Annotated in this window: 30 protein-coding genes; 7 read left to right on the top strand and 23 right to left on the bottom strand. The window is 45.1% G+C overall.

What is annotated here, in order from left to right:
* Positions 1–164: 164 nt before the first annotated feature.
* The 6 genes from FFM75_RS12305 to FFM75_RS12280 all read right to left on the bottom strand — a co-directional run bounded on the left by FFM75_RS12305 (position 165) and on the right by FFM75_RS12280 (position 7,677).
* Positions 165–1,598, bottom strand: coding sequence for a vinyl phenol reductase (locus FFM75_RS12305; protein ID WP_137629463.1), 1,434 nt, complete (start codon positions 1,596–1,598; stop codon positions 165–167).
* A 13-nt stretch (positions 1,599–1,611) separates the two neighbouring features.
* Complete coding sequence (locus tag FFM75_RS12300) at positions 1,612–2,346, bottom strand: SDR family NAD(P)-dependent oxidoreductase (protein WP_137629462.1); 735 nt, start codon at positions 2,344–2,346, stop codon at positions 1,612–1,614.
* 3 nt (positions 2,347–2,349) lie between these two features.
* Complete coding sequence (locus FFM75_RS12295; RefSeq protein WP_137629461.1) at positions 2,350–3,843, bottom strand: FAD-binding protein; 1,494 nt, start codon at positions 3,841–3,843, stop codon at positions 2,350–2,352.
* A gap of 99 nt (positions 3,844–3,942) precedes the next feature.
* Positions 3,943–4,809, bottom strand: coding sequence for a LysR family transcriptional regulator (locus FFM75_RS12290; protein ID WP_137629460.1), 867 nt, complete (start codon positions 4,807–4,809; stop codon positions 3,943–3,945).
* 135 nt (positions 4,810–4,944) lie between these two features.
* Positions 4,945–6,135, bottom strand: a complete 1,191-nt coding sequence (locus FFM75_RS12285; RefSeq protein WP_137629459.1) for an MFS transporter — start codon at positions 6,133–6,135, stop codon at positions 4,945–4,947.
* Between the two features lie 36 nt (positions 6,136–6,171).
* Positions 6,172–7,677 (bottom strand): FAD-dependent oxidoreductase, encoded by a 1,506-nt coding sequence (locus tag FFM75_RS12280; protein ID WP_137629458.1) that lies wholly within the window; start codon positions 7,675–7,677, stop codon positions 6,172–6,174.
* A 123-nt stretch (positions 7,678–7,800) separates the two neighbouring features.
* Between FFM75_RS12280 and FFM75_RS12275 the strand changes: the two genes are divergently transcribed.
* The 3 genes from FFM75_RS12275 (at position 7,801) to FFM75_RS12265 (ending at position 14,765) form a co-directional block, all read left to right on the top strand.
* Positions 7,801–8,706: a helix-turn-helix domain-containing protein gene (locus FFM75_RS12275; protein WP_137629457.1), complete on the top strand. Its 906-nt coding sequence runs from the start codon at positions 7,801–7,803 to the stop codon at positions 8,704–8,706.
* A gap of 365 nt (positions 8,707–9,071) precedes the next feature.
* Entirely contained in the window at positions 9,072–9,593 is a 522-nt protein-coding gene (locus FFM75_RS12270; RefSeq protein ID WP_223876678.1) for a transglycosylase SLT domain-containing protein, read from the top strand.
* 513 nt (positions 9,594–10,106) lie between these two features.
* On the top strand, positions 10,107–14,765 hold the full coding sequence (locus FFM75_RS12265; RefSeq protein WP_137629455.1) for a BspA family leucine-rich repeat surface protein: 4,659 nt from the start codon (positions 10,107–10,109) through the stop codon (positions 14,763–14,765).
* A gap of 68 nt (positions 14,766–14,833) precedes the next feature.
* Here FFM75_RS12265 and FFM75_RS12260 read toward each other — a convergent pair whose 3' ends face one another.
* Genes FFM75_RS12260 through FFM75_RS12250 form a run of 3 tightly spaced genes read right to left on the bottom strand, consistent with a single transcriptional unit; the run spans position 14,834 to position 16,014 of the window.
* Positions 14,834–15,223 (bottom strand): iron-sulfur cluster biosynthesis family protein, encoded by a 390-nt coding sequence (locus FFM75_RS12260; protein WP_137629454.1) that lies wholly within the window; start codon positions 15,221–15,223, stop codon positions 14,834–14,836.
* Between the two features lie 52 nt (positions 15,224–15,275).
* Positions 15,276–15,560, bottom strand: a complete 285-nt coding sequence (locus tag FFM75_RS12255) for a hypothetical protein (protein ID WP_137629453.1) — start codon at positions 15,558–15,560, stop codon at positions 15,276–15,278.
* 13 nt (positions 15,561–15,573) lie between these two features.
* On the bottom strand, positions 15,574–16,014 hold the full coding sequence (locus FFM75_RS12250) for a MarR family winged helix-turn-helix transcriptional regulator (RefSeq protein WP_137629452.1): 441 nt from the start codon (positions 16,012–16,014) through the stop codon (positions 15,574–15,576).
* 297 nt (positions 16,015–16,311) lie between these two features.
* On the opposite strand from FFM75_RS12250, the gene FFM75_RS12245 reads away from it, so the two are divergent.
* Positions 16,312–17,169 (top strand): UTP--glucose-1-phosphate uridylyltransferase, encoded by an 858-nt coding sequence (locus tag FFM75_RS12245; RefSeq protein ID WP_137629451.1) that lies wholly within the window; start codon positions 16,312–16,314, stop codon positions 17,167–17,169.
* 75 nt (positions 17,170–17,244) lie between these two features.
* Here the strand turns inward: FFM75_RS12245 and FFM75_RS12240 are convergent, their stop codons facing one another.
* The 3 genes from FFM75_RS12240 to FFM75_RS12230 form a co-directional block, all read right to left on the bottom strand.
* On the bottom strand, positions 17,245–17,730 hold the full coding sequence (locus FFM75_RS12240) for a helix-turn-helix domain-containing protein (protein WP_137629450.1): 486 nt from the start codon (positions 17,728–17,730) through the stop codon (positions 17,245–17,247).
* Between the two features lie 44 nt (positions 17,731–17,774).
* Positions 17,775–18,410, bottom strand: coding sequence for an FMN-dependent NADH-azoreductase (locus FFM75_RS12235; protein WP_137629449.1), 636 nt, complete (start codon positions 18,408–18,410; stop codon positions 17,775–17,777).
* A gap of 370 nt (positions 18,411–18,780) precedes the next feature.
* Entirely contained in the window at positions 18,781–19,290 is a 510-nt protein-coding gene (locus tag FFM75_RS12230; RefSeq protein WP_137629448.1) for a transcription repressor NadR, read from the bottom strand.
* Positions 19,291–19,446: 156 nt separating this feature from the next.
* Between FFM75_RS12230 and FFM75_RS12225 the strand changes: the two genes are divergently transcribed.
* Positions 19,447–20,868 carry a nicotinate phosphoribosyltransferase gene (locus tag FFM75_RS12225; RefSeq protein ID WP_137629447.1) on the top strand — a complete coding sequence of 474 codons (1,422 nt, stop codon included), beginning with the start codon at positions 19,447–19,449 and terminating at the stop codon, positions 20,866–20,868.
* Between the two features lie 72 nt (positions 20,869–20,940).
* Here the strand turns inward: FFM75_RS12225 and FFM75_RS12220 are convergent, their stop codons facing one another.
* The 4 genes from FFM75_RS12220 to FFM75_RS12205 form a co-directional block, all read right to left on the bottom strand.
* Positions 20,941–27,069: an MBG domain-containing protein gene (locus FFM75_RS12220; RefSeq protein ID WP_171001504.1), complete on the bottom strand. Its 6,129-nt coding sequence runs from the start codon at positions 27,067–27,069 to the stop codon at positions 20,941–20,943.
* 439 nt (positions 27,070–27,508) lie between these two features.
* Positions 27,509–28,462, bottom strand: a complete 954-nt coding sequence (locus FFM75_RS12215) for an MBG domain-containing protein (RefSeq protein ID WP_137629445.1) — start codon at positions 28,460–28,462, stop codon at positions 27,509–27,511.
* The gene (locus FFM75_RS12210; RefSeq protein ID WP_137629444.1) at positions 28,463–34,720 is read right to left on the bottom strand and encodes an MBG domain-containing protein; all 6,258 of its coding nucleotides are present in this window, start codon (positions 34,718–34,720) and stop codon (positions 28,463–28,465) included.
* Positions 34,721–35,302: 582 nt separating this feature from the next.
* Positions 35,303–35,755 (bottom strand): hypothetical protein, encoded by a 453-nt coding sequence (locus FFM75_RS12205; RefSeq protein ID WP_137629443.1) that lies wholly within the window; start codon positions 35,753–35,755, stop codon positions 35,303–35,305.
* Between the two features lie 303 nt (positions 35,756–36,058).
* Here FFM75_RS12205 and FFM75_RS12200 point away from each other — a divergent pair, with 303 nt between their 5' ends.
* Complete coding sequence (locus FFM75_RS12200) at positions 36,059–36,472, top strand: SRPBCC family protein (protein WP_137629442.1); 414 nt, start codon at positions 36,059–36,061, stop codon at positions 36,470–36,472.
* Between the two features lie 56 nt (positions 36,473–36,528).
* Here FFM75_RS12200 and FFM75_RS12195 read toward each other — a convergent pair whose 3' ends face one another.
* Both FFM75_RS12195 and ppsA read right to left on the bottom strand, forming a co-directional pair.
* Complete coding sequence (locus FFM75_RS12195) at positions 36,529–36,855, bottom strand: hypothetical protein (protein WP_137629441.1); 327 nt, start codon at positions 36,853–36,855, stop codon at positions 36,529–36,531.
* Between the two features lie 123 nt (positions 36,856–36,978).
* Positions 36,979–39,381 carry a phosphoenolpyruvate synthase gene (gene ppsA, locus FFM75_RS12190; protein WP_137629440.1) on the bottom strand — a complete coding sequence of 801 codons (2,403 nt, stop codon included), beginning with the start codon at positions 39,379–39,381 and terminating at the stop codon, positions 36,979–36,981.
* Between the two features lie 508 nt (positions 39,382–39,889).
* On the opposite strand from ppsA, the gene FFM75_RS12185 reads away from it, so the two are divergent.
* A complete protein-coding gene (locus FFM75_RS12185) occupies positions 39,890–40,201 on the top strand; it encodes a hypothetical protein (RefSeq protein WP_137629439.1) in 312 nt (103 codons plus the stop codon).
* A gap of 79 nt (positions 40,202–40,280) precedes the next feature.
* Here FFM75_RS12185 and FFM75_RS12180 read toward each other — a convergent pair whose 3' ends face one another.
* The 5 genes from FFM75_RS12180 to FFM75_RS12160 form a co-directional block, all read right to left on the bottom strand.
* Entirely contained in the window at positions 40,281–40,526 is a 246-nt protein-coding gene (locus FFM75_RS12180; RefSeq protein WP_137629438.1) for a hypothetical protein, read from the bottom strand.
* A 122-nt stretch (positions 40,527–40,648) separates the two neighbouring features.
* Positions 40,649–40,864, bottom strand: a complete 216-nt coding sequence (locus FFM75_RS12175; RefSeq protein WP_137629437.1) for a hypothetical protein — start codon at positions 40,862–40,864, stop codon at positions 40,649–40,651.
* Positions 40,865–41,057: 193 nt separating this feature from the next.
* Entirely contained in the window at positions 41,058–41,750 is a 693-nt protein-coding gene (locus FFM75_RS12170; protein ID WP_137629436.1) for a 2,3-diphosphoglycerate-dependent phosphoglycerate mutase, read from the bottom strand.
* A gap of 75 nt (positions 41,751–41,825) precedes the next feature.
* Positions 41,826–42,899 carry an AI-2E family transporter gene (locus FFM75_RS12165; protein WP_171001503.1) on the bottom strand — a complete coding sequence of 358 codons (1,074 nt, stop codon included), beginning with the start codon at positions 42,897–42,899 and terminating at the stop codon, positions 41,826–41,828.
* A gap of 137 nt (positions 42,900–43,036) precedes the next feature.
* Entirely contained in the window at positions 43,037–44,191 is a 1,155-nt protein-coding gene (locus FFM75_RS12160; protein WP_137629464.1) for an ROK family protein, read from the bottom strand.
* Positions 44,192–44,587: the final 396 nt, after the last annotated feature.

Here is a 44,587-nt window from a genome sequence, read left to right as displayed (position 1 = left end):
GTAAAGAAAAGGAACCCCGTTCGCAAGTGAACGAAGTTCCACATAAACCCTCCATCAACACCCGTTGACAAAGAGCCGTTAAATACCTCAATTTTATGACCATTATCTGGGAAACTTAACATTGTCCGCTATACGTTGAACGCCAACGACAAAAATAGCTGACTTTAAGCCAAGTGTTGCACCGCATTACGAGCAGAAAAAGCGGCATAGCCGGCGGTGCTACCAGGTAAAGTTACCGCATACGTGTCGCCAACTAACATGCCCGCGGCATCGTTGCCGACTGCATATAGCCCTGGTACTGGATAACCATGATCATTCAACACACCATTATCCTCATCAACACGTAAACCACCTAGCGCACACGCCATGCCGACTCCTAATTCTACGGCATAAAATGGTCCTTGACGCACACTAGTTAAATACGCAGCGGCTTTGCCAAAATCAGTATCGGCACCAGCTTGAACTAATTGATTGTAATGCGCAATGGTTGTTGGGAGCTTGCCTAAGTGAAGCTTATTTGCCAAGCCTTCAATTGTTGCTGCTTGGGTTAAATACTTGGCACCACGCGTCGTGTCGTGGTCGATTTCAGCCTGCAACTGATCGAATCGTGCTGGTGAGACTGGCGAATTACCAACAACTTTATACAACCCAACGTTTGTCAAATGGTCAACAGCTGCTTGATCTAAAATCGAGAAGGTCCGTGCTTGGGTCAAAATCGCGCCGCCGGCATGGCACATATTATCGTTAACATCCTCATTAACGAAGCGTTCGCCACGTTCATTGACCCATAAAATCGCTTCTTGGGTAGCCGCCGCTGCTAATTGTGACGCCATGTGGACAAATGGCGGTTGTTGGCGGTCATAGATCGCCCCGCCACCATATTGAATGGCCCCGAGTTGATAATGCGCTGCGCCCGCTTGCCAAGCCAGTTGCATCCCGTCACCAGTCGATTTACCATCACTGACAGACAATAACCGGCTGGCAAATGGTGTCCGTTGTTGCACTAACGCCGGATTATCAACATAGCCTCCAGTCGCTAAAATCACATCAGTTGTGGTCACATCACGTGTTTGACCAGTGGCTTCATTCATGATGGTCACCCCAGTGATGTGCCCATTTTGCAGCAGCAACTGCTTGGCACTGACACTCATGGCAAATTCAGCCCCCATCGCTTGGGCCTTGGCAAACAAGACTTGGACGGCCGCATGACCGCCACCGGCAAAACTATGAATCGTCGGCCAACTCTTGCCTTGACCCCCAACTTGACTGAACTTAACCCCTAAGTCATGCAGCCAATCAATCGTTGCCCCACTATTATCGATCAACTTTTTCAAATGCGGGGCGCTAGCTTCATAGTGCGAATAGTCTAGTTCCGATTGCAGTAACTTAGTCCGGTCGATTTGAACACCTTGCTGCTTTTGTAAATAACTATCGACCCCCATGGCGCCTTCAACGTAATTCCCATCGCCGCCAATCGAGCGTCCTTTTTCAAGCACTAAGGTTGATCGTCCTTGTTCCCGGGCACTGACGGCGGCCACGAGACCGGCTAGGCCACCGCCAACGATAACCAGATCATATTGCGTTTGTTTTGGAAACATCTGCGTGACCCCCTTATTTCAATCCGACCGAAACCCCACCATCACTTAAGACCGTTTGACCAGTCATAAAGGTGGCCTCACTGGCAACAAAGACGAAGACTTTTGCGACTTCAGCAGCAGTTTCATACCGTTTCATTGGCACCGTTGGTAAGATTTTTTCTAGAAAACCACCATCATTTAACAGCGTCTTAGTCAATCCAGGTGCCACACAGTTAACCCGAATATTGTCCGCCGCATAATCCACCGCAGCCGCTTGGGTCATGCCCATAATGCCATTTTTAGCCGCATTATAAGCGCCCATGCCACCCGGGTTATAAATACTTCCAAGCGCACCCGTATTCACGATCGACCCGAAGCCTTGTTTTAAGAATAATTTGATTTCAGCGCGCATACATTGGAACGTGCCCCGTAAATCCAAATTGATCGTCTTATCAAAGTCATCATCGGTTAATTCCACAAATGGTTTGAGCGTACCGCCACCAGCATTATTCATCACATAGTCTAAACGCCCAAAGTCAGCCATCACTTGATCTAGGCCCGCTTGAATACTGTCATTATCCATGACATTCATCACTAAGCCAGTGATTTTACCGTCATAGTTAGCCGCTAACTTTTCAGCGACGGCCGTCACTTCGGGATTATAATCAGCCAACACCACGTTCGCACCTTGCTTCGCAAATTCCTCGCTAATCGCAAACCCAATGCCTTGTGCCGCCCCCGTCACCATCGCAACTTTATCTTTTAACATGAGCTAGACCTCCGCTTTCACTTGACTTAAACTTTTAACCGCTTCGGTGGCCGCAATCCAACCGGAGACAAAGGCAAAGCCATTCGCAATGCCTTCATAACTTGGATAGCCATCAGAATACAAGCCATTAACATTATTACCAACCACATACAAATCCTTGATTGGCGCGCCCGCTTTGGTGACGGGTGCACAATTCCGGTTCACATTAACGCCATCTAATGTACCTAAAATGGCACAATGTTCAACGATTGCATATACTGGACCATCTTCAACCCCAAACAACAATTCATCCGTGGGTTTTAAGAAAGTCGTATCATTTTGTTGCGCAACGGCTTGATTGTAACTTTGAATGCTGCGTTGTAACGCCGCTAATGGCAATTTCAGCTTAGTGGCTAACGCCGCCAGCGAATCGGCTTTAACAACTTCACCGGTTTGACTAGCCGCATCAAAATCAGCTTGAATATTGGAAAGTGGTCCTACCGTGGTTCGTGGTGTTTGCCCAACTTCACAAAACTGGCGTTCAAAAGTATCTTCTAATGACACTGTTTGGGTTCTAAAGTGATCCAACGTCTTTTGATCTAAAACCACGTAATATTTGCCCTGCACATTATGGGCGGCATTGGCCCACATCGCAAAATCATAAACCACATCTTCATTGACGAACCGGTTGGCAGTTTTGTCGAGCCAAAGTAACGGTAAGTTCGTCAGCGTTTCAACACTACTATCCCGGCGCATTGGGTTGATTTGCCGACTAGGCGCACAGCCATGGGCAAATAACACAGGCGCATGGGTCGTATCAGCGCCCAGCTTTTGGGCCAACTTGATGCCCGTCCCGTCAGCTTTACGTTCACCGAGATTTAGAAATTCTGCGGCATCGGCATATTTATCAGCCATTAATTGGGCATCCCCGCAATAACCGCCATCCGCAAAGATTACTTTAGTCGTTTCGATACGGGTCTGTGTACCAGCTTTATCGGCCACAATCACCGCTTTTAAGCCATCGTCATAGTCCAAATCAACCGCAGCCGTTTCTAGTAACACTTGATTACCCGCCGCAATAAATTGTGCCGGTAGTCGGTCCCAGTTCGTCATTTTTTCTTTGAAGTTATTAAACTTATGATAGACAAGTGGATCATTTAAATGGGCTTTTTGTTCACTAGGTTCGACGGTCACTGGCAATCCCATGGCTGCCAGCCGCTCAATGTTGGCACCCGATAGCTTTAAGAACCGGGCTAACAACTCACCGTTGACAAAATAATGATTGTAATCGGTGAACCCCTTAAAGGCCGCTTCATAGCCGTAAGTCACACCTTTAGCTTGTTGCTGTTTCGAGTTAACAGCAAAGACCCCGTGAGCGCCAAACTTACCGGCCCCGCCAACTTTGTCACCCCGTTCAACTAAGATAAATGGGACTTGTCGTTGATATAACTCAAACGCCGCTGAAATACCGGCTGAACCAGAGCCAACGACGACTACTGCTGTTGATAACGTTTTCATTTGCAAATTCACCCTTTCATGTCAATCAATCATTCGATACTTAAATTGTAGATTGGTTCACAATTAAAGGTCAACACATAAAAGTTACTAGCGATAACTTCAACTTATCGCGCGCATGACTAGTTTAACAAGTTCAGGATTAGCCGTGCGATTCATCGCAATTACCACCTTAAATGCCTGGCGGAGATGCGCGGGGGCATATCTGTAAATATTTTCACAATTAGCTGGAATTTCAAAATTTTCTGGCACCATCGTCAACCCACCACGGAAATTCACATTCAAGCATGCCGCCGCAAAACTATTCACACCCGCCACTTGCTGAAAATCCCAATCGGCTTGCCGATAAGCTTTGAGCATTGCCGCTTGAATATCCGAGATGCCCGTTGATTGCCAGTACTGTAAATAAAAGGTCGACTGTCGCGCCAACGTCTGTAAGTCGGCCGACTGAGTCGCTACTGCCGTTGCATTAAACAACAAATCAAAGTTGATTGTTTTTAACGGAACGGTCTTTAATTTCGCATTATTCAAAAAAGCCAATTCAAACCCAATTAGCAAGTCATAGTCGCCCTTGATCAGACGGCTAATACTGTGATTAAAGGCCTCTTCATCAAAATTAATGTGGGTCCGGGCAGGCAATTGATTCGCAAATTCAGCGGCATCCGCCGCTAATCCTTGTAAGAAGTGAATGCGCACAAGTTGCTCTGGATGCGTATCTGGATGTCGCCAGATCTCGTTATACGCATTCAGAATCTCAACTGCTCGTTGATAAAACTGTTCCCCCACCGGGGTTAACGAAAACTGGCCCGCAGCACGATTCAACAGCTTATGACCTAGCGCAGCTTCCAACTTACTGATGGCCGAACTTACGGCAGTTTCAGATACATAGTTGCGTTTTGCCGCTGAGCCAAACCCATGTGTCTGCACCACATCGACGAAATACTTAACTGGCATTAAATTATAATTCATTTCTCCACCCACTTTTATCGCGATTTATTTTGACTGCAACGCCATCAAATCGACTAACACTAGTTTATCAGAACTAAAAAGCACCCGTAACACCAGGCCTAACGCCATGCGTGTTGCGGGTACTATTATGATAACTTAACCGAGTGCATCTTGAACCAGTTTCTTTTGGAAATTCACTAACAGGCAGGCGACACCTAAAATCAAGGCTAAGACCCCACTGACAGAAAAAGCATTTAAGCCCATGCTCTTAACCGCGCTCGTTAATGGATTGATGATGAAGGGACTGACAACCCCACCAACTGAGTAAATGGCCACGTAGACCCCCAGCGCCATCGAAACACTATTTTTACCGACCGTAATCGAGATCAAGTATGGGAATTGCCCCATCGCAATACTCATCGCTGCACCGACAAAGAAACTGCCGACAAAGGCTAACATCAATGAATGACCAAAACCAACTAATAAGTAAGATAACCCATATAAGATAAAGGACATTGAAATTGAGGTATATTTAAACTTCTTACCGATAACCCCAACAATCAACCCACAAAGCATCCCACCGATCAAGGAAATTGTCGATGTTAATGCGGCTTGAGATGTGGCCCCAAGTTTTTCATCAACGACAAACAATGAGATATTATTGTTCAACACATTGTTAAGCAACATCGTAAAGAAGGCCCAAAACGCGCAGTAGAAGACATATTTATTTAATTGAATCTTCTCACCACTATTGCCATCATCTTGGTTCACTTGTTCTGGATGCAATGGCACTAATGCTAGCGTAACGACTAAGACTAACAATGTGAAAATATAGATCCAATAATTGTTGACCCAAGTATTGGTTGCCGCTAACTGGCCACCACCCATGATGAAAATGATGCCACCGATATTCGTGAAAGTAGTCGTTAGGCCCATCGTAGATTGCCGTTCTTTTTCGGGCAACATTTGTGAAATCAAGACTTGCGATAAGTTCGTACAAGCCCCCTGGCCTAAGCCAACTAAACAGGAACAAAATAGCAAGAACGCAAAACTATCATGATAAGCTAGTGGCAAAAAACCACCAATCACGACTAACACGATCGCACTTAATGTTAAGGTTTTAAGATTGATTTTGCTGGCGGTCAGCTTCCCAATGATTAAACCAGCCAACATCATAAATAAATTTGGTAATGATGTTAACATTTGAACGCTGGTATTGCCTAACGCAAATGTTTTGGCAATCGCTGCATAGGAAGGCGTAATGGCTAATGCGGCCATCCCCATTGAACTAACAGCTAATACCCCGATCCGGGTTTTTGAAATATATGACTTACTTGGCGTGTCCATGACGCAGAGCCCCCTTATAAATTATCGCGGTACTATTTATTGCACCGTCGCAGTTGTCGCTTTAATGTAATCCGCCGCACTCGTGCCGGCAATCCGACCGGACGTCCAGGTAAAACCAGATGCTAATCCTTCAAAAGCTGGATAACTGTGACCTTCATAATAGCCGCCGGCATTGGCACCACCGGTATAAAGACCAGGAATTGGTTTAAAGTTATCATCTAAGACCGCTAAATCTTCATCGACCCGTACACCACCAACGGTACCTAAGTAGGCTGCTTGACTGATAAAGGCATAAAACGGCCCTTTTTCAACTGAGTACGCTAATGATTTAGTTGATTTGCTGAATTCTTGATCATCTTTGGCGGCAATTGCTTGATTGTAAGTCGCAACTGTTTTGGCTAGTGCTGCTGGATTCAAGCCAGCTTTTTCAGCTAGTTCCGCCAACGTGGTACCTTTATAGGCGGTTTCACCTTGAATCGCTGCTTCAGCTAACTTAGTAAAGTCGCCACGACCCGTTGCGGCTCCAGGACCAGCTTGTGAGACTTCTTCAGAATTTTTATCCGCGGTAAATGTATCTAATGTCGCTTGGTCAACGATAAATAAGTACTTGCCACCTTGTGACCAAGCAGCATTGGCCCATTCCACCGTGTCGTAGACGACATCTTCATTAGCGAACCGTTCACCTTTCATGTTGACCCAAAGTTGTGGGGTTAATAATAATTGCGTTAAGGCATTCGATGAGAAACCCGCTAAATGTTGGTTAGAAGTCTTTTGGGTGACTTTTGATTTGGCTAATTGCGCAGCATGAATCAACGCATGGCTGTCAATATCCGTCGCACCAGCTTTGACCATTGCGTTCATCCCTTCACCGTTGTTTGGGACACCCAAGGTCCGTAAGTTAGGCGTATGCATGGTCTTAGCGACTTTTTTAGCATCACCACCATAGCCACCAGTCGCTACCACGACGGCTTTAGCATTGATGGTTAAATCGTCACCATCGGTCGTCATCGCAGTCGCACCAGCAACCTTGCCGTCTGCCATGATCAAGTCAGTCAACGTCGTGTTGAATTGGAACTTAACGCCAGCATCTTCCAGGGTTTGTTGAACCCGTTGATAACTTTCATCTTTATGTTGATACATGTGATAGGAGCCACCACGATAAGCATTGTCGCGATGGGCAAATTGCGTGGTGTTTTCAGTTGGGTTGAGTTTAATTTCCATCCCCATGCCTTCCAACCAAGCCAAGGTATCCGCAGAACTATTTACGATGCGGGATAATAACGTCCCGTTAGACAAGTAATGGTTATAACTGGCTAATTCCGCAATTGCTTCTTTGGTCGATAAATGTAAGCCTGCCGCTTGTTGTTCTTTGGAATTAATTGCGAAAAAGCCACTGGAAATTTTCGTATTCCCACCAATTTGTGATTGCTTTTCAATGACTAAAACGTTTAACCCTTTTTCAGCTGCAGCATAAGCGGCCGCCAAGCCAGTGCCACCAGTCCCAGCTACTAAAACATCAGTATTCATCGTTTGATTTGTCATCTTTGTTCACTCCTTAACTTGATTTGCAAAATCAGTATAATGCTAAAAATTGAACAAGTAGATAGTGTATAATATCTTTATAACTACGGAGAAGTATCTTTTCTGCAAATAGGAGGGGTTATTTTGGCTAAAAATTATGTCGTTGCGTCTGAGCTAGCGTTGAAAGAAACCGATTTCAACGAGACGAGTTTCAAAATCGGTTCCGAAAATGAAAACATTAGCACATGTTTTCACATTCGTTTCATTGAAAGTTTATCCGCTTGCGAATTGTCCTTAAATGGGAAGTACGTTTCACTCTCACCATTTGACGTCATCATGCTATCATCGCCACAACCCATGACGTTAAGTAATTTGGCCGCGCCGGCGCAATTGCGAGTCTTTTCGGAATGTTTGCATGCGCCAACTCCGCTTAATATGGTGGTTGTCGGTGATAACCCGATGGTCCACGACCTAATGAACGCTGGCGAACATGACCCGCATTACATCGTGTACCGCCACCTCAATGACCAAATCAAACATCGCTATTTTGATTTACTGGCCGAAATCGAACGGCAAGACTTAACCGATGTCTTCTTAAGTTACCAACGTGAAATGACGGCTGGCCTATTACTAACCGAGCTACTCCGTAACCACGAACAGACGATTTCGATTTCAGACTCAGATTTTCCAGGCACCGATATTCACCATGCTAGCGCGGATACGCAATCTGGGTTGATCTTTAACTACCTCGTTCGCCATAGTCAAGACGCCACATTACGCGGTACCGCAGCTCACTTTGGTTATGATAAGAACTACTTTTCACGCCTTTGTCGCAAGCTCTTTGATAAAAGCTTTACTGGTCAACTCGCGTTTATTCGAATCGAACTGGCTAAACGAATGCTTGCTCTATCGAATAAAACGATTGAAGAAATTGCCTTTGAATTAGGCTATAAAAATATGAGTAGCTTTTTTGCGGTCTTTAAACGGGCCCTCAATATGACGCCCAATGAATATCGGGCCAGTCACGGTTATCGCCGAACAACCAGTTAGCCTCATGCGCCTTCAATCAGTGCGCTAACTGGATTTTGGTTAGGATGTTTACCTTATCGTAAGGCTCTTTACTTAATCTTAATCAGCTTTAACAAGCCCCCATTTTCCCATTTCTGTAACAAGCCGGCTAACCAACCTTTTGATTGTCAAGCTTACGGCGCCTAGCTTTTATCAAATCACTCCCGGGTCGTCACAAATTACGGCGCCCCTTAACTAGTAAAAAGACTGCCATCTTTGCCACGGCTTCTTAACGCGCTTGATATTGGTTTGTAACATAGCCGCGCTAAACTCGTGCCAATCGATTAAGCAAACTCGAGTTAAGCTTAGCACCTGAAAAAGCATTTACAGAAATGGAGTTTATCAATTTGAAAAAATTCATGCGTACCATCTTAACAACCTCTGCCATTGCCACTGGATTAGTCTTTGTCGGTAGTGTTTCAGCCAACGCGGATACCACCACGGCACCCCACGGTGGGACCACTTATGCCGCTCGTCCCAGTCAACACTACGGCTACCACCGGTTAGCGACAACGACTGGCACAAGTACTGCTGCAACAAACACTGGGACCTCAACTAGTTCAAGTAGTACAACGGCTACCACCAGTTCAACGTCAACGTCTAGCTCATCAAGTTCTTCGACTTATACTGGGAGCAATTTGAAGAGTTACGTCTTGAGTCAAATGGCCTCACGGACTGGGGTTTCTGAATCAACTTGGAACACGATCATTACCCGCGAATCCAACTGGGAACCTTATGTTGTCAACAGTTCTAGTGGTGCTTATGGGTTATTCCAAAATATGCACATTAGTAGTGGTTCCGTCGAAGCCCAAGTCGACGCCGCTGTTAGTCTCTATGAAGCCCAAGGATTAAGTGCTTGGGGTTACTAGACTAATAGCTACCCCCGCCTAAAATAGCAAAACGCCGCGACCACGCTTAAGTTGGTCGCGGCGTTTTTTCGTTGACTTAAACAGACCGCTTTAGTTTGCGACAAAAAGAATTAATATTTTAATTGCCACATATTGATTTATCCCCTTAACTATTGTGCTGATTTTAAGCTTCACCCATACCCAATTCAGGATATAAGTATCACTAATGAAAAATTTATTGTTCAATTAGAAAACCGCCAGTTTTCACGTCTCAACACACACAATTGTCATAATAAATAGTTATAGTGTGATTCATAATTTTTTTAAAAACATAACCAGCCAACCCAACCTTTTCCAGATATAAGACATTGTCATAAAGCTAATATTGTTGTTATGTAGGCGTTTTGAGTGTGTTTAGCCTATTGAATTGTACATGTTAAGGGGCTACACTATCAGTGTAGAGAAATATTAAGAATGTATTACTTGTATATTTAATAAACGAGGCACGTTACATAAATAAAGGGGAATCGGGCTATGCGTACGAATCAGCACACCAACGTTATCACCGCACAAAAGGAACATTATAAAATGTATAAAAAAGGGCGCATTTGGCTTTTTGCTGGTGTCTTAGCCATTACCGCTTGGCAAGGTCGGATCGTGGCTCAAGCAGATACAACCACCGACACGGCAACCGCGGCCACGACCACTGCGACCACTAATACCACAACTGCCAAAACGGTCACTTTAAAAAGCACTAGCGATACAACCACAACACCAACTACTGCAGGAACAACAGCTGATCATGACAGTACTACCACGACAACTAATGATAATACCCCAGCGACGACTACCGATAAGATGACAACGACACAAGCTGCCACCACAGATAGCACTAATGAAAGCGATTCAAAAGAAACGACGACAACCACTGCCACTGACCAAACCGACACTAATGCCGATGTCACAACTAGCGATAGTCCCACAACTGACAGTAACACTAAAAACGTAACCACCGCCGCAACCGACCAGGCAACACAAAGTACCACGTCAACGACGGCTAATACAACGACAACTGACCAAGCCACTAAAGAAGTGACAGCCCCCACAACAGCAGGTACAACAACTGATTCAGCTACTAAAGAAACAGCAACTGACACCACCACGCCTACGACAACCGAAACAACAACGACCGTAACACCAGTGACGACGACAGCTGATAATGCGCCGGTCACTGACGCCGTATCATCTGATGTCAAAACGCAACAATCAACGCCAACGCTTAATCGAGCATTGCTCATGAAAGCTGCCGCCATTACCGCTAGCACTGACCTGGCCAGCGGGACCTGGGGCACCAGTGCTTGGCGGATCGATGCGGATGGGGTTTTACACTTTGGGGCTGGGACTTTTGCCGAAGGCACCCCAACTTGGCTCAACTATAAGACCCAAGTCAAGACCATTACTTTTGATGACAAGGTCACAGCAGCCGCCAATTCAACTGGCTTATTTGCTTCATTAAGTAATCTAACGACCATTACCAATCCTAATATGTTAGATACCAGCAACGTGACGGACATGACACAATTATTTAAAGATGATGCCAGCTTAACCGCTTTAGATTTAAGCAGTTGGCAGACAAGTAACGTCACCAGCCTCGCCTCAACTTTTTACAATGACGTTAACTTGACTAGCCTAAACGTTAGCGCTTGGGATACTAGTAACGTCACCACTTTACGGCTGACATTCGGTGAAGATGTTAGTTTAACCAGCCTGGACCTGGACAACTGGGACACGAGTAATGTCACCAATATGTATGGGACTTTTTCAACCGAGAATGGCCCAGTTAATCACCTTAGCGATTTAAAAATCGACAAGTGGCAAACTGGTAAGGTCACCACGATGTTTAATATGTTCGGTAACGCCGCTAGTCTCGTTAGTTTAGACTTGGATGGCTGGGATACGAGTAACGTTACCAATATGTATATGATGTTTTACAACAACTCAAGCTTGAAATCACTAAAAGCTGATAAATGGGACACTGGCAAGGTAACCGATATGTATTTAATGTTTTACGGTGACAGTAGTTTGACCGACCTTGATCCTAGCAATTGGGATACCCACAGTGTTACCCGACTCCAAGGCACTTTTTATGGTACCAGCATCGCCAAACTCGACTTGCACAAGTGGGATACCAGCAATGTCACCAACCTGGTGATGACTTTCTCCAATAATAAAGCGTTAACTGATATTAATGTTAAAGGCTGGAATGTTGAAAAGGTTACCAGTAGTTTATCCACTTTTAGCAGTGATCCTAAATTAACCAGTTTAGACTTAACCGGCTGGAACTTGCTTAATGCTGTTAATACCGAGAACATGTTTGCCTATAATGACAACTTAACTACTGTCATCATGCCCAATATGACTTTGCCAAAAGTCACAGATGCCAGCTACATGTTCGCCAATGATTCCAAACTAGCTTATGCCGATACGGCTAAATTTGATTTTAGTCACTTGACCAACGCCACCTCAATGTTTGATGGCGACAGTGCTTTGAATGGCATCGACACGACGAACTGGGATTTGAGTCAAGTCACCGATGCGCCTTATATGTTTTACGATAATGGTCGTTTGACTAGCTTAGATACTAGCAATTGGCACCTTAATAGCTTAACTAATGCGAATAGCCTGTTTTATCATGATGGTAACTTAACTAGTTTAGGTGATACGACCAACTGGAACCTCAGCAAGTTGACTGATGGGACCTCAATGTTTGATACCACTAGTAGTTTGACCGAGTTAAATACCGTTAACTGGGGACTCGGTGCCATGACGCAGGCCAGTTATATGTTCTATGGCAACACCAGCCTGACAACTTTGGGCGATACGAATTGGGACCTCAATAACTTAGTCAATGCCTACGATATGTTCTTTGACGATCACAGTCTCACCGCGCTTAATACCACCAACTGGGGGCTAAGCAACCTCGTTACCGCAACACAGATGTTTTACAACAATGCGGCGTTAACCGAATTAGCCACGACGAACTGGGACGTCCGCAAGCTCCAAGACGCAACCAACTTATTCATGAATGATTCGGGTTTAACTGAATTGGACGTTTCTAAGTGGCAAACCGACAGTTTAACTAACGCCAACAGCCTATTTTATAACGATAGTGCCCTGACAACCTTGGATGTCTCGGGTTGGAATATGCGTCACGTGGTTAATACTGGTGGGATGTTCAATAAGATGAGTAGTCTGCTTAGTCTCGATCTATCTCAATGGCAAACTGATAGTCTCCAAACGGCTAATAGTATGTTCAACCGCAACTATGCCCTACAGTCCGTTAAGTTCGGGAGTGGTTGGAACACCACTCAAGTTGGAGCGATTCAAAACTTATTCGCCGACACTTACGCTTTAAGCGCCGTTGATTTATCAAACTTTGACATGCGTTATGTCACCCTAGCACCAATGTTTACGCGCGCGACTGGCTTACGTACATTGACCTTGGGCACTAATTCCGTCTTATCTAATGGCGACGTCAACGTTGATTTGCCTGATGTGCCAACTACGGATGGCTACTCTGGTCACTGGGTCAATACTGAGGGCCAAACGTTTACTTCCGCTGAACTCATGGCACTATACAATGGCACCAATACGGCAATCGCTGACACGTATATTTGGCAAATTGATCACACGACTTTAGCCGTTCATGATTCAACCGTCATCCAAACGCAAAAAGCAACTTGGACCGCAGCAGACAACTTTACCAGTGCCACTGATGTTGCTGGTAATGCCTTAACTAGTACAGATGTTGCCACGACCGGTGATGTTGATTTAGCCACCCCAGGTACTTACACTGTCACTTACACGACCGCCAGTGGGCAAACGGCGACGGCAACCATTACCGTGACGGCCAGTCAAGGATCGGTTAGTGCACAAGATATCACCATTACTAAAGGCGCAACTTGGCAAGCAGCTGATAATTTCCTTGGGGCCACGGATATCAACGGCCAAGCACTAACTTTAGCTGACATCGTGGTCACCGGAGCCGACCAAGTTGACACGAGTAAAGTCGGCCAACAATACGCCGTCACTTACAGTTACACTGATGCCAATGGCAATGTCTTTAGTCGAACCATTAACGTCACGATTGCGGATACCCAAGTCAACGTCAAAGCTCATGATACGACCTTGATCCAAGGTCAAACTTGGACAGCTACCGATAGTCTAGATGACGCCACTGATGCTGACGGTAATGTCGTTGCCTTAACTGATGTCACGGTAAGCGGGGCTGACCAAGTCGACACCAAGCGCCCCGGGCAATATCAAGTTAGCTACACCTATCAAGATCAATACGGCAATACCGCCACAGCAACTGTGCTGGTAACGGTCGTCGCCACTAAAACCACAATCAACCTTAAGGATCTGGCCGTTACCGCTGGTGGCACTTGGCTACCAGCTGACAGCTTCGTCAGTGGGACTGATGCCAATGGTCAAGCACTAACTTTAGCTGACTTAACCATCAGTGGTGCTGATAAAGTGAACTTGGCACAAGCTGGTCAATATCCGGTCACTTACAGTTACACGGACACTTACGGCAATGTCATTACTAAGACGGCAACCATTACCGTTAAAGCCGCTACCGTTACTGATCCTGATGATAATAACCAAGGCGAAACTGGTGGGTCAACAACTAATCCTGACACCAATAACAATGGTGGTGGGACAACAACGCCAACCACCCCGGATACCGACACTAATACGGACGGTAATACGACCACACCAGATACGGATACAACGACTAATGGGACGGGTGATACCATCAATCCCGGTACTGATTCGACTAACACTGGCAAGACGACTACTGCACCAACAACTGATTGGGATGGCAACACCATTAACACCACCAACCCAACTCAGAAGACCGGAACGAGCACTTGGGCTGGTGCCACCATCAAACCAACTGCAACTACCACTAAGTTAGCAGCAACACCGACAACTGAATCTCAGACGGCACATTTATCTACTGGCAAAATAAGCTTAACCACACCAGCAGCCGACCAGGCCAAGGTTGCATCGGCCTTACCACAAACTGATGAAACCGCGCCTAAGACAACTTCACTCTTAGGATTAGTGTTATTAGGGACTAGTGCCCTTATGGCCGCTTTCGGTAAACGCCGACGCGTTGAAAAATAAAGCACTATTCAAAAGCGCCATCGCAACAAAAAAGTTGTGATGGCGCTTTTAGTCTGTTGTTATAAAGCTCACCGTGATGGATTCTTTTTAATCCCCTCGGGATCAGTAAAATCAATCAAGCCAACATTATCATCGATTAAACCACCCTCACCCATCAACTGGATGGTATTTTGATGCGTGTTCAATCGTAATGTCATGGTTTGTTGTAAGTCGGCGACCGAATAATCTTTAACCGCGACCGGTCCTAAGTTAGAGTCAATGATCACGCCATAACCGTCAATCGGCGCATCAGCCGCGATAATATTAATGGTGAATTGGGTTTGCATATGATAAGCCGCATGCTGTGAATACTGGCCAACGCCATCTTCAAAGGTTAATAATAACCGTTTGTTAACCGTTAATTTGGGCGTTAATTTCGCCATCACGTCAGGTTCAATTGTTAACGTTAACTTTTTCATTAGAATGACCTCGCTTTTAAGTTAATTGTTTCGTATCAATCATTTGCCGAACTTAATTTTGCACCGTTAATAACGCCTCATGTGCGTCGGCTTTAAACTGGGCGACACCTTGGTCGCCAGTTAGGGTTGTGGTAGTTAACGCAACATTGCCGGTAATATCCAAAATGACCAACTGGTCCGACTGCAGCTTAGCCGTGTAATAATTACCTTCGAATCCTTCTGCTAATAGTTCTTGTATCCAATTTTGTAATCCTAATCGAATGGCGTCATTAAGTGGTAACTGGCGCTTGGTCGCAACCGCCTGTGCGGCAACTAAATCTTGTGGAATTTCATACATCATCAACAGCTCCTTAATGAGTCACATGATTGGCATTCAGCTTACGCAATAAGCGCACAAATGTGTCAAATTCAGTGGTGGAAAAGTTGACCGTTAATTGCTGATCAACTTGACTTAATGCGACATGTTCCGCCGCAAAGATGGCATCCAACTGCGGACACGGTACCAATTGCACTTGAACACTGCGTTTATCATTGGGCGCCGGACATTTTTGAACGAACCCTTTTTTCACTAGCCGCGTCACTAACCCTGACGTTGTGGCATAGCTGACTTGTAAATGCGTCACAATGGTATTCAAAGGGGCACGCTGATCCGGCTGCGTTGCCAAGAACTCAATGACATCGACTTGGGGCCCAGTCATTTCGTATGTTTTATAAAACTCATTTCGGGCCACTTCAAACTTAAGATGGGCCTGCTTGATCAAAAAGCCCAATTTAACTTGTTCATCGTGCATCGCATTTCACCACTCACTTCATTTATTTAGCATGCTAAATATAAATCAATCGATTGCTAAAGTCAAACCTAACGTTCGTCAACCTAACAATTAGGCCACTTAACTGGTCGCAATCATCTTGACCAAAATTCTAATCCATCAGCTTTAATCGCAGCTATCTGAAAATTTTTCAGATAATATTTATTTTTTAGTCCTGGTACCACTAATCCGTACTCGCTATACTAACGTCATGATTTAGCTAATCAAAACTTACTTTATAACTTGAATGTCTCTACACTAACCTGGGAGGTCCTTTTTATGAAACCAGTCAAAAAAGCCGTGATTTTAGCCGCGGGCCTCGGCACCCGTTTACTACCAACCACTAAAACGATGCCGCAAGCCTTATTGCCCATCGTTGATCAACCGGTTATCCAGTATTTGGTCGAAGAAGTTCGACAAGCTGGTATAACCGATATCTTAATTGTCATCAGCAAAACCGCTGACAGCATTGAAGATTACTATGATGCTAATTTTGAACTTGAAGACACCTTACTAGCTCGCCGCCAATTCCAACTGTTAAAGACGCTCAACGCCACTACCACGACAAACTTATACTTTGTGCGTCAATCCAAGCCACTTGGTAGTGGTGCGGCGCTACTGGCGGCGCAAAGTTTTGTGGGTGATGAACCTTGTCTCGTCTTAACCACCGATCATTTGATTCCCGGACAAGCGGCCTTAACCAAACCGCTATTGGTGCAATTTAATCAAGTACACGCCCCAATCGTTGCCATGACCGCAACCATGCCAACCACAACATTGACCAGCTTTGACAGACACAGTGATAACCTTGAACTGGGTCGCTATATTTTAACGCCAGAAATTTTTGCGATTTTAGCGCATCAAACTATGACGAAGGGAGGTGAATGCCAACTAATTGACGCCATCGCGACCTTGAATCAGACGCAACGCGTCTTTGTTTATAACTTTACCGGTCCTAACAACGCGATTAATGACAAGTTGAGTTACGTTGAAACCATCATTGCCTATGGTTTACAACACCCTGAAATTCAAGTAGCTTTGCGTCAATATATTCTGGATCTCGCGAACCAATTAACACCAGTCAAAAAAGCAGCGACGGTCCAAGTCACCTTTTCAAAACAACGTGTTAAACCTTAACCCCATAAAACATATCCAATTGCAGCTAAATCGCCCCTGAACGACACGTCGCGTTCAGGGGCGATTAGTTGTGGCTTAACGGTTAAAGTTAGCTTCAAAATTCAATAAGTCTTGTAAGAAATCACTGACTAATGCCAATTCATCGTCACTATACTTATCATATAGTGCTTGGCCAATCGCCGCGTTAAACGTCGCATGCATTTGATCATGCACCGTTGCAATTTGCGTGCCGCGCGGCGTTAAGCGATAATAAACTTTTTTATGCTCAGTCTTAGGTTGAAATGGCGTAATTAACGCTAACGTCGTTAACGTCTTCGCCGCGCGGGTCACCCCGCCACGGGTCACACTCAGAGCTGTGGCCAATTCAATGCCCGTTTGTGGTTGGGCTTGCAGTTGCGACAATATATGCAAGCCCACAATCGAGATTTTAGGCAACAGTGCCTGTAACTGTGGCGCCGTCAAATGCGCTAGCATCCAAGCTTGCTCTTGATTCACCGTGTTTTTTTGAATTCGTAATTGCCGTACTTGCTGGGCAATTTGTTGGGGCAGCTCTGCCGTCATCAGCCATCATCCTCTCAAATCAACTACTGCTATTATAGCGTAGCTTAGAACGTTTTGCCGAATTGTTCAGCCTGCGCTAAAGCGGTCTGCATAATCTCCGCGTGGCGTTCCGGATAACGATCGGCGCCTTCAATAAAGAGTTGGCTTTGATCAGTAACTCCATACAACTGCAACGTCTTGGTCAAATACGTCGCCCCAAAATCTTGTTGAAAATCCCCGTGTTCACCAGCATCATGATAAAGCCCCCCGGCCGCTTGAATGTGCAGCGCCTTTTTATGCGTTAGTAACCCAACTGGACCAGCTGGGGTATATTTAAAAGTTTGTCGTGCCACCGCTGTCACATCAATATATTGTTTTAATTCTGCTGGTAAAAAGTGATTGTACATTGGGTTCACAAAGACATACTTATCAGCACCGATAAATTCAGCTAACCATTGTTGATGTTGTGACAATTGGGCTTGTTCTGCGGATGTTAACTCACGATTGGCTTTAACTTTCAGCCATGCTGCAAACGTCGTATCGTTTAGTGGTGGCACTGGTGTTGTAAATAAATCACGGACAATAATTTCATCATCTGGATGGGCCGCTTGATAGCTCGCTTTAAACTGGTCAGCGACTTGTAAGGACTTACTTGGTACCGTGGTATGTGGATGGGCCATAATCATTAATAATTTTGTCATATTGAAACCGGCTTTCTTGTTTTTTGTTGACAAGCAACATAATAACGACGTTTTTGTTGCTTGTCAACAAAAAACACGCAACTAATGATGCTGTCTTTGATAGTTTAAACCTTTCATCCCTCGACTTAACGGTGACCATCAAAAAAAGACCACTACGATAATTTCGTAATGGCCCGGAGTCTGTGGCAACAACTAATCTGGGGGAGTCGTCGCTAAAAGCTAATTTAAGTCCGTTGGGGATTAGGTGATTGATAACTGATATCAGTATAACAGGAACCTGCTTAAACAGGGCCAAAAAGCACAATTTAAGCATCGAATGGTTATATTACAAACAATTGTCTTCGGCACCTATTTACACCTGTCATGACACTTAACTTTGATACAAATAGCCGGCTGCTTTCAGACTCGTTTTTATTGCCGCTAATTGCGTGGGCGTATCATAAGCAATCGTATGCGTATGTAACCCATCTGTCAGTTCCGACAATAAATGCCCTTGATGTTGTTGGACGCGTGCTAAAAATAGTTTCAAATCACCCAGCGTCCCAATTTCTAATTCACCGCGTAATTGCCCATACAGTGGGTGTTCAATGGCGACATCTTTAATCACCCCACCGGCTTGAATAATCCGCTGCATCTCATCAGCCGTATCGTTTGGAAAGTGGCGACACACTAAAACTGCGGTCGGACTCGTGCTATCTTCAACTTGATAGCCGCGCAAGGTCGCCACGATTTGAACACCATTAGCACGGAGCAGCGAAATATCGCCGACAATGGTTTGCCGGCTTACACCGAATTGTTTTGCAAACATGGTGGCACTGATAGGACTCGTACTCGTTGATAGTTGGGCCTTTAGTTGCGCCCGCCGTTCTGCACCGGTCATGTAATCAACTCCCTAATTTAATCATAGCTTTAGTTTAGCAGATATCTGGCTCAAGATTCATTAATTCTGATTGGTGGTGATCAATAACTTATGCTACACTAAGATTAATATCCAGGGGTGTCAAGACACTTAATCTAACTTAGGAAGGTCTAACCGATGCGACAACTTTCACTATTAACCGATTTATATGAATTTTCGATGGCTAACGGTTTTCAACAAGCTTTACCCACTACTTGGGGCCATTTTGATGTCTTTTTTCGCAATGTGCCCGATGATGGCAGCTTTGTGATCAGTGCCGGCTTACAGCAAGTGGTGACCGCACTACAACAATTTCACTTTACACCAGCCGATTTGGCTTATTTCAAAAGTCTAGCTTTGTGGGATGATGACTTTTTGACCTACTTGGCCAACTTTCACATGCAATGTCAACTAACAGCCATGCCTGAAGGGACCCCGGTCTTTCCACGTGAACCGTTCTTAACGATTACTGGGCCGCTAGCCCAAGCACAGTTATTAGAAACTTTAGTGTTGAATATCGTTAATCATCAATCGCTAATTGCGACTAAAGCCCGCCGAATGACGTACGCCGCAGCAGGCCGACCCATTATGGAATTCGGTGCGCGCCGGGCTCAAGGTCCCGATAGTGCGGTCTACGGTACTCGCGCGGCGGTTATTGGCGGTGCCCGCAGCACCTCAAACGTGCTAGCTGCTCAAAAATTCGATATTCCGGTCGCAGGCACGATGGCCCATAGTTGGATTCAAGCTTTCGATGATGAATTAACGGCCTTTCGGACTTGGGCGCACTATTATCCCGATAACAGTGCCCTACTAGTCGACACCTATGACGTTTTAGCCTCAGGTGTACCTAATGCCATTCGAGTCTTCAAAGAACTCCGAGCGGCTGGGCATGAACCCGTTGGGATTCGCATCGATTCTGGTGATGTGGCGGCCCTAACCACGCAAGCACGGGCAATGCTTGATGAAGCTGGTTTTCCAGCCGCTAAAATTACGATTTCAAATGCCTTAGACGAAACCATTATTACTGCTCTGCTAAACCAAGGTGCCCCAATCGACAACTTTGGTATTGGTGAAAAGCTGATTACTAGTGCCTCGGCACCCGTTTTAAGTGGGGTTTATAAACTAGCTGCCACTAAAACAGAGACGCAATGGCAACCCAAAATTAAAGTTAGCGCCAGCCGGGCCAAGTTGACAATGCCTGGGTTAAAGCAAGTTTATCGCCTTTATCGCCCCGGTAGTCAACTCGCTTTTGCTGATTTAATTGCTTTAGCCGATGAGGATATCACCCACCTAACCGAATTATCGGTCTATGACAGTAATCCCATCAAGTTTAAAACCCATCAACCCTTAACGAATTTTGTGGCCCAACCATTGTTACACCCAGTTTCGTTAACACCTACTGAAATCACGAGTGTCGCTGCCATTCGCGAATATAGTCAGCAGCAATTAACGGCTCTCCCGAAGCCAACGCAACGTTTGGTCAATCCCGATGACTATCCAGTCTACATGACTGCCGCTTTAGCGAACTTACAAACCGAATTAGCAGCTGTGAACGCCTAAAAAGTACGCCAACCCAGACTGAACTGGATTGGCGTACTTTTTTGCTTACGATTCATGTTGCGTTAAGACACCCTAATGTTGTTTACGTTTAAAGGCCCCCACTAAAATCGTTAACAGTAATGTCCCAATCATGGTCAAATAACGATCAGACTTTTGATTGGTTTGTGGTAATTCAGTTGCTGGTACAACTGCCTTATCTGGTTGAATTGGTGCTGGACCAGTTGTTTCTAGTTGCGAAGCCACTTGTGCGTCAGTACTAATTACTGGTTTCGCCTGCACGCGCTGCATTGACAGCGCTGCTGGGAGGACGGTTTTTGACACGCCAGTTACGACCGGTATTCTTGTGACTGCTGGCGTTACACTAGCTGTCGGTTGGGGCACTGCTGCATTGGCTATTCCTGGCGTATTTGGTGTCGATTGGACTGGCTTTGCCTGTACGACCGGTTTTGTAGCCAACTGATCAGGTGCTGGTTTGGCAGCTGGCTGTGCATTAGTCGTCAGTTGTTTGTTAGACGTCAATTGCTGATTTGGTATTGGCTTAGGCTTCATCATTGGCGATGCACTCGGTCGACTTTGACTAACTGCTAGATGGCTAAACGTTAAGCCCGTCGGTGTCATTGTTACTGTGGTGATTGTCCCCGTCCCATCCGACAGCCGGGCCACTGAACGCTCCGGGGTTAACGTGTATTGATCAACCATGTGTTGACCCACCAGTTCGATTACCTGTTGTTGGCCGGTGACTGGTTGATTCGTATAAACTGTCGTCGTGTGATCAGTCCACTGCTTGATCACTTTAACGACCCGGCCAGCCGCATCTTTTTCAGTCGTTGTCCGATTGCCGGTTGCATCAACAACTTGGCCTAACCGTTTAAGTTGTCCGGCAACAACCTGGACCGCATAGTTCGGATTACTTGCAGTGGCATTAACCGTATACGTACCAACTGCTTGTGGCGCCGGTAGCGTATAGGCCAACTTTAATGCAGCCAATGAATCAGTTGGCCGTAAACGGCCCTGCGTTAACGTCACTTGCATTGGCGCAAGTGCTTGATTAGTATATTGCGTTTGATCCGCAATTTTGATGGTTAATGGCCGTTTGGCAACCGTTAACTGGCCGGGTAATACTTGCGTTAATTGGATGTTTGAATCAGCAGCTAATTTTGCTTGCATCGCGGCAGTCAGTTGGATACGATAGTCGCCCCCAGCTTGGAGCGCTGACAACGCCACTGACTGTTGACTGGTATCTACGACTTCAAAATCACTGGGGGTTAATTGCCAAGTCCGATTGCCCCATTTAAAGACCGTCGTGAGCTTTGGTAGCTCACCATAAACGATTGCCATATCAGTTAGTTTCAAATTTGCTGCTACCGGTTGTATCAGTAAGTTTCCGGGCACCACCTTGACGGCATAATCATGACTACTTGCCGTCCCCATGATCGTATAATGACCCGCTGTTTCACCAGGTGTCCGACTAAATGCTAGTCCTAGTGACGCTTGCGAATCATTTTGGGTTAACGCCCCCGCTGAAAGCTGGCCGCTAAATTTAGGATCCGCAGCTCCGTATATTTTGCTTTGATCAGCCACCGTTACGGTAATCGGGCGCTTGGTAATCGTTAAGGTTCCCGGTATGATTGTAACCTGATAATTGGCCGACGCATCAATGCTTTGGTTACCAGCTAACTGATAGTGTCCAACGGTTTGGTCATGTGCTGCTAATTGCAGTCCGAGCATTGCGGCAGTATCACCAGCTGCCAAGTGACCAGCGGTTATCGTAAAACTCATTTGCGGATCAGCATCGCCATACACCTTTTGCTGGTCAGCAAGTTTGACCGTTAACTGCTGTGGCGTAATCGTTAAGGTCCCTGGCTTAACCGTCACCACATAGTTAGGATTCGTTGCCGGCGCAGCAGCCTTAATCACATATTGGCCAGCTTGTTCACCCGGCACCCGTGTAAGGGTAACCCCCAAATCATCAGCTGTTAAGACGGTTCCAGTAGTGACCGTTTGGGATAACTTAGGATCGGTCGCACCATAAACTTTTGACAAATCCGTCGCTGTCACAGTTACCGGTCTTGGTATGATGGTCAATCGCCCAGCTTGCACCGTAACTTGATAATTGGTATTATCAGCGGCTGTTGCGTGGATGGCATACTGACCAACTTGCTGACCGGCATCGCGCTTAATCGTCAATCCAAGCGCATTGACCGCATCGTCACCTTGCAAGCTGGCAACAGGCGTCTGCACATCAAAGGCTTGGTCTGGATCACCGTAGACTTGGGTTTGATCAGCCAATTTCACGGTAATCGGGCGCTTAGTAATCGTCAATACCCCCGGTGTGACAGTAATTCTATAATTGGGATTGTCAACGATTCCTTGAATGGGATGTTGACCAACTGCCGTAGCTGTCATCGGATCAACTGTTAGCTTTAAATCGGCCTGGGTATCACCAGCAACTAAGTCAGTGACTGGTTCTAACGTCGGGAGCGGATCCGGCTCGCCGTACACTTTTTGCTGGTCAGCAAATTTAACAGTCAACGGCTTCTTAAGAATCGTCAAGCTGCCTTCCCTAATCGTAATCAGATAGTTTTTATTTTTTCCAACGCCGGTAATGGTATACCTACCTGCCGCCTCACCAGGTTCACGCGTTAACTGCACCTTTAAATCAGAAGAGCCATCACCATATTTCAAATCAGCCGGTGACACCATTGGCATTGGCATCATGTTACTGTCATCACCGTACATTTTAAATGCTTGGCCCAAGGTCACTGTAATTGGCCGCGGCTTAATCGTTAATTGACCCGCATTGATTTGAACCAAATAATCGGCGCCAGTTGCCGTCCCTGTGACTTGATAAATACCGACATCGTGACCACTAGCTGGCGTATATTGAATCGTCCCTAAAGCAGCTAGTGCATCCCCCGCTACCAACACGTCTTTAGCGGCAGTCGTTAATTGAAAGGACGGCTGTGCGTCGCCATAAACACTTTCAGCCGCCGCAATCGTGACCGTCACCGGTCGTTTAGCAATCGTAAATGTCGCTGGCGTCACCGTGACCTTGTAGTTTGGATTCGTTGCCACACCCGTAATTTGATACGTCCCAGCATGTTCCCCAGCTTCACGACTGAGGGTTACTCCTAAGTCCGCTGGGATATCCGCGTTAGCTAATCCTACTGGCGCGACAAAATCCAAGGTTGGATCAGCCACAGTACCGTACGTCTTCCCATGGGCTTGCGCGACGACGGTCACGGTTTTAGGTATCACCGTCAGCTTAGCCGTTGCAAACTTCGAAAAGTGATAATCGCCATTTTGTTGTAACGCCGTTTGCTTGTCGGCAGTGTAGCAGACCGTGTAATGCCCGTTCACTTGTAAGTCGTGACTAGTCACAACTTGTCCAGTCGCCGTATCTACGATTTCAAAATCAGTTGATTGTAGGTGATCGTCGGGTTCATTTAAATTGCCATTAAATGTTGGCGTATCCCCATAAGTGACTTTAGCGTCCTGCAAGTCAGCCACCACCGTTTTCGGCGTAATCGTTAACAGACTGGCAACAAATAGCCCCGCGTTGGGATTGTTAGGCATGAGTTGTTTCAAATAGGCGCGCCCTTGAGCTGACAAACCAATCGTATATTGGCCCACAACTTTTGGGGTCACAACTTGCTGATTAGCATCTAAATATTGAAAATTGCCACTTTGTTTTATCCCGTCAATTTGTGCCGCAGTTAATGTGCCAAAGTCAGGCCCGAAATTAACGTCTGGCGACAGCAGCGGTTCACCATAGACTTGCGATTGTGCTTCTAGGGTCACTAAACTAGCTGCAGCGGCTTGTTTTTTCGTTGTCAAGGTCGTTAAGGCCGTTTGCAATTGTTGCAACAAGTCAGTGGTTGTCTGTAACGCCGCGCCACCCGTCTGAGCTGCTTGGTACCTTGCTGCAGGAGTAGTGGCAGCCAGGGCCGTTGTAAAGTCCGCCCTGGCAGTGGCATTATTGGCCGAAAGCTTAGTATACATATCCTTAATCGCGGTTAGTGACGTCTGGGCAGCCGCCTTTTGATCAGCCGACAAGCCATCGATTTTAACAAAGTTATCAAATAAATCTTGGGCCGCTTGTTTATGCTCATCAGCAGCCGTTTGATTTGCTTGCGCTTGTTGTGCCAATGCCTTTAGGGTACTAGCGGTTGGGACTAAAAGACTTGTCACCACTTGGGGATGGTCGGCATCGGTACTATCACCAACTGCCGCCGGCGCGACTTCAGACCACTGATAAGCGGTCTGATCGATTGCCGTGCCAGTAGCCGTTTGTAAAGCTTGTTTATTTAGCGCAGCTGTAACTGATTGACCAGTACCGACCGTGACTTTGTTTGTGACGGTTTGACCAGCCGTGGTCTGACCGGTCACAATGTAATAATGTGCCAATGGTACTGCCATCGTCGTGGTTGATGTGTCATCAGTCGCTACTTTAGTTTGGTCAATTAACAACTCATTATGGGCCACTTGTTCACCAGTGGTCGGTGCCATTAAGATCACCTTTGTTGGCGTGTACCCCGGAAGTGTCACTAATGTTGCTTTGCCAGTAACAGCAATCACGGTTACTGCGGTAGCACCTTCAATTGGTTGCTTAGTCTGCGCATCGACTGGTGTCACAACCGTTTTGAAGGCCCTTCTGACCGGGACCGTCATCAGTTGTTGGCTATCATCAGTTACCGTATAGGTGTAATAAGTTGCGTCAGCCACATCTTGATTTGGCGTGCCCGCAATATTGTGTGCGACACCATGGTTACCAGTAGTAACTGGTGAATCAAAGTCGACTACATAATTATTCCCGGCCGAATCAGTTGGCAATACTGCCACCAAATTAGGATTAACTTCTCCTAATGCCACGGCGCGATCGGCTGCTGCTTGAGTTGAGAAAACTGAAATCGCATCCCCAATATTGGCGGTCACATTGACGTTTACTTGATTCAAGAGCGCGTTAGCCTCCGCCGAATCAACTAACTTAATTGCGACCGGGATCGTCTTTGGTGTATAGCTGAACTTATCGATTCTGGCGGCATAATTATTCCAATCACCACCAGTTGATGCGGCAATAGACAAGGCATACCCCGTATCAATATCGACAATTTGCTTAGTAAAAGTTGCATTACCAAACACCACTGTCAAAAGTTTCGTACTAGCATCATAATCCATGGTAAAGTCGTTCATCGGTTGTTTAGTACGATCATTCAATCCCGCGGTACTGGCAATTTGCCAATCATTTTCAGAAGCAACGGCTTGCAAATTTCCCGCCGCATCGGTCGTTCGCCACCCAATATAAGGTTGCTTGCTCGGATCGTGATAGTTGTCATTGTAATGCTCATCATAAACGAACCCGAACGCCTGCTTAAGGCCACCTAGTCCCAATTGACCACCGGAATGGCCATCCGTCGCAGTCGTCGGATCACCGGGTGCAAAAATCACGCCAACACTATCTGCGCCGCCGGCCGTTTGGCTACCGATTCCTAGTGCCCCGGTCATTGAAAAATTATGCTTAAAGTCAATTTCATGTTCAAAAGCAACATGGGCTGCTTGATGACCCGTAACAGCTTTTCCCCCACCATTTGCAGTATGATACGTATGCGCTTTAACCGTCAAATTGATGGCGCCGGCCTTATCAATCGGTTGTTTCACTTGATTAGCCTTGGGGTTGTCATCTTGATCATTCTCATCGAGATTTTCAATCGTTGCGTTAAAGTGACTATCAATCTGTGCCGCTGTCAAATTCACTTGCGTCGTATCCACCCCAATATTGACCGGTTTGTCTTGAGCCAAAACGGGATATTCAGGTGTTGGTGTCACGACTGGTGTTGCAGTCGGTTTGACCACAGGCACCGACGTTGATTCTTGGGGTGTACTTGCTACAGGTTGGGTTGCAGTTGAAGTTGCCACTGCTGATTGGGGACCAGTCGCCGGTTGCTTAACCGATTTAGGCGCTGTAGGGCGTGGCTGAGCCGGTTGAGATGTAACCGGTGGATTAGCCGGTATCGCAGTAGTTGACGCCGGCTTAACAGTTCCAGCAGTCACTGCATTGCTGGTGGCCGGTTGAGGTGTAGACTGTTTGACTACCGGTGGCGTTGATACTTGAGTCGGCGCCACTGGTTGTGCTGCTACTGTAGCGGCCTGGCCGGTCATCGTTTGTGTCGCATTCAACACGCCCAAGGTTGAAAAAGTCACCAATAGGCTGCCCCAAAGTCGTGTTTTAATTTTCCAACCTTTATGACTCTTGTACATAATCAATCTTTGCTTGGTATTTTGCTGCCAACGACTATCTCTCAAAATCTCAATCCCCTTTTCAAGATTTACTATCCAAGCCACACTGCTTTATAACTGAGCTTGGTATTTTTTATGCACTGAACACTGATTAACAATCATTTAACCCCACCAACGTTTCATGATTCGTATTAGTTGGCTCTACTCGAAGCATACGCAATCTAACTCACAGATGCCACTAAATGATGTTACAAATAAAGTGTTACTTAACTAACTAAAATATTAATATTCAGCAGGCATTAAACTTGCTGGACAACTAAAAATAGCTACCTTATGAAAAGTTGACTTTCATAAGGTAGCTATTTGATTGCTTGGTCATTATCGTCTCAGCGTAAGTCCGCCGTTAATGACGCTTGTATCTAATTGGCATGGTCAACAGTGCCAGCAGTAATGCCCCAAGCACCGTTAAAAAGTGACTTGCTTTTTGATTAGTCTGTGGCAATCGTGTCGCGGTTGTCTGATGCGCTGTTTTAGTCAGCGGCGCAGTTAAATGCGTTGAACGCGCTGGCAATTTAACCGTTTGAGCTGGCGTTGACGCTGACAACGATACAGCCTTATCATCATCAGTTGTCACATCACTAGTCAAGTGAACCATCCCCGCCTGCTTGGCAGCAACAATGGTCGTCACTGGCCGTCCAGTATCCACATCAGTCGCGGCCGTCACCAGTTTTACTGGTCTCGGTTTAGTTGCTGGGGCGGTCGTCGGCACATCATCACTAGGTGTCACATGCGGTTGGTCAGCATGCAATGGATCCGTCCCATTGACCAGCTCAGTTGCACTAGGGACACCATCACCATCTGGATCAACTTGATAATGCACTAAGCTAGGTGCATCCGGATCAGTGACCGTTACCACTGTCGCGGCTCCGTTGCCGTCTGGTAAAACGGCAGTCGTCCCAGTTATCGTTTGCTGGTCCACAATCTGCTTGCCAGCCAATTCAGTCACAGTTTGTTGTTTCGTCGTTGGATCATTTGTATAAATCGTGGTCGTCTTATCAATCCACTGTTTAGTAACTTTGACCACATCACCAGCGGTATCTTTTTCAGTAATCGTCACATCACCAGCCGCATCAACATCGTGACCCCAAATTTTCAGTTGTCCTGGAACCACGTCAACTTCATAATTCGGATTTTCAGCGATCCCATTAATCGCGTAAGTGCCAACTGCTTGGGTCGCTGGTAAAGCAAGCTCAAGTCGTAAGGCAGCTAGTTGATCACCAGGTAACAACGTGCCAGCGGTCAATTGTACTGGCGTCGTTGGCGTCGCCGTCCCGGCAAATTTCGATTGATCAGCCACTTAGACCGTTACTCGGCGCCGGGCCACATTTAAACGGCCCAGTTTAAAACTCGTAAATCGGAAGTTGGGATTGGTCTTTAACATTGCTGCTTTGGCGGTCGGTGTTAAACGAATCGTATAGTCGCCACCCGCTTGTAACATGTTTACTGGCACGACCTGTTCATGTTGATCTACAACTTCAAAATCAGTTTGACTTAACGCAGGTTGCTTAACACCGTTACTGAATTTCTCATTGAATATCGGGGTCTCACCATAAGTCGTCGCCACGTTATTGATCGTCAGACTCGCGGCCGCCGGGGTAATGGTTAATTGACTAGGCAAAATAACCACCACATAATTTTGACTGGCCGCCGTCCCATCTATCGCATAAGTGCCCACGTTTTCGCCTTTGGTTCGGGTCAATGTCAGGCCTAAAGCAGCTGGTTGATCTTGATATTGTAACCCCGTTGGCGTGGCAATCGTTAAAACCGGATCACTCGTCCCATAAGTCTTAGTTTGCGGCATTGTCGTTACCGTAATCGACCGCTTGGTAATCATTAACGAGCCCGAGTTAATCGTCACCACATAATTTAGCGACTGAGCCTGCCCACTAATAGTGTAAGTGCCAGCATTTTCACCGACAGTTCGCGTTAAAGTGACCCCTAGACTGGCTTCGGTATCTGATCCAACTAGCTCAGTTGTAGTCACAAGGCTTAGAACCGGGTCAGTATCACCATAAGTTTTAGTTTGGCTTGCCGCTGTTACTGTAATTGGTCGTGGTGCGATGATGAAGGCCGCTGGGTTAACATTAACCAGATAATTTTTGCTTGCGGCCGTCCCCGTAATCGCATACGTCCCAACACTGTCACCTGCCACCCGCTTGAGTGTGATGGCTAAGTCGGTGGCCGTATCGTTGCCAACCAACATATTTGGTTGAATTGTCACAGTTAAGGCTGGGTCTGCATTACCGTAAATCTTGGCTTGATCATCAGCGGTCACCGTGATTGGTCGTGGCGTAATTTTAAACGTGCCCTTTTCAACCGTCACCGTATAGTTCGACTTATCAGTAGCAGCGCCGCTAATCTCATAGTCACCAACATTCTCGCCGGCAACTCGAGTTAACGTCACCCCTAAAGCGTCCTCGGTATCATTGTTTTTTAAAACTGAACTAGGATCTATCAATTGTAACGCTGGATCGGTATTGCCATAGACTTTGCTTGCAGTGGCAGCAGTTACCGTCACTGGGCGTTTGGTAATGCTTAGTGTCCCATTAAGGATCGTCACCGCATAATTGGTATTATCAGCAGCTGTCCCGGTGATGACATAATCACCCACGTTTTCACCAGCCACCCGGGTTAACGTCACCCCTAGGGCCTGGACATCATCATGATTGACGAGCACAGTCGCTGCATCTTTAAGCGTCAAACTCGGATCAACCTCACCATAAACTTTGGTCAAGTCAGCTGCCGTGATTGTCACTGGCCGTTTGGTAATGTTGAGCTCTCCTGAATTAATGGTAATAGCATAGTTAGGATTAGCATCAGCCGTATCAACGCTAATGGCATAAGTGCCAACACTTTCACCGGCAGTCCGGCTCAAAGTCACCTTTAAGTCGTCATTGTTGACCGCATTGTCCACCGTATAAGTTAACACCGGATCCTTTTCACCATAGACTTTTGTGACTGTATCTGGTGTAACAATAACCGCGCGTTGACCAATGACTAAGTCACCAGGCGTCACTGTGACATCATAGTCTTGACTGTCACTTTGTCCCGTAATCTGGTAAGTCCCAACAGTTTCGCCAGTCACGCGCGTTAACGTCACACCTAGAACGGCTTCATCTGTATCACCATTAACCAATGTGTCCGCCGGAATCGTTACCGTTAAGGCTGGATCGGCATTGCCATAAATCTTTGTCTGTGGTGTCGCCGCGACGGTGACCTGACGTTTGATGATTGTTAAGGTATTGGCTACCACGGTGACCTGATAATTTTTGCTGGCTGATTTTCCTGTAATCGCATAACTGCCGACATGTTCGCCACTAACCCGCGTTAGTGTGACTGCCAAATCAGCGGCCGTATCATGATTGACCAAATCAGCGGTTGGATCATCAATTGTTAAGACTGGATCTTTAGTCCCATAAACTTTCGTTTGGTTGGCAACGTTGACCGTGATGTCACGTTGTTTAACCGTCAACTGACCATTATTAATGGTCACGACATAGTTTGGATCGGTAACTTGGCCCGTAATCGTATACGTGCCAACATCTTCGCCAGCAGTCCGACTAAACGTCAATCCTAAGTCAGCCACGGTCTCGCCAGTTACTAAACCGGTCACCGATGATGTTTTGAATGCGTCATCGGTGTCACCGTATATTTTAGTTTGATCAGCCACAGTTACGGTTACTGCTTTAGGGACAATCTTTAACGTTCCAGGGGTTACCGTCACCGCGTAGTTTTGACTATCGGCAGTCCCGGTAATCGTATAACTGCCAACCGCTTCACCGGCAGTGCGGGTTAAAGTTACCCCTAAAGCTGCTGCCGAATCACCATTTTTCAAGTTAGCCGTTGGATCTTGCAAAGTTAAAACCGGTTCTGTATCGCCGTACGTCTTTTGTAATGAATTAGCAACGACGGTTACCGCGCGTTTGGCAATACTTAGGGTTCCAGCTTCAACTGTCACATCATAATTACCGCTCCCCACATCAGTCGTACCAGTCACCTGATAAGTCCCAACCGCAGAGGCGGCATCCGCATCAGTGGTATAAGTCACAACCCCTAAATCCGCTAACGAATCACCATTAACTAACACATCTTTGGCATCATCAGTTAAGGCAAAGCTTGGGTTAACATCACCATACGTCTTCTGAGTATCAGCTACTTTTACAGTCACTGGTAACTTAGCAATCGTAAAGACACCTGGTGTGACAGTGACGGTATAGTTCTGACTATTGCCAGTCCCCGTAATCGCATATGTCCCTGCAGCTTCACCCGCTGCACGCGTTAACGTCACCCCTAACGCACTTATTTGGTCACCATTAACTAGTCCCTTAGTCGAATCACTTGTTAAATCTAGTATTGGTTCGCCTTTATCGCCGTAAGTTTTCCCATGATTTTGGGCAGTTACGGTGATAGCACGTGGTATTACGGTCATTTTAGCGGTACCAAAAGTTGTAAAGGTATAATTAGTATCCTTCTTTAAAGCAGCCTTTGCCGCTGTGGTGTATTGCACCGTATAGTCACCGTTAACTTGTAATTGATTGGCAGTAACGACTTTCTTAGTCGCATTGTCGATGATTTCAAAGTCAGATGGCATGACACTATCTTCGGTTTCACCGAGATCACCACTAACGGTTGGCGTATTACCATACGTCACCGTTGTCGGCTGAATCGTTGGGGTAACCGACTTCGGCGTAATTGTGAGTACGGTCGCCACAAACAGGCCCACATTGTCATTTCCTGGGACTAAGGTCTTTAAATAAGCCCGTCCCGCGTCTGTTAAACCAACCGTATAATTACCGACAGCTTTTGGCGTCGTGGGCGTATTGGTGGTGTCATTTTGATTAACATATTGGAAGTAACCCGCCTGATTCAAACCAGCTATTTGCGCCGCTGTTAAGTCACCAAAGCCAGTCCCAAACGTAACGACTGGAAATTGAACGGCCGTGCCATAAGTTTGGGTCCACGCTTGCAAAGTTGCCAAGCTATCTTGTGCTTCTTGATTAGTCGTATCCAATTTGGTTAAGTCAGCTTTAAAAGTCACTAGTAAATTTTGAGCCTTTTGCAAAGCTGCATAGCCTGTTTGACCATCATTAAAAATCGTCGTCGCATCAGTTTCATTTTCAGCAGCTTCAAAAGCCGTTTTGGCAACCCCGTTACTATTAGACACATCCGTATAAATCTTCGTAATCGCATCCAATGACGTTTGAGCGGCCGCTTTTTGTGCCGCGGTCAGGCCCCCTAAGCCAATAAATTGATCAAACATTGTTTGCGCACTAGCCTTATAATTATCAGCTTCGGTCTGGTTATTAACCGCTTGTTGCGCCCAATATTGTAAGGTTGCCGTTGTCGGCACTAAAATACTGTTCGTCGTTTGTGGTTGCGCTGCATCAGTGCTATCAGTTGCCCCGGCATTACCAACTGGGGACCAATAGTAATCAGTATTGTCAATCGCCGTTTTTCCACCACTGGCAACCGGTTGACCACTAGCGGTAACTAATGATTGTTTATTTAAATTATCCGCGATTGCTTGCCCGGTTCCCACCGTATTTGTCGTGACGACAGTTTGACCATCAACCGTCGTCCCGGTACTGGTATAGTAATGGGCAATTGCATCCGACGTCGTATCAGTAACCGTCGTGCCATCTTGGTTAGCTGCCGTTTGGTCAATTAGCAAATTGTCATAAGCAATTTTGGCCCCGTCAACTGGCGCCGCTAACGTGACTTTAGTTGGTGTATAGCCTGGAATCTGAATCAAGGTCGGTTCGCCTGCCACCGTCACAACAGTCACCGGTTGTAAACCCGCGATTGGTTGTTGGGTTTGTGAGTCAACTGGCGTAACTTGCGCAGTAAACGCCAAGCGAACTGGTACCGTCATTTGTTGACTATCACCATCCGTAACGGTATAGGTGTAATAAGCCGCATCCGCAATTGCCTTATTTTGGTCACCGCCAATGTAATGTACGGTCCCATTATTGTTAGCAATAACTTGGGCCCCATCGACCACGTAAACATTACCGGCAGAATCAGTTGGTAATACCGAAACCAGGTTAGGATCAACTTCACCTAAGGCAACCGCACGATCCGCGGCAGCTTGCGTTGAGAAAACTGAAATCGTATCCCCAATGTTGGCAACGGCCGTGGCGTTAGTTTGATCTAGCAAAGCACCACTATCCGCAGCATCGACCAGATTAATAGTCAATGGAATCGTCTTTGGCGTGTAACTGAATTTATCGATACGAGCAGAATAATCGTTCCAACTGCCACCAGTAGAAGCCGCTACCGAAATAGAATACCCAGTGCTGACATCAGTAATCTTCCGACTCAACGTGATTGATCCTAAGACTACCGTCAACGTTTGCGTACTAGCATCATAATCCATCGTAAAATCATTCAATGGATTAACGCTACGATTATTTAAACCTGCCTGACTGGCAGCTTTCCAATCGGTACTAGCAGCTGACTGTAAGTTTCCGGACGCATTTGTCGTCCGCCAGCCAATATATGGCGATCTCGAAGGATCATTATAATTTGAATTGTAATATTCATCATAAACAAAGCCAAATGCATTGGCTAAACCACCAATGCCTAATAGGCCCCCAGAACCACCTTCCGTGGCTTTAGCAGGATCACCAGGCGCAAAGATAAAGCCGACACTATCAGCACCACCAGACGTTTTACTCCCAATACCTAGCGCCCCAGACATCGAGAAGTTATGACTAAAGTCGATTTCATGTTCAAAAGAGACATGTGCAGCTTGATGGCCAGTAACGGTCGTTGAACTAGTCGCTGAGGTGTAATATTGATGCGGATCATTGCTAGTTAACGCAATCGTCCCATCCGCACCAATCGTTTGTTTCACCGTATTATCAGTTGGATCATCATCTTGATCACTGTTGCCCCGATTTTCCACTGTCGCCGTAAAATGGTCTGCAATCTGATCGGCCGTTAAATTCACTTGGGTCGTATCGGCCCCGACATCAACTGACTGACCTTGCGCCAAAACCGGATACTTGGCCGTGGTACTATCACTAGTGGTGGCGTCCGTGGTCACACTTTCAGTTTCCGGTACCACCGCCCGTGATTGAACTTTACTAGTCGTTGACGCAGTAGGCGCAGCTGCGACATTAGCAGCACCCGTCGTCGAGTTAGCGACACTACTATTAGCGGTACTACTTGTTGCTGATGGCGTGGCGGTGTTTGAACCGACTGTACTGGCCGGTGTGCTTGACGTTGGCGTACTAGATTTTGGTGTATTAGCAGCTGCTGAAGACGCTGGTGTGGTAGTCGTTGGTGCCGCAGACTTTGCTGTACTCGTAGTCGCTGAAGCGGTTGACGCGGGTACAGCTGTTTTAGTGCTGGTCGATGTTGCCGTGGCTGTTACTGCAGCTGAACTAGTTGCTGCTTCCCCAGTCAATTCGCTGACGGTACCCACCATGGCTAACGTTGAAAATGTCAGTAATAAACTACCCCAAATCCGTGTTTTGACTTTCCAACCAGTATGTCCTTTGTATAAAATGAAGTTCTTTTTAATCCCTTGATTGAACACCTTTTGTTTCAAATTTTAGATCCCCTTTTTGTTGCTGCCAATCCCATTCTCTGAATGCTCATCTAAATCAACAATTACTGCTACCACGCTAATCGTCCCCACGAATGCCATTTAGACTTATTCTGAGCTATTTATGTAAAACTTATTTGCATACCTTGCAATCAACTTGAATAACTATTAGTATTTACTGACCAAAAATCACTATTTCAGCACATAAATAACTTTTTAATGATTATTACATCTATTTTTATTAATGATTGAATAAACCAAACTATTAAAAATCACTTAATTGCTTTCTAAAATCGACACCAATTCATTCAACCGCTGCATCGAAAACACCTTTAATTATCTAACGTTCAAAGCAATTAACTCACTCACAATTTGTAAAACCACTTAGCACCCAATTATAAAAACAGTAACTCACCTCAACTTCAATTGAGTAACCAACCTTCCCTATAATTTCGCTTACATAACAATTTAATTATAGAAGCAGCAATTAGTTTATTCAAGTGGACTATTCCAATCAACCTAATCTTTTTATAAAAAAAAGGAAACAACTGGTTGTTGATTCCTCAAGTCGACAGCTATTTCAACTTATTGGTCGGCCACTCGTTTCCGATCGCCAGCATACGTCATCAGTCCTAATAACAAGATACTTGCAACTTGTAACCAGAATCCTTGACGTTCTTTAACTTGTCTCAAATTAGTCGTTGGTAAACGCCCATCAGCTACTGATACAGTTGTTAGTTGCGATGTCGCTGCCATTTTTGATACCATCAGTCGCATCCCTGCTGTATCAGCTATCGGTATTCGTACGCCATCACTAATATCATCAACTGGGGCCTTATAAATAGCGCTTTCATTTTCATGATACTTATTATCACGCACTTTGCCCATTCTAGTGACATTAACTTCAGTGATCGTTTCATTGGCTAAAACCGTACCTGTACTCCCCAGAACAACGATTGTCGCAGTTAGGCTTATAATTATCCACTTTTTACCGTTTTTATACTGATTATCGTTATCCTTATTTTTCATTAGCATCATCAGAATCCCCCTATTTCACTTATGAATATCAATCAACTACTATAGTATACATTAGGATTTTTCAATAATTCAACTCGCACTCAACTTATCACAAAAATCGTCAACCCAGCATCCTCAATCTAATCAAGTTGCGGCTAATTAAAAAAAATTAACTTTTTTTAAGTGATAATTCTTTAAAACAAATCCTAACAATTATTTAATACACCGGTTTTTGAACAAATCCTAGTATTATCAGAATTCTGATTTTACGATTTTCCATCCTAAACAGTATGCTAAGGCCATCAAATTTAGGAGGTCTCCATCATGACTACAACAGTCCAACCCTTATTTACTAATACCATCACCATCGACACCACCCCAGAGATCGTGCAAGCCCAACTTGCCCGCGTCGAACAATTGCCGCAATGGAATCCAGACATTAGTGAAATCACGCCAAACGATGATCAAAGTTGGACGCTCATCCGTACTAAAGAAGCCCTGAATCATCAAGAAACTTTCACCTTAGCTAAAACAGCCGACAGTGTTACCTATACGAGTACTGGCGGACGTTTGGCTTATCAGTTGGTCTTTACACTAGAGCCAACTGGTACCGGCACTACAGTCCATGAAGCCTTGTATCCAAAGACTGATTTACTCGGTTTAACTTTAGTAGCCCCAATCGCAAAAGTGGCATTTTATCATAATTTAGAATTAATGCGCGATTTGCTTTTAAACTGAGCCTAACTAAAAATGCCGTCCTAGTTGTGTATGCAACCGGGACGGCATTTCAAAATCTAGTTATCAACTGCTGCAAGTAAGGCCTTTAAATCAGCTTGTTCATTCAAGGTCATCACTAATTGACGACTTGGTTTCACATAAGTCATTGCTTTAAACACTTTGACTGGCTTTGTATCAATCATCATCTCAAGTTCATTTAACTTGGTAAAAACATTGATTTTGGGATTCGCATCAAACATCCCCGCAAAATCTGGCAGTAAATCGCCTAATGGAAATTGTGTCGTGTAATTACCACTATTGAAATAAGTATGTAGACAATACATCAAAATCGCCCGTTCATACATCGATAACGCCGCCAACTGCTTTTCAAACGCTGCATCCATTTTTTAATTACCATCCTAATTTTTTGCTATTGCAACTATCATAACACAGACCCAAAGTCACTGGCGACGCAAAAACGACACTGCTAAGTGTCGCTTAACAGTGTCGTTTTAACCCATAACGACTTAATGCCAATCATAATCAGTTGGATCTTGGAGCCCCCGACCAGTTGCTTGATCTAACATCAACCGTTGCTCAAAGTGGGCAACATTGCGTTTGGTTGCTTTGACCATATCTGGGTTAACTGAAACATAATCAATGCCACTTTGAATCAAGAAATTGGTAAATTCTGGATATTCTGATGGCGCTTGCCCGCAAATCGAAACGGTCTTGCCATCTTTATGTGCGGCTTTGATCAGGTGCCGAATCGCTCGTTTAACCGCTAAGTCACGTTCATCAAAAAGACTAGCAACTTGATCATTATTGCGATCACAACCTAAAATCAACATCGCCAAATCGTTTGAACCGATCGAATACCCATCAACAAACTGATTGAATTGATCCGCCAAAATAATATTGGATGGAATTTCAGCCATCATGTAAACTTTGAAGTCCGCATTCCGAACTAGTCCTTCCTCACGCATAATCGTGGTAACTTTTTGAGCTTCAGCCACGGTCCGGACAAACGGAATCATGACATTCAAGTTCTTCAAGCCAAATTCATTGCGAACTTTCTTTACCGCGGCTAATTCCAACTTAAACGCATTGATATACTTTGGGTCATAATAACGAGAAGCCCCACGCCAGCCTAACAAGTCGGCTGATTCATGTGGTTCATATTTTTCGCCGCCTTTAAGCTTGCGATATTCACTCGACTTAAAGTCAGATAGCCGTAAAACTACCGGCCGTGGTGCCATCGCCCGCGCAACTTTAGCGATGCCATCCGCCAACATATCAACAACTTTTTCAGGATGCCCCGTTTCAATTAAATACAGTGGGTGTTCATGAATATACGTCGTCCAAAGGAACTCTTCACGCATGAGACCAATCCCATCGGCCGGCAAGGTCGCATACTTTTCGGCCAACTCAGGATCACCTAAGTTCATCATGACTCCAGTCGCCGTTGGCGCAAAACTTTCAGCGGCAACAACTTGGCCGGTAGCTTGAGTTGACGTCGTGGCTGGTTTAAGCAGACTAGCTACTTTGCCTTGATAAACGACCCCATTTTTAGCATCGACGGTGACCACGTCACCGGTCTTCAAAACATCGGTCGCAGCCACGTGCCGACTTTCAGTCCCAACGATACATGGAATCTGCATTTCCCGCGAGACGATGGCCGCATGACAAGTCATCCCACCATTGTTCGTCACAATGGCCGCGGCTTTCTTCATGGCCGGGACCCAATCAGGGGACGTCATCAAAGTAACCAGAATTTCACCTTGCTTAAATTGATCAATATCTTTCGGATCATCAATCACATGGACGACGCCGCTTGCTAAACCGGGACTAGCTGGCAAGCCACGCACAACCACTTTCACATCGCTTGCCGCCACGACATCAGTATCATCATGTGACTCAGCTTTAGCCTTATTACGTTGTGACCAAACCGTTTCCGGCCGTGCTTGCACGATCCACAACCGATTCGTATTGGTGTCGAGCGCATATTCCATATCCATGTAACAGCCATAATGCTTTTCAATCGCTTGCGCATACCCGGCCAGTTCAATCACTTGGCTGTCGGTCAGTACTTGCTTATCTTGTAACTCCGGCGGCACCGGTTGTTCTTTTGTCCCACCGTTAGGGACCCGCATGAGTTCAACGGGTTGTTTCACCACATTGCGCTCCACAATCTTCATCGTCGCTTTATCGATGACAAAGTGATTAGGTGTTACTTTGCCCAACACAATGTATTCACCTAATCCCCGAATACCATCGATCACGATTTTAGAATCATCACCATTGGCAACGTTAACCGAGAACATGATCCCGGAAGCCTTTGAAAAGACCATCATTTGAACAGCCGCGGATAAGGCGACTTTCTCGTATGGGAATTGTTGCTTATGCCGGTAATATGTCGCCCGGTCCGTGAACAATGATGAATAACATTGCTGAACCCGGTTGACGACATCTGCGGCGCCTTTAATGTTGAGATAAGATTCTTGTTGCCCCGCAAATGACGCATTTGGTAAATCTTCGGCGGTCGCTGACGACCGAATCGCCACAAACGGATCAGCCTGCCCAACTTTATCAGCCAAGGCAACATAAGCCTTTTGAATATCATTAGCCAAATCGGTTGGCATCGTGGCCCCCACGATCAAGTTTCGAATATGCGCACAAGTCGTGTGCAGTTCATCTGAATCTTCGTAGTCTTTAATGCCTTGCAATAAAGTGGTCACTTGTTCATTCAATCCCGTTGCTTGCATAAAATATCGATACGCATAGGCGGTCGTGGCAAAACCGTATGGCACTGGAACGTCCATTGAAGACGTCATCTCACCTAACGACGATGACTTGCCACCGACCAAATTAACATCTTGCCGTTTAATTTCGTTAAACCATAAAACATTTGCTGTATCGCGACTACTCATGATATTGCCCCCTTGAAACTTAACCTCTAAAATCAGTCAAATAAGTCCAAAAGTATCAAAATGTTTCCTGTTTTCAGCCCCATTGTAGTTCAACTATGCACAAAGTGTAAGGGCTTTCGATAACTTTTTTCTTAAACATTCAAAATTGGTATTATATAAGCTTATTGTTTAACAAAATGGCCATAATTCATCGACCTACAAAGCGACTTTCAAGATAGGTCATTCGCGACAATAATGATACTATGTGATATTTTTAATTTAGTTTACCAACAAATACGCAATCATCTCAATCATCTTATAATGCGCTTTCATTAGTCGCGCTGCCATGCTATCATATGGTCAATTGAGCTCGTCAACAATTAGCAAATCCAGTTGCTTGTATTCAGTTAAATATGACCTAATTGCTTAAAATATAACCAAGGTAGTGACCGCTGATGAGAAATCACAATCCGCCCTTTTACGATAACTAATCACTATACTGTCAATGTTTTTTAAGGGGGGCTTAACAATGGCAACAACTTTACCAAAGGCCGTAAAAGTTTCGATGGGGGCCAATTTACTACAAATTGAATTCGACAATGGTCAAACCAGATACATGCGTACCCATTATATGGATCATTATGTTTCTGGCTGGTCACCTAGCAAAGGTAAGGGGAAACGGCTGAACTTATTGATCACGCCGGCCTGGGAATGGTTAGGTTCAAATGCCCGGATTGAATCAGATGGTACCGTTGTGTTGTTTGAAAAGGACACGTACACACCGGCAGAACTTTGGGAAAATAGTAAAGAACGTATTGATCTTGTATCAGGCGTCAATTAATTACATCTAGTAGTCACTACAGTTGTCTAATATCAAAAAACACCAAGTCTGAGTGACTTGGTGTTTTTGATATATTACTTTACTTCGTTACGGCATGATTTTCATCCAACATGTATTGGAATTCAATCGTCCCTGTTAATAAATCAGCTTTAAACAAGCCTTGCGTCCCGTTATTTTCATCCGACATCACGACAAAGTATGTGGCGCCTTCATCAACAACGTGTTGAAAACTAACGTATTCGCCCTTAAATCCATTCTTACGGAACAAACCAATGATCCGGATCATTTCGCGTTGTGTGACTTCGTTTGCTGCTGCTTCACTCATGTATTCAAATACCCCTATCAATTCTCTTAGATGTTCTCTTTAATCAACTAACTTATACCAAGACTACGGGGGCCGCTTTGCCGCACGCATAATCTTCTAACACTTTACAGGCTGTTGTCCAATTAGTGCCCACTATCTGACTTCAACTCAGCTAACTTTTCTTCAATCAAGTCATTAGCGATACCAAACGCCTTCAAACGTCGTTTGGCCAAAGTTAATTGGGACTTATATCGTGATGGCTCTGCCTTAGCTTCAAAGGTCTTCACGACTTCACGAATCTTATGCAAGGTTGACTCAATTTGCCGTTTGGCTTCTAATAACTCAGCTTCATCATACATGAAAAGTCCCTCCTAATTTTCAGAAAGTTAACGAACTAAATTGAAAGCGTCGGTGGCATTTAGCAGCCACTAGCGGCCGTTTATTGTCATAACCATCCTAAATTATCGTAACTTAGCCGGTTTTAGCGCCATAAAAAAGCGCCCCCCACTTAAGCGGGCGCTTCTTCTAAAAAATCAGTAAATAATCAGCTGATTATTTGCCTAACTTTTCTTTGCCTAAGACGTTTAATTTTTCATCAAAGTCATAAACAACTGGTTCACCAGTAGCCATTTCAAGATCCATGATGTCATCATCAGAGATTTGTTCGATGTACTTCGAAAGGGCACGTAATGAGTTACCATGGGCTGCGATGATGACGTTCTTGCCGTCTAATAACTTAGGCGCAATTTCGTCTTCCCAGAAAGGCATAACGCGTTCCAAGGTAACCTTCAAGTTTTCGCCACCAGGGACGATGTTAGGGTCTAAATCAGCGTAACGACGATCGTTAACAGCTGAACCTTCATCATCGGCACTCAATAATGGAGGCAATACGTCATATGAACGACGCCAGATATGAACTTGGTCGTCACCATACTTTTCAGCGGTTTCCTTCTTGTTTAAGCCTTGTAAGGCACCGTAATGACGTTCGTTTAAACGCCATGATTTGGTTTCAGGAATCCAAAGTTGGTCAGATTCTTCAAGCACATAGTGCAATGTCTTGATGGCACGAGTCAAAACTGAAGTGAAGGCATAGTCGAATTGTAAGCCAGCTTCTTTAACTTTCTTACCAGCAGCCTTAGCTTCTTCAACACCCTTTTCACTTAAATCAACGTCAACCCAACCAGTAAATTGGTTAGATAAGTTCCATTCACTTTGACCGTGACGGATCAATACTAATTTTGCCATAGCAGTTAATGACCTCTTTCTAAAATTATTTACTCCACTTATTTTACACTGAAACCATGAAAAATCAAAATATTATCAGGGTTTATTTTCGGAATCATGATGGGAAGTTAAACTTTTTTTCAAATGCAATTTTGGTTTTAAGCCGTGAACCGGTTTCACACCGATAATATCCAAAATAAAGTTAAAAATCGGGACCCCAACGATCAGTCCCCAGACCCCAAATAGCCGTTCACTCACCAGCAACACGACAAACGTATAAAAGACTGGAATTTCAGTCCGGCTCGCCATGAACTTGGGATTTAAAACATACGCTTCCAAGGTATGCACAATGATAATCATCACAACCATATAAAGCACATACTTCAAGCCACCAACCGAATAGGCAATCAAGCTCAATGGAATCAGTGAGATAATGACCCCCGCGACTGGGATTAAACTCAGCAAGAAGATCATCAAGCCTAAACTAATCAACTGTGGCATGTGCAAGCATGCCATAAAAACTAACGTAATCGCGGTATTAACTAACGCAATTAAAAACTGCGCTTCCAGCACAACGCCAAAACTATTAACGAATTTCTTGGCAAAAAAGTAAACATCTTGGAAGAACCAACCAAAAGTACTCGTCAAAAAGCGCTTAGAAAATCCTTGCATCTGCCGATCTTCCACAGTGAAGAAGAAACTTAAAACGAGTGACAAGAAAAACGTCACCCCCATATTACCAATATTGGTAATATACTTAAAAATCACCGACACGCCAGTTTTAACTTGTTTCAGAATATCGGATTCTTGGAAATACGACGTGACCCAGCGCAAGACTTCATTCGTATCATTGCTAGGATTCTGATAAAACTCATAGACCGATTGAAAGGTCAAAAACGTCTGCTTGATGAGTTGTGGTAAATATGTTGTCACGGCAAAATACAACCCCAACACCACTAACGCATACACTACAATCACAATCAGACTACTCGGTACCGGCACTCGTTTTTGGACCCACCGCACCAAGCGTGTCACTAAAAATGTAAAGATAAACGTCAACAAAATGATGCTCATCATACTGGACGCAAAATACAATATCACGACGATCAACGCCAAGACGCCCGCTCGACGTAACCGCACATTATGGACAAACTGTGACCACCAATCCAAACCATCCACGCTCCCTTTTAGCCGTTCTCTTTTATTGTAACGGAAAACGTTTTAAAAGCCCATGCACCTGTGGTCAAAAAAATAAGATTGGCAAATTCCAACCTTATTTTCAATGCAATCAACTATTTAATTGTCCATTATGAAAAATGCATCTTCAGACTTTCTAATCCCAGTGCTTGATGGATAATCTCAGACGCCCCACCTAATAAGGCTGCCGACTGCACATTCTTCGTCGCAATAATCGGGACTTGCCGACTCGGTGAAGACATCTTCGCCGTCATATTGCGAATATCCGTTAAAAGTTGTGGCAAAATTTCTAAAACGCTAGTATTTAGTACCACCACATCCGGTGCAAACGCCGTTGAAACATTCGCAATTACCTTGGATAGATAATAAACAAAGTCATCAAAAGCTGCGGTCACAGCTGGATCATGGTTAATATAGTCATGTTTAACGCTAGTTAAGTCTAGCCGATCGACATGTTTAATGGCCTTTAACTTGGCCCACAGTGTCTTTTCAGAGGCATAGGCATTCGCGGTTTCCATATGATTCTCAATCTTGCGATCTTCTAACAGCGCTGCACCAACTTCACCAGCTTCGCCTTCATGCCCAGAGTATAGCCGGGAGTCAGCGACGATTCCAGCATGAATCTCATCACGGACCACGACTGAAACCACGTTGTTAAAAATTTCATTGTCGTGAAAGTCCCGTTCAAACACGGCCGTCAAATTAGACTTCTTTTCCAGCATAACTGGGATGCGCAGTTTATCACGTAAATACTTTGCCAAATCAAAGTGTGCTAAACATTTAATTGGCGTCTTTAAAATTTTGTTTTCATAGATGATGCCGTCCAAGGCAATTGCGACCCCCATCAAGCCATGCACGGTCCCATAGTCATCAACGTTACGTAATTGATCTTCAATCAAATCAATCACATCCGTTAACGTCATATCGGTCGTTTTAAAGCTTTGGAAGTGCAAAATTTTGCCATTGAGTCGTGAATACATTAGTTTAACGGCGTCAGTCGATAAATCGATACTGGCAACAAACCCATAATTTACGTTTAATTCTGCCATGACAGGTTTGCGACCACCATTTTTCGTGCTGACCCCACACCCAATTTCCTTGATGAATTGAGCCCGTAACAATTGATTATAAATATCCGACACAGTAACTTTGTTCAAGCTTAAGTTACGAGAAATTTGACTACGACTAATCGGACCTTCATTAATAACTTGCTGCAGTACTTGTTTTTCGTTCGTACTACGCATCACATGTTTGTTAATAATCATACTCAATTTCGGTGCGCGCTAAGCTGATTAACTACCTTAAATTGCCATTAGGCTTGTTAGCGGTTACAAGTCCTGCTGGCGCTGCCATGCAGCCAATCAGACTTACGTTCACCTTAACCCCCTAGTCTGTTAATATTCTAAAGCATCCAACTGAAATAGTACACAAAATAGTCATATTTATACCTGTTTTGACATCAACTTTGTAAAAAAATGCCCTCATCATTGATACAAATTTGACTGCCCCCATTTTGTTCCGCTACGTGTTAAGAACCAAATTATTCGTTCTTACTCATATATTTATAACAGCTTTTATAAAAAAAGGCTCTATGATATTTGGTGTTGATGGATAAAATCCATCGACGCCTTTTTTGTAAAACAAACTAAAAAGGGCATACT

Origin of the sequence: Lactiplantibacillus daowaiensis (genome assembly GCF_005405085.1) — a bacterium.
GTDB lineage: Bacteria > Bacillota > Bacilli > Lactobacillales > Lactobacillaceae > Lactiplantibacillus > Lactiplantibacillus daowaiensis.
The sequence above is the reverse complement of the archived record's forward strand: the minus strand, read 5'-3'. Positions and strand labels throughout refer to the sequence as shown.

Excerpts from the sequence above, each read along its gene's own strand:
- FFM75_RS12305 (WP_137629463.1), bottom strand. The coding sequence starts at position 1,598 with ATGTTTCCAAAACAAACGCAATATGATCTGGTTATCGTTGGCGGTGGC.
- FFM75_RS12300 (WP_137629462.1), bottom strand. The coding sequence starts at position 2,346 with ATGTTAAAAGATAAAGTTGCGATGGTGACGGGGGCGGCACAAGGCATT.
- FFM75_RS12295 (WP_137629461.1), bottom strand. The coding sequence starts at position 3,843 with ATGAAAACGTTATCAACAGCAGTAGTCGTCGTTGGCTCTGGTTCAGCC.
- FFM75_RS12290 (WP_137629460.1), bottom strand. The coding sequence starts at position 4,809 with ATGAATTATAATTTAATGCCAGTTAAGTATTTCGTCGATGTGGTGCAG.
- FFM75_RS12285 (WP_137629459.1), bottom strand. The coding sequence starts at position 6,135 with ATGGACACGCCAAGTAAGTCATATATTTCAAAAACCCGGATCGGGGTA.
- FFM75_RS12280 (WP_137629458.1), bottom strand. The coding sequence starts at position 7,677 with ATGACAAATCAAACGATGAATACTGATGTTTTAGTAGCTGGGACTGGT.
- FFM75_RS12265 (WP_137629455.1), top strand. The coding sequence starts at position 10,107 with ATGCGTACGAATCAGCACACCAACGTTATCACCGCACAAAAGGAACAT.
- FFM75_RS12260 (WP_137629454.1), bottom strand. The coding sequence starts at position 15,223 with ATGAAAAAGTTAACGTTAACAATTGAACCTGACGTGATGGCGAAATTA.
- FFM75_RS12255 (WP_137629453.1), bottom strand. The coding sequence starts at position 15,560 with ATGTATGAAATTCCACAAGATTTAGTTGCCGCACAGGCGGTTGCGACC.
- FFM75_RS12250 (WP_137629452.1), bottom strand. The coding sequence starts at position 16,014 with ATGCACGATGAACAAGTTAAATTGGGCTTTTTGATCAAGCAGGCCCAT.
- FFM75_RS12245 (WP_137629451.1), top strand. The coding sequence starts at position 16,312 with ATGAAACCAGTCAAAAAAGCCGTGATTTTAGCCGCGGGCCTCGGCACC.
- FFM75_RS12240 (WP_137629450.1), bottom strand. The coding sequence starts at position 17,730 with ATGACGGCAGAGCTGCCCCAACAAATTGCCCAGCAAGTACGGCAATTA.
- FFM75_RS12235 (WP_137629449.1), bottom strand. The coding sequence starts at position 18,410 with ATGACAAAATTATTAATGATTATGGCCCATCCACATACCACGGTACCA.
- FFM75_RS12230 (WP_137629448.1), bottom strand. The coding sequence starts at position 19,290 with ATGACCGGTGCAGAACGGCGGGCGCAACTAAAGGCCCAACTATCAACG.
- FFM75_RS12225 (WP_137629447.1), top strand. The coding sequence starts at position 19,447 with ATGCGACAACTTTCACTATTAACCGATTTATATGAATTTTCGATGGCT.
- FFM75_RS12205 (WP_137629443.1), bottom strand. The coding sequence starts at position 35,755 with ATGATGCTAATGAAAAATAAGGATAACGATAATCAGTATAAAAACGGT.
- FFM75_RS12200 (WP_137629442.1), top strand. The coding sequence starts at position 36,059 with ATGACTACAACAGTCCAACCCTTATTTACTAATACCATCACCATCGAC.
- FFM75_RS12195 (WP_137629441.1), bottom strand. The coding sequence starts at position 36,855 with ATGGATGCAGCGTTTGAAAAGCAGTTGGCGGCGTTATCGATGTATGAA.
- ppsA (WP_137629440.1), bottom strand. The coding sequence starts at position 39,381 with ATGAGTAGTCGCGATACAGCAAATGTTTTATGGTTTAACGAAATTAAA.
- FFM75_RS12185 (WP_137629439.1), top strand. The coding sequence starts at position 39,890 with ATGGCAACAACTTTACCAAAGGCCGTAAAAGTTTCGATGGGGGCCAAT.
- FFM75_RS12180 (WP_137629438.1), bottom strand. The coding sequence starts at position 40,526 with ATGAGTGAAGCAGCAGCAAACGAAGTCACACAACGCGAAATGATCCGG.
- FFM75_RS12175 (WP_137629437.1), bottom strand. The coding sequence starts at position 40,864 with ATGTATGATGAAGCTGAGTTATTAGAAGCCAAACGGCAAATTGAGTCA.
- FFM75_RS12170 (WP_137629436.1), bottom strand. The coding sequence starts at position 41,750 with ATGGCAAAATTAGTATTGATCCGTCACGGTCAAAGTGAATGGAACTTA.
- FFM75_RS12160 (WP_137629464.1), bottom strand. The coding sequence starts at position 44,191 with ATGATTATTAACAAACATGTGATGCGTAGTACGAACGAAAAACAAGTA.